The organism is Streptomyces sp. NPDC029216, assembly GCF_040648015.1.
Classification (GTDB): Bacteria; Actinomycetota; Actinomycetes; order Streptomycetales; family Streptomycetaceae; genus Streptomyces.
Genome location: NZ_JBEZWL010000024.1, coordinates 1 through 56,212, shown reverse-complemented (window position 1 = coordinate 56,212; position 56,212 = coordinate 1). Strand labels below are relative to the sequence as shown.

Sequence of the window (56,212 nt, the reverse complement as noted above, 5' to 3'; positions counted from 1 at the left end):
GCCCTCGCCATGCCACTGGCCGGCCGGGTCAACCACCGCTTCGGCGCCCGGGCCGCGCTGCGCGGGCTGCTGTCCCTGTGGACGCTGTCCCTCCTCCTGCCCGCACTCGCCCCGAACCTGGTGACCCTGTGCTGCGCCCTCTTCGCCTACGGGGCCGCCTCCGGGACGGCGGACGTGGCGATGAACGCGCTCGGGGTGGAGACCGAGAACCGCCTCGGCCGCTCGGTCATGTCCTCGCTGCACGGGATGTGGAGCGTGGGCGCCCTGCTCGGCTCGGCCGCCGGCACGGTCGCCGCGCACGCCGGGACCGACGCCCGCCTGCACCACCTGGTCGCCTCCCTCGTCCTGACCGCGGCCGGGCTGGCCGCCGTACGCGGGGTGCTGGACCTGCGCAGCGAGCCCGAGGAGGAGGCGCCCCCGCGCTTCGCCCGGCCCCCGAAGGCGGCCGTGCTGATCGGGGCCGTGGGGTTCTGCGCGGTCTTCGCCGAGGGCGCGAGCCTGGACTGGTCGGCGGTGTTCCTGCGGGACGTGCTGGGCACCGAGGCCGGTACGGCGGCCGCCTCCACCACCGCGTTCGCCCTGACCATGGCCGTGGCCCGGCTGGCCGGGGACCGGGTCGTGGACCGGTTCGGGGCGGTGCGCACCGTCCGGGCGGGCGGTGTGCTGGCCGCCCTGGGCGGGCTGCTGGTGGTGACCGTCCGGCACCCGGCCGCGGCCATGGCGGGGTTCGGGATGATCGGGCTCGGCATCGCGGTGGTGGTGCCGCTGGCCTTCGCGGCGGCGGGGCGCAGCGGGCCGGCTCCGGCGCAGGCCATCGCCGGGGTCGCGACCATCACGTACACCTCGGGGCTGATCGCCCCGTCGGCGATCGGGGCGGTGGCGGACGCGACGTCGCTGGTGGTGTCGTTCGGGCTGGTGACGCTGCTGGCGTGCGCGCTGGTCCCGGGGGCGTCGATGCTGCGGCCGAGGTCTCCGGAGGGCGCCGGGGATGCCATCAATCGGGACGAACCAGCTGCTATCCGGCCGTAATATATCGCTGGCCGCCCTGCGGTCATGATCCTTGACCTCTCGGCGGAACGGAAGTGGTGGAACATGGGCTTCGGCCTGCGCTGGACCCTGCACGGAGACGGGCGGACCCCCGCCCCCGGCGCGGTGGTACGGCCGGACGAGCGGCTGTCGTGGCCGCGCACCGCCGGGCTCGGCGCCCAGCACGTGGTCGCGATGTTCGGCGCGAGCTTCGTCTCGCCGGTCCTCATGGGCCTGGACCCGAACCTCGCCATCATGATGTCGGGCATCGCCACCGCCGTCTTCCTGCTCGCCACGCGCGGGCGGGTCCCCTCGTACCTGGGCTGCTCGCTCTCCTTCGTGGGCGTGGCGGCGGCGATCCGGGCCGGCGGCGGGGACAGCGCCGTGGTCACGGGCGCGGTGTTCGTGGTCGGGGTGGCGCTGTTCCTGGCGGGCCTGGCCGTCCAGCGGTTCGGCGCGCGGATCATCCACGCGGCGATGCCGCCGGTGGTGACGGGCGCGGTCGTGATGCTGATCGGGTTCAACCTGGCGCCGGTGACGGCGGCGACGTACTGGCCGCAGGACCAGTGGACGGCCCTGCTGACCATGCTGTTCACCGGTCTGGCCGTGGTGTGCCTGCGCGGTTTCTGGTCGCGGATCGCGATCTTCCTGGGGCTGGTCTTCGGGTACGCGGTCTCCTGGGTCTTCGACCTGGTCTTCGGCAAGATCCACTCCCCGGCGGGCGGGACCGAGGCCGTGGACCACTGGCGGCTCGACCTCTCCGGCGTGGGCAAGGCCGACTGGATCGGGCTGCCGTCGTTCCACGGGCCGTCCTTCGAGTGGTCGGCGATCCTGATCGCGCTCCCGGTGGTGATCGCGCTGATCGCCGAGAACGCCGGGCACATCAAGGCCGTCGGCGAGATGACCGGGGACGCCCTCGACGACAAGCTCGGTGCGGCCATCGCCGCCGACGGTGCGGCGTCCATCCTGTCCACGGCGGTCGGCGGCCCGCCGAACACCACGTACTCCGAGAACATCGGGGTCATGGCCGCCACCCGGGTCTACTCCACGGCGGCCTACTGGGCGGCGGCCGGTTTCGCGCTGCTCTTCGGTCTGTGTCCGAAGTTCGGGGCGGTCGTCGCCGCGATCCCCGGCGGGGTGCTCGGCGGGATCACCGTGATCCTGTACGGCATGATCGGCCTGCTCGGCGCGCAGATCTGGCTCAACGGCCGGGTGGACCTGCGCAATCCGCTGAACCTGGTCCCGGCCGCCGCGGGCATCATCATCGGCGTCGGCGGGGTGAAGCTGCACTTCACCGACAGTTTCGAGCTGGGCGGCATCGCGCTCGGCACGATCGTGGTGATCACCGGCTACCACGCGCTGCGCTACTTCGCCCCGGAGCACCTCAAGCGCCAGGAGCCGCTGCTGGACGAGGGCACCTCGACCTACGACAGCGCCGAGAAGGCGGAGGACAAGCGGGGTTGACGGCGTTTCGCCCGAACCGGCGAAGCGTACGGCCAAGTTCCCCGCGCCGGGCGCCCGGGCTGCGACGCTTGCCTGTCATGGAAGCGGTACTCGCGCGGATGCGCGTCCTCGACGAGCGGCTGCCCGCGCAGGACGGCGTGGCCGTCTTCAACCGGGTGTACCTGACCGTGACGCAGACCCTGCACGAGCGGATCGAGCACGGGGCCTTCCCCGAGCCCCGGCGGGCCGAGGCGCTGAGCATCCGGTTCGCGGAGCGCTACCTCACGGCGGTGGAATCGGAACGGGCGCCGGCCTGCTGGCGCCCGCTGCTCCAGTACCGCCGCCACCCGGGGGTGCGCCCGCTCCAGCACGCGCTGGCCGGGATCAACGCCCACATCGGGCACGACCTGGCCCTGGCGGTGGTGTCCACCTGCCGGGTGCTGAACTGCGCGCCGGCGGCCCTGGAGGCCGACTTCCACCGGGTCGGCGACACCCTGGTCTCCCTGGAGGAGCGCATCCGGGAGGACCTGATGCCGGGCCCGGACCTGCTGGAGATCGCCGACCCGCTGACGCACCTGCTCGGCTCCTGGAGCCTGGAGCGCGCCCGCGCGGGCGCCTGGGCGGCGGCCCGGATGCTGTGGAGCCTGCGCCGCTCCCCCGAGCTGGCGGAGGAGTTCGAGGAGTCCCTCGACGCCGGCGTGGGCCTGGTGGGCCGCTGCCTGCTGACCCCGACGGGCCGGCGCCCGGCCGGGCGGGGCTGACCGGCCCTCCGCCCCCAGCGCCTCACAAGCGAACCGGCCCCGCCCCGCGTACGACAGCCGGAGGCTGTCGCAGCGGCGCGAAGCCGGGGAGGCCCGCCAGGGCCGAGCCGCGCGAGCGGCGCGTTGGAAAGATCAGTCCTCGGGGAGTTCCACCGGGGCGATCTCGTCGTAGACGTCGCCCGGGCCGGGGTTGGTGGCGTCCGTGGAGCCGCCGAGGTGGTGCATGACGCCCCAGACCGCGTTCAGGGCGGTCTGGACGGCGCCCTCGGCCCAGCCGGCCGTCCAGGAGATGTCGTCGCCCGCGAGGAAGATGCCGCGCTTGTCCTCGGGGAGGCTGTCCTGCATGAAGTGGGTGAACAGGCGGCGCTGGTAGCGGTAGTGGCCCGGCAGGTTGGCCTTGAACGCGCCCATGAAGTAGGGCTCGTTCTCCCAGCTCACGGTCACCGGGTTGCCGATGATGTGGCGGCGGATGTCGACCTTGGGGTAGATCTCGCCGAGGGACTTCAGCATGACCTCCATCCGCTCGTTCGCGGACAGCGGCAGCCACTTCAGGCTGTCGTCGCACCAGGTGTACGAGAGGCAGATGACGGCCGGCTGGTCCGGGCCGTTGTCCAGCAGGTAGGTGCCGCGGGTCATGCGGTCCGTGAGCGTCATCGACATGACGTCACGGCCCGTCTCCTCGTCCTTGTCCAGCCAGAACGGGCGGTCCACCGGGATGAAGAGCTTCGAGGACTCCATGTAGTGGGTGCGCTCGATCGCCGTCCAGTGGTCGATCGGGAAGAGCGTGTCGTCGCACTCGATCTTCGACAGCAGCATCCAGGACTGCGCGGTGAAGATCGCCGCGCGGTAGGTGCGGATGTCGCCGTTGGCGTCGGTGACCGTGATGCGGTTGCCCGCGGTGCGGTGCAGGCGGGTCACGGCCGGGCGCGGGGCGCCCTCGTGCAGGGAGGACAGGGAGGTGCCCTGGGCCCAGTGGACGATCTTCTCGGGCTCGCGCTCCCACAGGCGCATCGGCAGCTGCTGCGAGCCGCCGACGATGCCGCGGTGGTGGTCGTCGGCCTCGGTGTAGACGACGCGCAGGATCTCCAGGATGGAGTTCGGGAAGTCGGTGTCCCAGCCGCCGGTGCCGAAGCCGACCTGGCCGAAGATCTCGCGCATGCGGAAGGACTGGAAGGCCTGCGACTCGCACAGGAAGCCGTAGAAGGTCTGGTTGTCGAGCTTCTCGACGAGCTTGGCCCAGATCTCGCGGATGCGCGGGACGTCCCGCTCGCGCATCGCCTGGTTCATGTCGGAGAAGTCGGCGCCCTCGTCGAGGCAGGCGTTCCACGCGGCGGCGACGTCGCGGTAGACCTGCGGGAGGTCGGCGATGGTCTCGGCGTAGTGGGTCTCGCCCTTGAGGTCCACGACCGTCGAGGGGGTGGCCTCGGCGAGCGGGTTCGGGAAGGGCTGGGTCTGCAGACCGACCAGGTCGATGTAGTGCTGGAGCGCCGTGGAGGAGGGCGGGAAGCGCATGGCGCCCATCTCCGCCGTGAGGCCCTCGGTGCCCGGGCCCTCGAAGCCGACGGTGCGCAGGCGGCCACCGATCTGGTCGGCCTCGTAGACGACGGGCTTGAGGCCCATCTTCATCAGCTCGTAGGCGGAGATGATGCCGGACAGACCGCCGCCGATGACGGCGACCTCGGTGCCGAACTCCGTCGCCGGTATCTGGCCCAGACCCGCCGGGTGGGCGAGGAAGTCGTCGTACGCGTACGGGAAGTCCGGGCCGAACATGGTGATCGGCGGGAGCTGTCCGTCGCCGTGCGGAACGGCGGTGGTGGGCACCGTGGACGTCATGGGGGCACGTCTCCTTGCGGCAGAGCAGGCGGGGCTGGGGCGGGAGGGGGTGGAGCGGGGTTCGGGCGCGTCTCAGACGAGGGAGGCGTAGAGCCCGGGGCGGCGGTCGCGCAGGTACGGGTTGGTCTCGCGCGAGGCCCGGAGCAGCTCGGGGTCGACCTCGCCGTAGACCGTCTCCTCGGCGCGGCCGGCGCGGGTGCGGGTGACCCCGTCCGGGCTGGCGAGGCAGCTGAGGCCGACGAACTCGAACTCGCCCTCGGGGCCGGTCCGGTTGACGTACGCGATGTACATCTGGTTCTCGAAGGCCCGTACCGGGACCAGCTGTTCGGCGACGAACTGGAACGGGTGCATCTGCGCGGTCGGGACCAGGAGGAGGTCGGTCCCGGCGAGCGCGTGGGCGCGCACGTTCTCGGGGAACTCCACGTCGTAGCAGATCATGATGCCGACGCGGAGGCCGTTCAGGTCGGCCTGGACGACGGGGACGTCGCCGGGGGTGAAGGCCTCCTGTTCGAAGCAGCCGAACAGGTGGGTCTTGCGGTAGTTCGCCAGCCGGGTCCCGTCGGGGCCGATCAGCTGGGCCGCGTTGTAGACGGTGTCGCCGTCGCGCTCGGGGTAGCCGTACAGGACGGCGACTCCGTGGCGGCGGGCGATGCCCCCGATGGCGTGGGCGGACTCGCCGTCCGCCGGCTCCGCCAGGCCCGCGATGTCCCCGGTCTCCAGCGCGTAGCCGGTCAGGTACATCTCGGAGGTCACGAGGAGCCCGGCCCCGCCCTGTGCGGCGCGCGCCACGGCCTCGTCGAGCCGCTTCAGGTTCTCGGCGGTGTCGCCGAGCCGTCCGGAGCTCTGGAGGAGTGCGGTGCGCAGCGGGGGCATGGGCGAACCTCTGTGACAGGTGGGGTGGGGTCGTAAAACGGTACGTTCGGGCGTTCGACCGGGACAAGCCGTCACCGTTGCGCTGGCCTCATCGATTCGTTGCGCGTTCTGCCCGGTAGGCGGCGAATCGTTGCGCGGGGCCCGCGCGGCGGGCGGAGGGGGCCGCAGGCCCCGCCGGTAAATGCGCTGCTCCCGGGGGCTTCCGGGGCGTACCCTGCCGCCGTCGCCGCTGTCCCGTGCCGCCGCGCGGGGCCCGCCGAAGGCGGCCGTCTCCAGGGAAGGACCCCGCACCGCATGTCCACCGAGAACCACGCCGCCCCGCTGGACAACCCGGTGTGGGCCGCGCTGACCGGCCCGCACCGCGCCTTCGCCGAGTATTCGGGGCAGGGGGCCGCCCGCTACCTCCCGGCCGCGAACCCCTTCGCCGCCGTCGCCGACCCGGCGGATCCGGCCGCCTGGGCGGACCTGGCCGCGCTGGTCGGGCCGGGCCGGGAGGTGTGGCTGACGGGGCTGCCGACGCCGCCGGCCGGCTGGGAGACGGTGCGCTGCATTCCGGGCGTGCAGCTGGACGGGCGGGCGGTACGGGCCGAGGCCGCGCCGGAGGCGGTGCGGCTGGGTCCGGCCGACGTGGCGGAGATGACGGAGCTGGTGAAGCTGACCGAGCCGGGCCCCTTCCTCCCCCGCACCATCGAGCTGGGCACCTATCTGGGCATCCGCCGCGGGGGCCGGCTGGTGGCGATGGCCGGGGAGCGGATGCGGCCGCCGGGCTGGACGGAGATCAGCGCGGTGTGCACCCACCCGGACCACCGCGGCCAGGGGCTGGCCGCGGTGCTGATACGGGCGGTGGCGGCCGGGATCAGGGAGCGCGGGGACGTCCCGTTCCTGCACGCGGCCGCGGACAACGCCAACGCGATCCGGCTGTACGAGGCGATGGGCTTCGCCCTGCGCCGCGAGCCGGTCTTCATCGGGCTGCGCACGCCCGGGGCGGCGGGCGACCGGCCGTAATCCGGTTTTGACACGGGGTTCACCGAGTCCTGCCGGGCCTCCCGTAGTGTCGGCGAAGACGGGGGCCCGGGCAGGGGGCCGGACGGCTGAGGCGATGAACACGCGGATCAGCGGCCGCCCGGCCCTCCCGCCCGGCTCCCGTCCCCGTGTGCCGTCAGGCCCGCGCCGCTCCCCGCTCCGCCCAGGCGCGGGCGAACAGCTCGTGCGGCGGGACGGGCGCCAGCAGGCGCAGCAGCGGCAGGTGGAGGTCCCTGCCCGAGGCCGACGCGATGTGCGCCTCCAGCTTCGCCGTCTCCACGGGGAGGTGCGGGGCCTTGGCCTCGGTCCACTCCCCCGGGACGAACAGCGTCCGGCCCGCGCGGGCCCGCTTCTCGCTCACCACGGCGCCGGTCGCCAGCAGCTCCGCCTGGGCGGCCTTGTGCCGGGCGGGGGTCCAGCCGTTCCAGCGGCGGACGGCCCGGTCGGTGGGGCGGGCGAGGGCCAGCAGCTGGAGGTGGAGGGCGGCGGCGTCCGTACCCGTTCCGAGGGCGGCGGCTGCCTCGGCGACCAGCTCCGGGGCGCTGAGCGCGGGGTCGGCCTCGTAGCCGCCCTCGGGCACCGGGGTGGCGGCGGCCCGGGCGGCCAGCCGGGCCAGGCCGTCGAAGAGGTCCCGGTGGCGGCGCAGGACGGTCAGCATGTAGCCCTTCCGCACCGTGGCGGCCACCCGCTCGGCCCGCTCCCACCGCCGGGGGTCGGCGAAGGCGGAGGGGCGCAGGAAGACGTCCCCGCTGGGCACGGCGACCACGAACAGCCCGTCGTCGAGGGCGGTGGAGGTGCCGGTGGCGCCTTCCCACAGGGGCTGCGGGCAGGGCAGGAGGGTGCCCTCGTACGGGGTGAAGGCCGGGTCGGTCCGCGCGGTGTCGGTCAGTTCCGAGAAGTAGCCGCCCAGGGGCACGAGAGCCTCGGGGCCCTCCAGCTGGGCGCGCAGCCGCCCGTACAGCGCGAGGGCGCCCCGGGCCGCCGGGTCCCCGACGGGCCGCTCGGTCAGCGCCCAGGCGATCACGGAGGCGGCCCGCTGGTGCGCGGGCTTCCCGGCCTGCACCCAGTCCCCGGCGGTGCCGTCCGGCGCGAGGTGGTGGAGGTGGATCCCGCCCATCACGCTGCCGGCGAGGACCAGGCCGTCCTCGCCGAAGGGCGCGTCGGCGGGGGCGCGTCCGGCGGGCAGGCTGCGGGCCCAGGCGTCGGGCAGGCCGAGTTCGGCCTCCAGGGCGGCGGCCAGCTCCTCGTCGGCGTACTCGCCGGCGCCGAGGAGCCCGGTCCAGACGGCGGCCATCCGCTCGGCGGCCGCCGGCACGCCTCCGGGCTCCCAGAGCGCGGCCGGGTCCTCGGGCACCGCGGCGGCCAGGACCGCGCGCCGTCCGGCGTCACCGAGGCGCCGGCAGAGGGCGTCGTACTGCTGGGCCAGGGCCTTGTTCGCCTTGAACGGGGCGGAGGCCAGCAGTTTGAGGTGGTGGTCGTAGTGGTCGCGGCCGGGGAACCCGCCGAGGACCAGGGCGGCGACGGGGCCCCGGACGCCGGTCAGCCGGGCGAAGGCGTCCCGCACCGCGGGCGGCACGGTCAGCGGGCCCCGTTCGGCGAGCAGCTCCAGCAGCCGGGGCAGGCGGACGGCGTCGTCGGTCCCGACGGTGCGGACCTCGCAGTCCTCGGCGGCCTCGGGCGCGGGGTCGGCGGCCCGCTGGAGGAACCAGGCGGAGCCGCCGCGGACGGGCCCGGAGGCGAGGGTGTGCCCGGCGGCCCGGCAGGCGGCGAGGGCCTCCTCGGTCGCCCGGCCGGTGCGCCAGGTACCGCCCTTCTCGGCGAAGGGCTGCCCGCTCCAGGTCTCCAGCAGGGCGGCCAGCGCCTCCCGCTCGGCATCAGGGGTACTGGCGGCCAGGGCCCGCCAGGCGACGGCGCCGATCCCGCCGACCAGCGGCTCCCAGGTCTCGGGGGCGGCGGGCCGGGCCAGGACGCGTGCCTCGTCGTCGATCTCTCCGCGCAGGTGGCGCCCGTCGGCGGCGACGGCGGTCTGGACGGCGGGCTGCGGGGGCACGGAGGGCTCGCCGTAATAACGGCGGCGTTCGGGCACCAGCCCGTACAGGGCGGGGACGAGCACGGTGTCGGGGGCCTCGGTGCGCAGCGAGACCACCGGGCCGGAGCGGATGACGGCGATCCGGCGGGACAGCTCGCGGCGGCGGCGCAGGACGTCGGCGGCGAGGGACGCGGCCCGGGCGACTCCGTCGGCGACGCGGGGGTGGAGGGGGCCGGGCAGGGCGGGCTCGGGTTCGCCGGCCAGGGCGGCGTCGAGCAGGGCCCGTACGGCCTCGTCGTCGACGGTGCGCAGGGCCGAGGAGGAGGCCGCGCAGCGTTCGGTGAGGAAGTGCCAGAAGGCGGGGGGCGGGACCGGGCCGGCGCCGTCGCCGAAGCCGGGGGTGCGGCGCCGGTCGGAGCCGGGGAAGCCCTGGACCTGCCAGAGCAGGGAGTTGTCCTCGGCGGCGTGGCAGCGGATGGTCTCCTGGCCGGCGAGGACCGCTTCCTCCCCGCCCTGCGGCATCCGGATCACGGCCCAGGGCAGGCGGCCCCAGCGGCGGCTGCGGTAGGAGGCGCGGCGGCCGTCGACGCCCTCCAGGAGGAACTCCGTGGGCGAAGGGCCGGGGTAGGGGGTGCGGTTGAGGACGCGGAAGCCGACGAGGCGGCCGTCCCGGCCGAGCGGGGAGTCGGGGGCGCCGTCGGGGAGGGCGGCGAGGGTCTGGAGGTCGCCGAAGTGCTCGGTGCCGGGCGGGAGGGGGGCGGCGGTGTGGAAGGCGGGGGTGTCGGGGCCGGTGCCGGGCGCGGCGGTGGCGGGGTCGATGCGGGTCCAGGTGCGCCAGGAGCGGTGGACCTCGGTGCTCCAGAACCGCTCGCCGTCGCTCATCTGGACGTCGTGGGAGCCGATGCCCTCGCGGCCGCCGGGGCGCAGGACCCGGCCGTCCTCCAGGCGTCCGCCGTCGGGGGTCGCGAACTGGTAGCCGAGGCCGCCCCGGGTCATTCCGCCGTAGCGGCGCAGGCCGAGCTGTTGTTCCGGTTCGAAGACGTCCTCGGGGCGGTCGGCCCAGAAGGCGTGGTCCCCGAAGGAGGCCTGGGGGGTGGTGCCGAAACCGACGAGGAAGGCGCCGCCGACCCAGTGCACGCTGTGCGAGGTGGCTTCCTCGGGGAGCCGGAAGGAGCAGGAGCCGCGGGTGCCGGCGTGGTCGACGGCGATGGCGCGGTCCGGCCCGTAGACGGTCAGGACGGGCCAGGTGCAGGTGACTCCGGTGACCGCGCCGGGCCCGCCGAGGGCGGCGACGGCCTCCTCCAGGGCGGGCCAGGCCCATTCCTCGGGCAGTCCGGCGCGCAGGGCGCGGCCGAGGGGGCCGGTGAGGTCCAGTTCCGCGAGGGCCTCCTCGATGCCGTCCAGGACGAGGGCGGTCGGCCGGTCGAGGAGGGCGGCGAGCTCGTCGACGGCCTCGTCCGCCGCCGCGAGGCCGCCGCCGCGCAGGGCGGTGAGGAGGCTCTCGACGCGGCCGTGGACCTCGGCGGCGATGCCGGCGTTGCCCGGGAGGCGGGTGACGGCCGTACCGTTCCGGCGCAGGGCGGCGTGGACGGTGCCCTCCAGGCGGGGGCCGAAGAGCGGGTCGGCGGCGAGGGCCTTGAGGTCGCGGCGGGAGCGCTCGTCCCAGAACACCAGCTCCACGGCGACGCCGGGGTCCTCGACGGCGATGCCCTCGGCGAGGCAGGCGTCGAGCAGGTCGGCGTCCAGTCCCGGGTAGCGGTAGCGGTCCTCGTGCAGGCGCAGCGGGGTTTCGGCGGCGCGCAGCCGGGGGGCCCAGCGGGTCAGCAGCTCGAAGAGCTCGGCGGGCATGGGCTGGCGCATGACGCCGCCGCCGGAGCGGCCGTGGCCGAAGCGGCGGGTGTAGCGGGCGAACCAGCCGGGCAGGCCGTCCTCGGGGACGATCCGGCCGGCCGCGGCGGCGTCGGCCGCCCCGCAGCCGAGGAGGAGGCGCAGCCAGGAGGAGGCGTCGCCGCGGCTGTCGGGGAAGAGGTCGAGGAGCGCGAGGGCGGTGTCCTCGGCCGGGGGGTGGGCGGTCAGCAGCGGGGTGGCCGCGTCCAGCAGCCGGTCGGGGACCTCCTTGTGCCGGGCGGCGGCCAGGACCAGGCCCAGGACGCGGGCCTCCTCGGCGGTGCCGAGACCGGCGGCGCGCGCGGACAGCCGGACGCGGCGGGCGAGGTCGGCGGGGAGCTCGCCGGGCGAGGCGGCCCAGGCCTCCAGGACGCGTACGTACTCCGCGTGCGCGGCGGCGGGTTCCAGGGCGGCGGCCAGCCAGGCCTGGTGGCCGCTCAGCTCGGTGCCCGGCAGTGCGCCGGCGCGGGCGAACAGCAGCAGGTTGGCGCGGTGCCAGTCGGGGTCGACGGGCAGCCGGTGGGTGCGCTCGGCCTTGCGGGCCAGGGCGTAGGCGCGGGCGGCGGAGCGCAGGTGCCAGCTGATGAGTTTGTGGCCGACGGTGTCCCAGAACCAGGGCAGGTGGGCGGGGTCCAGCTCCCGTACCCGCCGCTCCAGCCCGTCCACGAACCGGCCGGGCTTCTCGTACGCCCGGTGGATGGTGCGGCCGACCTCGTCGAACAGCTCGACGGCCGCGGGCTCGGCGGCGGGGTCGTGGGCGCGGGCCCAGTCGGTGTAGACGGTCGAGGTGTGCGGATCGGCCGGCAGCGGGATCTGGATCTTCATGCGGGCGATGGTGGCACGCCCCTCTGACAGCCTTCGCGCCCGGCTTCGGCGCCCCCGGAGGCGAAGGAGCCCCCGGAATTACGCAGGTGCTCCTGAGGTGAAGCGGCGCAGGAGCGGGCTGAGGACGAGGACGGACTTGGTCCGTTCGACGAAGGGCTCGCCCGCGATGCGCTCCAGGACCCGCTCGAAGTGGCGCATGTCGGAGGCGAAGACCTGGACGAGGGCGTCCGCGTCGCCGGTGACGGTCGACGCGGACACCACCTCGGGGTACCGCTCCAGCCCCCGCCGGATGTCGTCCGGCGAGGTGTTGTGGCGGCAGTAGATCTCGATGAAGCCCTCGGTCTCCCAGCCCATGGCCGCCGGGTCGACGCGGACGGTGAACCCGGTGATGGCGCCTTCGGCCCGCAGCCGGTCCACGCGCCGCTTGACGGCGGGGGCGGAGAGTCCGACCTCGGAGCCGATGTCGGCGTAGGAGCGGCGGGCGTCCTCGGCGAGGGCGTGCACGATGCGTTCGTCGAGATCGTTCAGTCGCACTGCGGATGGATCACATTTCTGCTGCGGCCACTTCTTCCGTGGCGAGGCGGGAGCGGCGGATGCCGTACACGAAGTAGAACACGAGGCCCACGACCATCCAGCCACCGAAGACGATCCAGGTGGCCAGGTCGAGGCTGAACATCATGAAGCCGCAGGCGAGGAAGCCGAGGATCGGCGTGACCGGGAAGAGGGCCACCTTGAAGGTGCGCGGCATGTCCGGCTTGGTGTAGCGCAGGATGATCACGGCGATGTTGACGAGGCCGAAGGCGAAGAGGGTGCCGATGCTGGTGGCGTCGGCGAGCTTGCCCAGCGGGATGAAGGCCGCGAGGACGCCGCAGAAGAGGGAGACGATGACGACGTTGGCGCGGGGGGCGCCGGTCTTCTCGTCGACCTTGGCGAAGACCTTGGGGACGAGGCCGTCGCGGGACATCGCGAAGAGGATGCGGGTCTGGCCGTAGAGGACGGCGAAGACGACGGAGAAGATCGCGATCACGGCGCCGGCGGCGAGGACGACGCCCCAGACGCTGGTGCCGGTGACGTCGGTCATGATCTGGGCGAGCGCGGCCTCGGCGCCCTCGAAGTCCTGCCACGGCATGGCGCCGACGGCGACGAACGCGACGAGGACGTAGAGGACGGTGACGATGCCCAGCGAGAGCATGATCGCGCGGGGCAGGTCCTTCTTCGGGTCCTTGGCTTCCTCACCGGCGGTGGAGGCGGCGTCGAAGCCGATGTAGGAGAAGAAGAGGGTGGAGGCGCCGGCGGCGATGCCGGACATGCCGAGCGGGGCGAGGGGGGTGTAGTTGCCGGACTTGATGCCCATGACGCCGATGCCGATGAAGAGCAGCAGCGTGACGATCTTCACGGCGACCATGATCGAGTTGACGGTGGCGCTCTCCTTGGCGCCGCGCATCAGGAAGACCATGGAGAGCAGGACGACGACCAGCGCCGGCAGGTTGATGAACCCGCCCTCGCCCAGCGGCGCGGAGACCGACTCGGGGATGGTGATGCCGATGGTCCCGTCGAGGAGCTCGTTGAGGTACTGGCCCCAGCCGACGGCGACGGCCGCGACGGAGACGGCGTACTCCAGGACCAGGCACCAGCCGCAGATCCAGGCTATGAGCTCGCCCATGGTGGCGTACGCGTACGAGTACGAGGAGCCCGAGACCGGGACGGAGCCGGCCAGCTCGGCGTAGGAGAGGGCCGAGAACAGGGCGGTCAGACCCGCGATGACGAAGGAGATCGTCACGGCGGGGCCGGCCTTGGGGGCGGCGGTGCCGAGGACGACGAAGATGCCGGTGCCCAGGGTGGCACCGATGCTGATCATGGTCAGCTGCCACATGGTGAGCGAGCGGCGCAGCGAGCCGCCCTCGCCCTGGCCGCCCTCGGCGACGAGCCGCTCGACGGGCTTGCGGCGCATCAGCGGGTTCACGGGCTTGCGCTTCTCCTGGGAGAGCGGGGGTGCCTGGCCCTGGTCGAGCACGAGGGGACTCCTTTGACACTGCGGATGGGGACGGTTCGGGCGTCGACCGCAGCGGTCCGGGCAGGACACAGACGGGAGTCTGGGCATGGGGGGACCGCCGAGCAGGCGGTCCGCGCCACTCCACGTACAGGGGGTGAGCCTACGAGCTGAGAGATACCGCCCGTAATGCACCATCCTTGCACATTGGCGCACGATCGTTGCGCGCATCTGTCCTGGATGGCCCTTTGTTGCACGTGGATGATCGATCAGTGCGCGGCCTCCCCTGGAGCCCATTCTTGACAGTCCGTCAGAATTGCCGCAGCGTGCCGCCATGGATGCCGACAGCACGGCCACGGCCTGGCTCGATCCGGGCCCTTTCCTGCGCGGGGTCGCCTGGCTGGACAAGGACCGGCCGGTACGGGCCGACCCGGGCGACACCGAGCGGCTGCCCTGGGACACCGGCGAGCGGGCCACCCTGCCGATCGGGGTCCGCCTGGAGTTCCTCGCCCACGGGGCGCACGCGGTGGAGATCCGCTACCGGGCCGCCGTCCCCGGCCCCACGGACGCGCTGCGCGACCTCGCCCACGGCTTCTCCCTCTGGGACCGCCACGGGATGGTCCACGAGGTCTTCACCGACCCCGCCGCCGAGGCCGTCGTGCGCATCCCGCTGCCCGCCGGGCCCGGCCCCTTCACCGTCCACCCGCCGGAGGCGCAGTCCCCGCGGGTCCTGGGGCTGCGCGGGGCCGGCGGGACCCTCGCGCCCGCACCGCCGGCCCCGCGCTGGGTGGTGCACGGCGACTCGATCACCGAGGGCTGGTGGTCCACCCGCCCCGCCCACGGCTGGCCCGCCGTCGCCGGACGGGTGCTCGGCTGGGACACCGTGAACCTCGGGTACGCGGGCGCCGCGCGCGGGGAGCTGGCCACCGCCGAGCAGCTCGCGGCCCTGCCCGCCGACGCCCTCACCCTCGCCTTCGGCACCAACTGCTGGACCCGCGTCCCCTACACCGCCGCCCTGCTGTACGAGACCACCCGCGTGTTCCTCGACCTGGTCCGCCAGGGCCACCCCCGGACCCCCCTGCTGCTGGTCTCCCCCGTCCTGCGCCCCGACGCCGAGCGCACCCCCAACCGGCTCGGCGCCACCCTGGGCGCCCTGCGCGACGCCATGGAACGGGCCGCCCGCGACCGGATCGCCGCCGGCGACGGACGGCTCGCCCTGCTGCCGGGCCGGGACCTGCTCGGGCCCGAGCACCTCGCCGACGGGCTGCACCCCAACGACGCCGGACACCAGGTCCTCGGCCTCGCTGTGGTCACGGCCCTGCGCCGGGCCGGGTTCGACGGCGGGTGAGTGAAACACGCCATACCGCCCCCAGTGAACAGGACGCTCCCACGGGGCCGTGTTCTGCACGAGTCGACGGGATCCGGCGACGGGCGGGGCCCGGAGCCGGACCCGGCGGAAACACACACGTGGGAGAGACACCATGGGCATCAAGCGCGGAACCACCCTGGCCGCGGTCGCGGTCGTCGTCGTGCTGGCGGCGACCGCCTGCAGCGGGGACGACAAGGCCGACAAGGCCGACGCCGCCAAGCCGGCCGGGGCCGCGGCCGCCGCTCCCGCCGCCGACCCCTACGCCGGCGAGCAGCCGGCCGGGGACACCGGGGCCGGCGCCGCCAAACCGGGCGGCCTGCTGGCGGTCTCCACCACCGACCAGCTCGGGGCGGTGCTCACCGACGGCGCCGGATTCACCCTGTACCGCTTCGACAAGGACACCGCGAAGCCGCCGGCGTCGAACTGCGACGGCGACTGCGCCAAGGCCTGGCCGGTGGTCCCGGCCGGCGACGTGAGCGCCGCGGCGGGCATGGACCCCACCGTGCTGGGTGAGGTGGTCCGCAAGGACGGCAGCAAGCAGCTGACGGTGGCCGGCTGGCCCGCGTACCGCTACGCCAAGGACACCAAGGCGGGCGAGGTCAACGGCCAGGGCGTCGGCGGCACCTGGTTCGCCCTCGCCCCCGACGGCAAGAAGGCGGCGAAGCCGGCCGCCCCGCCCGCCGGCGCCCCCGGCCAGGCCGCGGGCGCCCTGACGGTGGCCAAGGACGCCAAGCTCGGGGACCACGTCGTCGACGGCAGCGGCATGACCGTCTACCGCTTCAAGCCGGACACCGCCTGGCCCATGGTCTCCAAGTGCACCGGCGACTGCCTGGCCAAGTGGCCGGCCGTGCCCCCGGCGGAGCGGGGCAGCGGGATCGTCGAGAAGAACTACCTGGTCCTCGACCGCCCCGACGGCAAGAAGCAGCAGACCGTCAACTGCTGGCCCGTGTACACCTTCACCGGGGACAAGAAGCCCGGTGACGTCAACGGCCAGGGCGTGGGCGGCACCTGGTACGCCGTCGCCCCCGACGGCAAGCTCATCGGCGCACAGTAGCCCGCCCCTTCCCCCCACCCGCCGGCCGCGCGGTCCCCGTCCTCCTCCCCCCGGGCGGGGGCCGCGCACCCCGTGTGCCGCAGCGGGGGCCTTGCCTAGACTCGGCCCATGCTGCGCGTACTGGCCGTCGACGACGAGAAGCCCCTCCTGGAGGAACTCCTCTACCTGCTGCGGTCCGACGACCGCGTGCTCAGCGCGGAGGGCGCCTCGGACGCCACCGAGGCGCTGCGCCGGATCACGCGGGCGGTGGAGAGCGGCCCCGACGGGCCCGACGCCATCGACGTGGTCTTCCTGGACATCCAGATAGCCGGGCTGACCGGGCTGGACGTCGCCCGGCTGCTGGCCGGGTTCGCGCGGCCGCCGCTGATCGTGTTCGTCACCGCGCACGAGGGTTTCGCCGTACAGGCCTTCGACCTCAAAGCGGTGGACTACGTCCTCAAGCCCGTACGGCCGGAGCGGTTGGCCGAGGCCGTACGGCGGGCCCGGGCCCTGCTCGCCGGCCCCGAGGAGGCCCCGCCGGCCGTCCCGTCGCCGCGCCGGCCGGCCCCGGGGCCGCCGCCGGCCGCCGAACGGACGCCGGAGCAGATCGCCGTCGAACTGGGCGGGGTCACACGGTTCGTGGCCATCGCGGACATCGCGTACGTGGAGGCCCAGGGCGACTACGCCCGCCTCCACACGGACGAGGGCAGCCACCTCGTCCGCATCCCGCTGTCGACGCTGGAGGAACGGTGGGCGGGCCACGGGTTCGTCCGCATCCACCGGCGCCATCTGGTGGCGCTGGGCCGGATCGACGAACTCCGCGTGGACGCGGGCACCACGAGCGTGCGGATCGGCCCGGCCGAACTCCAGGTCAGCCGCCGCCACGCCCGCCAGCTCCGCGACCTCCTGATGCGCCAGGCGACGGGCTGACCCTCCGCCGTACGACCGCCCCTGCGCGCGCAGCCCTGCGGCCGCTCCCCTCGCCGGGGCCGTGCGCCCGCCCGTGCGACCGGCTCGCGCGCCCGCTCCCGGACGACCGTCCGGCGTACCAACACACCGTTCGTCGCTCGGGGAAGGGCGTACGGCGATCCGCCGGGCCCGTCGGCCGCAGGGGGAGGGCGTTGCGGCCCGCCGCCGCCCGGGCGGCCGTATCGTGGATCTTCCGGCCCCGGGAGGAGCGATATGTCCGAGATCGAGGCGCTGCTGGACGCGCTGACCGGACTGCCCCGCACCCGGGCCGCCGGCCCCGCGGAGGCCGAGGCCCTGCTGGCCCGGCTGCGCAGCGCGGCCGCCCGCTGGGCGGACGTGCTGTACGAGGCCCGCGAGGGCACCCGCGAACAGCTGCCGCCGAGCGCGGAGGCGGCCCTGACGCTGGCCTTCCGGCGGGCGGAGGATTCGTACGTGGAACTGGAGATCGCCCTGCGCGACTGCGCGGAACACCGCGACCCCGCGATCTGACCGCATCCGGGACCGGTCGGCCCCGGGGCGGGGGGGCCAGGTCAGGGGCCGGAACGTGCCTGTTCCGCGGGCCGAGGGGCTGCGTAGACTCCAATGCCCCCTCCCCTGCCGAAGGAACCCCGTGAACCAGACGTACGCGCTGACCGCGGTCACCGTCGTCGTCCTGGTCACGGTGCTCGTCGGCGCGCTCGGGCTGCGGATATCCCGGACCACCTCCGACTTCTACGTCGCCTCCCGCACCGTCGGCCCCCGGCTGAACGCCGCGGCCATAGGCGGGGAGTACCTGTCCGCCGCCTCCTTCCTCGGGGTCGCCGGACTGGTGCTGCTCCAGGGGCCGCAGATGCTCTGGTACCCCGTCGGCTACACCGCCGGGTACCTGGTCCTGCTGGTGTTCGTCGCGGCCCCGCTGCGCCGCTCGGGCGCGTACACGCTGCCCGACTTCGCCGAGGCCCGGCTCCAGTCGCAGACCGTGCGGCGCATCGCGGTGCTGTTCGTGCTCGGCGTCGGCTGGCTGTACCTGCTGCCGCAGCTCCAGGGGGCCGGGCTGACGCTCACGGTGATGACCGGGGCCCCGCACTGGGCGGGCGGGCTGGTCGTCGCCTGCGTGGTCACGGCTGCCGTGGCGGCGGGCGGGATGCGCAGCATCACCTTCGTGCAGGCCTTCCAGTACTGGCTCAAGCTCGCCGCCCTGCTGGTGCCCGCCTTCTTCCTGATCGCCGCCTGGGCGGGCGACGGCACGCCCCGCGCCTCCTTCGACGCCCCGGCCGTCTTCCGCGAGCACACCGCCGTCACCCTCGGAAAGGACGTCCGGCTGTCACTGCGGGAGCCGCTCACCGTGCGCGTGACGGGACGGGTGGACGGGCGTGCCTACCGGGAGGCCCCGCTGACGCTGGCGGCCGGCCCGCACTCCGTCCAGGCCCGCACCCGGCTGGAGTTCACCGCCGGCTCGACCGTGCCGGAGTACCGCGGCGCGGCCGTCCGGGACACGCCGGGCTGGTCGAAGCCGCTGTCCGGGGGCGGGCGCGAGCAGCGGCTGTACGCCACGTACGGGCTGATCCTGGCCACCTTCCTCGGCACCATGGGCCTGCCGCACGTCGCCGTCCGCTTCTACACCAGCCCCGACGGGCGGGCCGCCCGGCGCACCACCCTCGTGGTGCTGGGCCTGCTCGGGGTCTTCTACCTGCTGCCGCAGGTGTACGGGGCGCTGGGCCGGATCTACGCGCCCGAGCTGGCGCTGACCGGGGACGCGGACGCGGCCGTGCTGGTGCTGCCGGAACGGATGCTGGGCGGGCTGCTCGGGGACCTGCTGGGGGCGCTGCTGGCCGGGGGCGCCTTCGCGGCGTTCCTGTCGACGGCCTCGGGCCTGACCATGGCGGTGGCCGGGGTGCTGCACCAGGACGTGCTGCCCCGGCGCGGGGTGGGGAGCTTCCGGCTCGCGGTGGTGGCGGCGATGGCGGTACCGCTGGCGGGCGGGTTCGTCACCGCCCAGGTGCCGGTCGCGGACGCGGTCGGGCTGGCCTTCGCGGTGTCGGCGTCCTCCTTCTGCCCGCTGCTGGTGCTGGGCATCTGGTGGCGGGGGCTGACCGCGCCGGGCGCGGTGGCCGGGCTGCTCACGGGCGGCGGGGCGGCGCTGGGCGCGGTGGTGGCCACCCGCAGCGGGCTGGTTCCGGCGGGGTGGGCGCACTCGCTGCTGGCCTGGCCGGCGGTGTGGTCGGTGCCGCTGGGGTTCCTGACGATGGTGCTGGTGTCGCTGGCCACCCGGTCCCGGGTGCCAGCCGGGACGGCGGCGGCGCTGGCCCGGCTGCACCTGCCCGAGGACGTGGCCGGGGCGCGGGCGGGCAAGGGGGCGTGGTGAGCGGGGCGGCGCTCGCGGTGCCGGCTGCGGCCGGGACGGTGCTGCTGGCGTTGGGCTGGGCGGGCGGGCGCTGGCAGGCCCGGCGCGGGGAACGGGCGGCGGGGCTGGACCTGGGGACCCCGGTGGAGCGGGCGACGTTCCACACCCTGTACACCGCCTCGCTGGCCGCTCCCCCGCTGCGCGCGGGACTGACGGAGGACGCCGCCCGCAAGGCGGCCCGGCGGCTGCGCTCCCTGCTGGGCACGGAGGCGCTGTGCCTCACCGACCGGGAGGCGGTGCTGGCCTGGGACGGGCCGGGTGCCGACCACCACCAGCGGCGGGCGATGGCCCGGGTGGCGGTGATGCTGGAGTCGGGGCGCAGCCAGAGCGTGCGGACCGAGTGCCAGCGGCCGGACTGCCCCCTGAAGTGGGCGGTGTTCGCGCCGCTGACCGGTGAGGACGGGGTGCTGGGGGCGCTGGTCGCGTACGGGTCGCGGGAGTCGGCGGTGCTGGTGCGGGCGGCGACGGAGGTGGCGCGCTGGGTTTCCGTTCAGCTGGAACTGTCGGAGCTGGACCGGGCGCGGACCCGGCTGATGGAGGCGGAGATCAAGGCGCTGCGGGCGCAGATCTCCCCGCACTTCATCTTCAACTCCCTCGCGGCGATCGCCTCGTTCGTGCGGACCGATCCGGAGCGGGCGCGGGAGCTGCTGCTGGAGTTCGCGGACTTCACCCGCTACTCCTTCCGCCGGCACGGGGAGTTCACCACGCTGGCCGAGGAGCTGCGGTCGATCGAGCGCTATCTGGCCCTGGCCGGGGCCCGGTTCGGGGACCGGCTGAAGGTGACCCTGCAGGTGGCGCCGGAGGTGCTGCCGGTGGCGCTGCCGTTCCTGTGCCTGCAGCCACTGGTGGAGAACGCCGTCAAGCACGGGGTGGAGGACTCCGCCGGGGAGTGCCGGATCACCATCGCGGCCCGGGACGCGGGTGCGGAGGCGGTGCTGACGATCGAGGACAACGGGGTCGGCATGGATCCGGCCCGGCTGCGCCGGATCCTGGCCGGGGACCGGCCGTCGGCCTCGTCGGGCATCGGGCTGCCGAACGTGGACGAGCGGATGCGGCAGGTGTACGGGGACGACTACGGGCTGGTCGTGGAGACGGGCGTGGGCGCGGGCATGAAGGTCACGGTCCGGATCCCCAAGTACCGGGCGGGCGTGCACACGACGACGCCCCGCCCCCTGCCCGGGCGGGCTGGGGACGGGGCGTCGGAAGCCGGGAGGGATTAGCTCCAGCTGGCGTGCAGCGGCTTGCCCTCGGCGTAGCCGGCGGCGGACTGGATGCCGACGACGGCCTTCTCCTCGAACTCGGCCAGGGAGGCCGCGCCCGCGTAGGTGCAGGAGGAGCGGACGCCGGCGATGATCGAGTCGATCAGGTCCTCGACGCCCGGGCGCTGCGGGTCGAGGAACATGCGGGAGGTGGAGATGCCCTCCTCGAACAGCGCCTTGCGGGCTCGGTCGTAGGCCGACTCCTCCGAGGTGCGGTTGCGGACGGCGCGCGCGGAGGCCATGCCGAAGGACTCCTTGTACAGGCGGCCCTCGGCCGACTGCTGGAGGTCGCCCGGGGACTCGTACGTACCGGCGAACCAGGAGCCGATCATGACGTTGGAGGCGCCGGCGGCCAGGGCCATGGCCACGTCGCGCGGGTGGCGGACGCCGCCGTCGGCCCAGACGTGCTTGCCGTACTTCTTCGCCTCGGCGGCGCACTCCAGCACCGCGGAGAACTGCGGGCGGCCCACGCCGGTCATCATGCGGGTGGTGCACATGGCGCCGGGGCCCACGCCGACCTTGATGATGTCGGCGCCGGCGTCGATGAGGTCCTTGACGCCCTCGGCGGCGACGATGTTGCCGGCCACGATCGGGACCTTCGGGTCCAGGGCGTGGACGGCCTTGATCGCGCTGATCATCGACTCCTGGTGGCCGTGGGCCGTGTCGATGACGAGCGTGTCCACGCCGGCGTCGAGGAGCTGCTTGGCCTTGCCGACGAAGTCGCCGTTGATGCCGACGGCGGCGGCGATGCGCAGCTTGCCGTTGGCGTCGGTGGCGGGGGTGTAGAGGGTCGCGCGCAGGGCGGCCTTGCGGGTCAGGATGCCGACCAGCTTGCCGTCCTTGTCGACGGCCGGGGCCAGCTTGCGGTGGCCGGCGTCGAGCTGGTTGAAGGCGTCGCGGGGGTCGATGTCGGCGTCGATGAGCAGGAGCTCCTTCGACATGACCTCGGAGAGCTGGGTGAAGCGGTCCACGCCGGTCAGGTCGTGGTCGGTGACCACGCCGACGGGGCGGTTGTCGGCGTCGACGACGACGCCGGCGCCGTGGGCGCGCTTGGGCAGCAGGGACAGCGCGTCGGCGACGGTCTGGGTGGGCGCCAGCGTGATCGGGGTGTCGAGCACGAGGTGGCGGGTCTTGACCCAGGAGATGACGTCGGTGACGACCTCGATCGGGATGTCCTGCGGGATGACGACGATTCCACCGCGACGGGCGACGGTCTCGGCCATGCGCCGGCCCGCGATGGCGGTCATGTTGGCCACCACGAGCGGAATGGTGGTGCCGGTGCCGTCGGGCGAGGAGAGGTCGACGCCCTGGCGGGAGCCGACCGCGGAGCGGCTCGGCACCATGAACACATCGTCGTACGTCAGGTCGTACGGCGGCTTCAGGTCATTGAGGAAACGCACGTGCTGAACATCCCAGTCGATCGGAGGTACCTCGACAGAATCCAGCCGAGGAAACGCACGTACTTCATTCTCCCACGGCCTGGCGTTCATGCCGCCCGGGCTGATCGTCCAGGACATTCCGGGCCGCCTGGTCTTTTCCTACGGAGACCAAGGTCTCGGACGGGCGGTGCAGGGGGTGCCGGCCGCCCGTGAGGGGGGCCGCCGTGGCCCCGTGGCGTACGGCCGTGAGCTCGGCGGCGATGGCCACGGCCGTCTCCTCGGGGGTGCGTCCGCCCAGGTCCAGGCCGATGGGTGAGCGGAGGCGGGCCAGCTCGGCCTCGGTCACCCCCTCGGCGCGCAGCCGTTCGGTGCGCTCGGCGTGGGTGCGGCGCGAGCCCATGGCCCCGACGTAGGCCAGCGGCAGCCGCAGGGCCAGGGCGAGGACGGGTACGTCGAACTTGGCGTCGTGGGTCAGGACGCACACCGCCGTACGGGGGTCCAGGCGCCCGGCGTCCCGTTCGGCGGCCAGGTGCCGGTGCGGCCAGTCCACGATCACCTCGTCGGCGCCTGGGAAGCGCTCGGGGGTCGCGAAGACGGGCCGGGCGTCGCAGACGGTGACCCGGTGTCCGAGGAAGGCCCCCATCCGGGCCAGGGCGGAGGCGAAGTCGATGGCCCCGTAGACGATCAGCCGGGGCCGTGTGGCGGCGGATTCCACCAGCAGGGTGAGCGGCTCGCCGCACAGCCCGCCGGCGGTGCCCAGCTCGGCCGTGCCGGTCCGGCCGGCGAGCAACAGGGCCAGGGTCCGGCCGGCGGCGGCCCGGTCCAGGGCGGCGCCGCCGCCGAGGCCGCCCTCCCAGGAGCCGTCGGCGTGGACGGCCAGGGCCCGGCCGAGCTGGCCGGGGGGTCCGGAGACCACCCGGGCCAGCGCGGCGCGGGCCCCGCCGGCGGCGGCGTCGAGCACCGAGCCGAGGACGGGCCGTACGGGGTCCTGTCCGCGCACCGGGGTGACCAGCACGTCCAGGACCCCGCCGCAGGTCAGGCCCACCGCGAAGGCGTCGTCGTCGCTGTAGCCGAAGCGGTGGACGCCGCCGCGGCCCGAGGCGACGGCGTCCAGGCAGAGCTCGTGGACGGCGGACTCAACGCAGCCCCCGGAGAGGGAGCCCAGCGCGGTGCCGCCGGCGTCCACCGCCAGGGAGGCCCCGGGTCCGCGGGGGGCGCTGCCGCTGACGGCGACCACGGTGGCCAGCGCGAACTCGCGGCGCTCGGCGCACCAGCCGCGCAGCGGCCCGGCGATGTCGAGCATCAGCGGATGTACGCGCGGCGCGCGGACTGGCCGGGGATCAGGGGCCGCGGCGGCAGGACGGCCGGGGCGCGGCCGGGTGTGTGGCCGCCCGGGTAGCGGGCGGGCGAGGCGAGCGACACCGGGTCGGGGTTCCGCCCGCCGGTGCTCAGGAGCCTGGCCGCGTGGGCCACGCTGGCGAGGGTGGCGTGGTGGTGCCAGCCGCGGAAGGAGCGGCCCTCGAAGTCCCGGATGCCGACGGGTTCGCAGGTCTCGGTGAAGTCCAGGGCGACCCGGTCGGTGAGTTTGGCGAGCAGGAAGAGCTGGGCGAGCGGCCGGTCCCCGATGTTGGTGATCCAGAACTCGGAGGGCATCAGGGAGGCCTCGGTCCAGGCGCCCACCAGGAGCAGCGGGGTGGGCGGGGCGGGCACGGGCCGGTCCTCGGCGGGGGTGGCGAGGATGTGGGCCGAGGTGAGCAGGGTGACCGCTCCCTCGGACCGGCCGTGCCGGGTCCATTCGACGACGCGGCGCTGGGAACGCAGCGAGTCGATCAGTTCTCGGGCGGGGGCGGTGTACGGGCCGGGCTTGTGGCGGCCCGCTCCGCCGAAGGAGACGGGCAGGGAGCCGTCGACCTTGAGGACGAAGGGGATGTCCTGGAGGGAGAAGGCCTCCAGGACCGGCGGGAGGTCGGTGTTGGAGACCTCCATGACGACCGGGCGGCGCTGGAGCTGCCAGGTCGCGGCCATGCGCTGGACGGCGTGCACGGCGTCCTGGGCGGGTGTCTGGGAACGTGCGGTGTCCGGGATGCCGGCCCGGCGGCGGCGCAGCAGTTCGCTGGTCCAGGGGCCGGGCAGGGTGAGGGTCCATTCGACGGGGAAGCTGGCCTCGCTGGAGGCGAGCCAGATCCCTCCGGCCTGCTGGCAGTTGGCGGTGCGGCCGAGCTGGGGCACGAACTGCCTGCCGACACCCACGGAGCGGTCGCCGGCCTTCTCGATGACCATGGGCTGCACCACCCACGCCAGCGGGCGCTGCGCGGTGCGTTCCAGGTGCTGGGCGAGGGACCGCCGTACCGGGGTCCAGTCCCACGGGGATTTGCTGATGAACTGCTGGAGGCTCTGTTCGACGGAACTTGCCCCTGTTCCGGCGATGTTGCGGATCGTTTTCTTCCCGCTGGTCCGTACCAGGCCGTTGAGATAAACGCGGGCCCAGTTTCGCTGGTCCCGCCGCGGTAATGACTCGAAGAATAGCGAGATCAGTACGTCGATCAATTCGGAGATTTCCGTGGTGGAATCTTCCGGCAGCACTGCGCGAACCATCTGGAGCCTCCCCCGCGACCAGACTAGACCTTGACCCTACGCGACCGTACAGAACGGCCGTAGGGCCCTGCGGCTACTTCCTGAGGTCGCTGCCAGATTCGAGCCGCTCTTCTTCTACCACGAGTGGGATGGGGATCTGGTTCGCGGCGTAGTAGAGGGCGATCAGGAAGTGTGCGACGAGAGTGAGAGGTGCTGAGAAGAAGGACAGAATCACGGTCAAGGGGTAGGCGACCGCGCCCAGTCCGAATCGGACCCGGGTGGCCCGGGCCCCTTCCTTGTCCACCGCTTCGTGGAAGAGGTGGCCCACCTTGGTCACGTACCACCAGAAGGCCAGGAAGGCGAGAGCGTACACGACGGTCCACGAGCTGTAGAGGATCGCCGCGACGTTGGCCGAATCCCCGTCCGTGAGGTGTTCGGCGAGGACGTTGGTGGTGTAGGGAATCACGGAAACCACCATGAGCACCAGGAGATTCAGGAACAACAGGGGCCTGTCGACCCGCTTGAGGTGACTGAAGATCGTGTGGTGGTTCACCCACATCACGCCGATGATGAGGAAACTCACCAGGTACGCGGCGTAGTGCGGCCATTGTTCCCAGAGTCCGTGCCACAGGGCCGATCCCTGTTCTTCCGGAACCTTTAACTCCAGCACCAGAATGGTGATCACGATGGCGAATACGCCATCACTGAACGCCTCCACCCGGTTGGTTTCCTGCTCCATGGGCTCCCCTTCACCGATCCCTCGCACGAGCGAGGAGGGCGCTGCCTCCGCCCTCCCCGCTCACGCTACCCACGAAAGGGCCGTCAGCTGCCGAAGCCGGCCGTCTGGCGCCAGATCCGGCCATCGCGGACGACGAGTGTCCCGAACGCGTGCTCCGGAGCGCCGTTCAGGTTCATGATCGCCCGGTAGAAGATGGTGTCCTCGGTCTCGATGTACTCCTGGAGTTCGACGAGCGTCGGCTTCAGGGTGAGGTATCCGGTGAACGTCTCGCGAACGGCTTCGATGCCCACCGACGCACCCTCGAAGCGGACCAGCACGGCGTCCTCGGTGTAGTTCTTCATCACCGCCTCGATGTCCAGGGCGGCCAGCGCGTCCATCTGGCGGACGAAGACCGGGTGCAGCGCGGAGATGTCGTACTTGGCCATGTTCGACTTCCTTTCGGTGGGTGTGGGTGACGGCTCTCGGGGTGACGGGTCCCGGGTGACGGGTCCCGGCGGGGCGGCGGCTCAGCCCGCGAGGGGCAGGCGTACGAGCATCCGGGTCTCGCCGGGGCGGGAGCGGGCGGTGATCGACCCGTGGTGGCGCTGGGTCACGATCCGGTAGCTGAGGTGCAGCCCCAGGCCCGTGCCCTTCCCCACGTCCTTGGTCGTGTAGAAGGGCTCGAAGATGCGCGGCAGGACGTCCTCGGGGATGCCCCGCCCGGTGTCGGTGATCTCCACGACCATGCAGACGCCCTCGGCGTGGCACCGCAGAGTCAGCGTGCCCGCGCCCTCCATGGCCTCGGCGGCGTTGTCGACCAGGTTGGTCCACACCTGGTTGAGCTCCCCCGGGTAGCCGGTCAGGTCGGGCAGGTCCGGGGCGTAGGCGCGGACGATGGTGATCCCGGTGAGCTTGGAGCGGAGCACGACCAGGGTGTTCTCCAGGCCGTCGGTCACCGCGAACCGCTGCTCGGGGGCCCGGTCGAGGTTGGCGTAGTCCCGGGTGGCCGCGACCAGTTGCGAGATGCGGGGGCCGGCCGCGCGCAGCTCGGCGGCCAGCGAACGGGCCTCCAGCAGCGCCGCCAGGTGGTCGAGGGCGGAGGGCAGGGCGGCCTCGCCGATGCCCTCCAGCCGCTCCAGCAGCCAGCCCAGCTCCAGCCCGAGGTCGGAGGCCCCGGAGCCGAGCAGCCCGGGCCGGTCCGCGCCGGCCTCCTCCGCCCAGTCGGCGATCTCCTCCTCGGCGTCGGCCTGCGCCAGGGGGTCGGAGGTCTCGGGCGGCGGTAGCCGGTCCAGCTCCCCCGCCAGGCGCTCCAGTACGCCGCGCTCCGCGCCCGAGGCGGCCGCGCCCCACCCGTACGCGGTGGCGGTGAGCCGTTCCAGGGCGGGCACCAGCTCCTGCGCGGCGCGGGCCACGGCGGCGGCGGGGTTGTTCAGCTCGTGCGCGAGCCCGGCGGCCAGGGTGCCGAGGGCCTCGACGGTGGCCCGTTTGCGGGCCTGGACCTCGGAGGACTTGATCCGCCAGGCCAGTACGGGGATCAGCACGGCGGCCACCCCGTTGCAGCGGGTCAGCATCTCGAAGAACACCGGCTTCGGGTAGGCCACGACGGTGGTGGCCGGCCCGCTCGCGGACGCGGTCGCCACGTAGGAGCCGTCCGTCAGCAGCGGCAGCTCCCCGGTGAAGCGGTGCGCCGCGGAGGGCTTGCCGTCGTGTTCCTCGGCGGCGGCGCTCTCCTCCTCGGTGGAGTGCCGGGTCAGGACCTCCTCGCGGCCGTCGACGACCTTGGTGACGACCAGCCCGCCGGAGACCAGGACGTGGAAGCAGGTGGCCTCCTCGCCGTCGCGGAAGAGGACCTCCCCGTCGGCGAGGACGCGCGGCTCGGAGACCGAGACCAGCCAGTCCAGCTGCTCCTCGGTGATCGCGGCGAAGATCTCCAGCCCCTGCAGGGCGGTCCGCAGCTCTTTCGTGGTCACTGTGGTCACAGGGTGCCCCCCTCGGCCCTGGTGCGCGCCGCCAGCCGCAGGGTCGTGAACAGGGCCAGCGCGCACACCGCGGCGACGGCGGCCATGAAGCCGACGGACGTGCGCTGCAGGCCGTGGATGTTGGTCAGGAGTCCGGCGAGGACCGCCGGGACGCTCATGGCGAGGTACGCGAAGACGTAGACGGCGGCGGTCAGTTCGCCGCGGTTGGCGGGCTCGGCGAGCGAGCTGAGCGCGCGGAAGGAGCCGAGGAACGCGGCGCCCCAGCCGCAGCCGAGGACGGCGGTGGCGACGAGGAACACGGGCGCCGAGCCCATGCCGAGGGACAGCAGCACCAGGGCGAGCCCGGCGAGCAGCCCGAGCAGCCCCAGGACGGCGGTGCGCAGCGGCTCGGTGCGGCCCAGCAGCAGCTGGGCGCAGGTGGCGGCGCCGGCGAGCAGGGCCACGGTGGCCCCGCCGGCCAGGTAGTTGGTGGAGTGGAGCAGGGACAGGGCCAGGTGGGGCCCGAGGGAGAGGTAGAAGCCGCCGACGGTCCAGACGGCCACCACCGTGAGCACCAGCACGGCGAACCGCCGCCGCACGGCGGCCGGTACCCGGATCCGGTGCGGGGCCACCCGTGGCCGGCCCCCGGCCCCGGGCGCGCTCTCGCCCATCCGGACCACCCCGACCAGGGTGACCGCGAAGGCCCCGACCAGCAGCAGGTAGCTCAGGACGGTCGGGGCGGGCGCGTACTGGACGAGCAGTCCGGCGCCGAGCCCGCCGAGGCCGATGCCCACGGTCGGTCCCGCGCTGTTGACCTGGGCCCCGAGGGCGGGCCGCGAGCGCGGGCTGAGTTCCAGCAGGGCCGCGCTCATCGCCCCGGTGGCGAGGCCCACCGCCAGCCCCTGTACGGCGCGGGCGGCGAGCAGCAGGCCGAGCCCCCGGGCCCCGGCGAACAGGCCCATGGAGACGATGGCCAGGACCAGTCCGGCGCCGAGGACGGGCCGCCGCCCCAGGGTGTCGGAGAGCGACCCGAACAGCAGCAGTCCGGTGAGCACGGTGACGGCGTAGACGGCGAAGACCACCGTGACCACGCCGGAGGACAGGCCCCAGCGCTGCTGGTAGAGCACGTAGAGGGCGGAGGGGACGGAGGAGGAGAGCATCAGCAGGACGAGGACCGCGCCCACCACCCAGAAGCCGGACGGTCTCGGCGTGCCCGCCGCGCGGCCGGCTGGGTGCGGGGTGTCTCCCGTGGTCTTCGTCTCGGTCGGTTCGGGCACGCTCGTCAACTCCACTCCCCCGCCCTGCCCCGGACGGTCAGTCAGGCGCTGCTGTGGGCCGCCGCCCTGGCCAGCGCGCGGGCGGTGAGCACGCCCGCGAGGTGGCCGAGGTACTCGGCCGAGGTACCGCGCCCGGGGACGAACAGCTCCCTGGGCTCGGCGCGGAAGGCCGCGAGCACCGCCCCGGTGGTGTACGGGCCCCCGCGCAGCCGGCCCTCGACCCCGCGCAGGCGCAGGGCGCGGGGGGTGGCTCCGGTGACCGCGATGCGCGGCCCGTCGGGGGTGATCCGTACGGCGGCGGCGCACAGCGGGTACCGGGTGGCCCGGTCGGCGGTCTTCTCGAAGGCGGCCGCCCGTCCGGCGGCGGGCACCAGCAGGGCGGTGAGCACCTCCCCGGCGGGCACCCCGGAGGCGGCGAGCTCCTCCGCCGCCACGGTGCGGGTTCCGCCCGGCCCGGCGAGCTCGGCCCGCGCGCCGGCCGCGATGGCGGCGACGGGCAGGTCGGTCGGGCGTCCGGCGGCGGCCAGGTTGCCCCCGGCGGTGCCGAGGTTGCGGACCTGGGGGTCGCCGTTGGCCCGGGCGGCCGCGGCCAGTTCCGGTGCCTCGGCGAGCACCAGCGGGTGCGCGGCGAGCTCGGCGAGGGTGGTCAGGGCCCCGATCCGCAGCTCCCCGGCCGCCCGGTCGACGCCGCGCAGCGGCGCGAGGTGCCGTACGTCGACCAGCAGGCGGGCGCGCTCGGCGCCGGTGCGCAGCCCGGGCAGCAGGCTCTGGCCGCCGGCCAGCACCCGGGCTCCGGGGGTGCCGGCGAGGAGGGCGAGGGCCTCGTCGAGGGAGGCGGGCCGGACGTAGTCGAACTCGGTGAGGATCACCGGGACCCTCCTTCCAGTACGCGCCAGACCTTCTCGGGGGTCAGCGGCATGTCGATGTGGCGGACGCCCAGGTCGGCGAGGGCGTCGACGACCGCGTTGACGACGGCGGCGGCGGGCGGCACGGTGGCGATCTCGCCGGCCCCCTTGGCGCCGAGCGGGTTGTGCGGCGAGGGCGTGACGGTCCGGTCGAGGGTGAAGAAGGGCACGTCGGCGGCCCTGGGCAGGGCGTAGTGGGTCAGGTCGGAGCTGAGGAGGATGCCGTTCTCGTCGTACTCGGCGGCCTCCATGAGGGCCTGGCCCAGGCCGTGCACGATGCTTCCCTCGATCTGGCCGTGGACGATCTTCGGGTTGCCGATGTTCCCGGCGTCGTCGACGGCGGTGTAGTCCACCACCTCGGTCTCGCCGGTCAGTTCGTCGATCTCGACGACCGCCACGTGCGTGCCGAAGGGGTAGTTGAAGTCCGGCGGGTCGAAGTGGGTGGTCTCGTCGAGGGCCGGCTCGATCTCCGGGGGCAGTCCCCAGCCGTACCACATGGCCATGGCCAGCTCGGCGAAGGTCTTGGCGTTGTCCGGGTTCCCGGCCTCGTGGACGCCGCCGTTCTCGTAGACGACGCGGTCCTCGGGGACGTCCAGGAAGACGGCCCCGGCCCTGACCAGCTTGGCCTTGATCTTGCGGGCGGTGAGGGCGACGGCCGGGGCGGCCATGCTGTACGAGCGGGAGCCGTAGGTGCCCTGCCCGTACGGGGCCTTGAGCGTGTCCCCCTCGTACACCTGGACCTGCGCGGGGTCGATGCCGAGCTCGTCGGCGGCGACCATCGCGAAGACGGTGCCGTGGCTCTGGCCGGTGGAGGCGGAGCCGACGGTGACGGTGACCTCGCCGGTGGGGTGGACACGGATGTTGGCGCTCTCCCAGGTGCCGCCGAGCATGCCCTCCTTGGACATCCGGGTGGAGGGGCCGACCCCGCAGACGGCCACGTAGGTGGCGATGCCGACGCCGAGGCGTTTGCCGCGGGCGCGGGCCGCCGCCTTGCGGGCGGGCACGTCCGCGTAGCCGGCCAGCTCCAGGGCCCGGTCGAAGTTGGGCGCGTAGTTCCCGGAGTCGTAGGTCCAGCCGAGCCCGTTGTCGTACGGGAACTTCTCCTTCGGCACCAGGTTCATGCGGCGGACCTCGGCCGGGTCCATGCCGATCTCGGCGGCGTACCGGTCGACGAGGCGTTCCATCAGGAAGGCGGCCTCGGCGCGCCCGCTGCCGCGCTGGGCGCCGAGGGAGACCGTGTTGGTGAAGGCGGCGTAGACCTCGCAGAAGGCGGCCGGGATCTCGTACATGCCGGTGATGGAGCGTCCCATCAGGGCGGTGGCGACACCGGGGCCGATGGTGGAGGGGTAGGCACCGAGGTTGGCGTAGCTGGTGCAGCGCACGGCGGTGATGCGGCCGTCGCGGGTGCCGGCGAGGGTGACGTGCTGGCGGTGGTCGCGGCCCTGGACGGTGGAGTTCATCAGCCCGGTGCGGGTGTCGACCCATTTGACGGGCCGGCCGAGCGCCTTGGAGAGCAGCAGGACCAGCGCCATGTCGGGGTAGAGGTAGCCCTTGGTGCCGAAGCTGCCGCCGACGGTCGGGGCGATCACCCTGAGCTTGTTGAAGGGGATGCCGAGGACCAGCGCGGAGAGCAGGAAGCGGTGGTTGTGCGGGCCCTGCGTGGAGGCGTAGAGGGTGTACTCGCCGGTCGCGGCGTTGTAATCGCCGACGGCCCCGCGCGGTTCGATGGGGCTGTTGATGGTGCGCTGGTTGACGAGGTCCAGTTCCACGGTGACCTCGGCGCGGGCGATGGCCGCGTCGGTGCGGTCCTTGTCACCGCAGGTCCAGTACGCGTTGAGGTTGCCGGGGACGGCCTCGTGCAGCTGCGGGGCGCCCTCGGCGAGGGCCTCGTCGGCCCGGGTGACCACGGGCAGCGGCTCGTACTCCACGCTGATGGCGGCGAGGGCGGCGGCGGCCTGGCGCGGGGTCTCGGCGACGACCACGGCGATGGGGTCGCCGACGTGGCGGACGGTGTCGCCGGTGAGCACCGGGCGGGCGCCGGGCAGTCCGTAGGGGTGGGGCGGGAAGTGGCTCTCCACCCCGCCGGGGATCCAGATGCAGGGCAGCGGCATGACGTCGGTGAAGTCGGCGGCGGTGGCCACCTTCAGGACGCCGGGCAGCTGCTCGGCCGCCTTGGTCTCGATGGAGAGGATCCTCGCGTGGGCCACCGGGCTGCCCAGGATGGCCATGTGCGCGGTGCCCGGCAGGTCGATGTCCGCCACGTACACGGCCTCGCCGCGCAGCAGCTGCGGGTCCTCGCGGCTGTCCAGCGGGCGGCCGAGGACCCCGCCGCCGGTGGTGCTCTCCCCCGTCACGGTGGTCATCGCGCTCACCGCCCCTCGGCCGAAGGCACGGCGGGTGCGGCGGAGCCGTCGGCTCCGGCGGGCGCGGCGCAGGCGCGCTGCACGCCGCGGACCACGCTGTGGTAGCCGGTGCAGCGGCAGAGGTTGCCGGTGAGCCACTCGCGGATCTCGGGCTCGGTGGGCGCCGTTCCCGGGGCGGCGTTCTCGACGAGCTCGCCGAGGGCCATCACCATGCCGGGGGTGCAGAACCCGCACTGGGTGCCGTGCTCCTGGCGCAGGGCCTCCTGGAGGCCGGTCAGCTCCCCGCCCCGGGCGGACACCCCCTCGATGGTCGTGACCTCGGAGCCGGCGGCGGAGGCGGTGAGGATCAGGCAGCTCTTGACGGACCTGCCGTCCAGGCGGACCACGCAGGTCCCGCACTGGCCGGTGTCGCAGCCGACCTTGGTGCCGGTCAGTCCGAGTCCGTCGCGGAGCCGTTCCACGAGGAGTTCGCTCGGCCGCGCCGCGAACTCCTCGGGTCTTCCGTTCACGTGGAGGGTCAGGGTGGGGGCGGGTGTCAGATCCATGCGAGCGCCTGCGCTTCCGTGAGCGACCGGTTGAAGAGGGGGCCGCCGGGCTGCTGGAGAATTCCTCCGGAATGCAGCGGTCCGGTGTCGACCGCGGCGAATCCGAGATCGGTGATGATTCCCGCGACGATTTCCTTCGCCTTCGGTTCGTCGCCCGCCGTGTAATGCGCAAGGCGCTCACCTCCGGCTTTCCCGGCGACGGCGAGGGTTTCGAAATGCATGGTGTTCAGGGATTTCACGACCCGGGCTCCCGGGTACCACTCGGCGACGAGCTCGCTGGAGCCGCGTCCGCCCAGGTCGGCGGGGGTGCCCGGGCCGCTGAAGGCGTTGGTGGAGTCCACCAGCACCTTGTCCTGCACGACGTGCGGGGGCAGCAGCCCCCGCACGCCGGCGAAGGGCACCATCAGCACCAGGAGGTCGGCCCGGCCCGCCGCCTCGACGGGGCGCGCCGCGGTGGCGGCGGGCCCCAGTTCGGCGAGCAGGGGGGCGAGGGAATCCGGCCCGGTGGCGTTGGCGAGGACCACCTCGTGGCCTGCCGCCACCAGGATCCTCGCGAGGGTCGAGCCGATCCGCCCGGTGCCGATGACGCCTGTCCGCATTGAGGCTCCTCGATCGCTCGGTCCGGCCGTGCCGGACGTCGGTCCGTTCAGTCCATGCCGATCCAGACCGATTTGGTCTGGGTGTAGCTCTCCAGGGACTCCGGGCCGCACTCGCGGCCGTAGCCGGAGGCCTTGTAGCCGCCGTAGGGGACGGAGGGGTCGTACTGGTTGTAGCAGTTGACCCAGACCGTGCCGGCCTTGATCTGCGAGGCGACCCGGTGGGCCCGGCGCAGGTCCTTGGTGTGGACCCCGGCGGCGAGGCCGTACGCGCTGTCGTTGGCGATGCGCACGGCGTCCTCCTCCGTGTCGAAGGGGATGACCGACAGGACGGGGCCGAAGATCTCCTCCTGGGCGATCCTCATCCCGTTGTCGACGCCGGTGAAGACGGTGGGCAGGAAGTACAGGCCCTGGCTGGAGGCGCCCTCGGGGGTCCAGCCGGTGCCGCCGGTGCGCAGCAGCGCGCCTTCCTTCTCGCCCACCTCGATGTAGGAACTGACCTTGTCGAACTGGGCCCGGTGGGCCAGCGGCCCGAAGAGGGTCTCCGGGTCGCGCGGGTCGCCGGGCTTGAGGGCGGCGGCCCGGCGGACCAGGCGTTCGACCAGCTCGTCGTGGATGGGGCGCTGGAGCAGCAGCCGGGAGCCGGCCGTGCAGATCTCGCCCTTGTTGTAGTAGATGCCGAAGAAGGCGAGTTCCTCGGCGGCGTCGAGGTCGGCGTCGGCGAAGACGATGTTGGCGGACTTGCCGCCGAGTTCCATCGTCACCTTCTTCAGGGTGCCGGCCGACTTGCGGATGATCGACTGTCCGACGGCGGTGGAGCCGGTGAAGGCGATCTTGTCGATGCCGGGGTGGCCGGTGAGGGTCTCTCCCAGCTCCACCCCGGGTCCGGTGACGACGTTCAGCACGCCGTCGGGGATCTCCGCCTCCTGGAACAGCTCGGCGATCTTCAGGGCGGTGAGCGGGGTGGCCGGGGAGGGCTTGTGGACGACCGTGTTCCCGGCCGCGAGGGCCGGGGCGATCTTGGTCATCGACAGCAGCAGCGGGAAGTTGAAGGGGGTGATGGCGCAGACCACGCCCAGCGGTTCGCGCAGCGTGTAGGCGAGCTGCCCGCCGGCCGGGGCCCTGGAGGAGCCGTCGACGCGGGTGACCGCACCCGCGTAGTAGTGCATGAGCTGGGCGGCCATGGGGGCGTCGACGGTGCTGGAGAAGGCGAACGGCTTGCCCATGTCCACCGTCTCCAGAAGGGCGATCTCCTCCAGGTCCCGTTCGATCAGCTCACCGACGCGGTTCAGCCGCAGTGCGCGCTCCTGGGCGGACAGCCGGCTCCACGGACCCTCCTCGTACGCCGTGCGGGCGGCCTCGACGGCGGCGTCCGCGTCGGTCGCGGCGGCTTGGGCCACCGGCACGATCTCCTGTCCGTCGATCGGGCTGATGTCCGGTTCCGTACGGCCGTCACGGGCCGGGACCCACTGGCCGCCGATGAACAGCTTGCCGGGGTGGGCCAGCGGGTGGCCGCTGAGCTCGCGCTTGGTCATGGCTGCACCTTCCGGTGTCGCGGGGGCTAGGCCTCTTCGAGCTGCCGCAGGAACGTCTCGGCGAGGGCCTTGGAGGAGTAGGGGTTCTGGCCGGTGGTGAGCTTGCGGTCGACGACGACGTGCGAGTCCCAGATCACGTCGGCCTTCTCGTAGCGGGCGCCGAGTCTGGTGAGCTCGGCCTCCAGGATCAGCGGGAGCCGGCCGGCCATGTTGGTGACCAGTTCCTCCTCGTGGGAGAACGCGGTCATCCGGTATCCCTCGAACGGCCAGCGGCCCTCGCCGTCGCGCAGCGAGAGGAGGGCGGTGTGGCCATGGCAGACGGTGGCGAGGGGTTTGTCCTGGGCGATGGCCCAGCGCAGTACCTGCGCCAGTTCGTCGGACTTCGGCAGGTCGCCGATGGCCCCGTGGCCGCCGCTGATGTAGAGGGCGTCGTATCCGGCGATGTCCTTCTCGCCGAGGGACTCGATGGCGAGGGGGTGCCGGAGCTGGGGGGTCCGCTCGATCACGCGGACGTACTCGGCCGCTTTGGCGGTGTCCTCGTCGGGGGAGCCTGCGGGGCGCACGTACTGCAGGTTCACGGGGTCGATGCTGGTCTGGTCGACCGTGGGGGTGACGCCCCCGATCGTCGCCACGTCGACGGTGTGGCCGGCGGCCTGGAAGAGGGTGAAGGGAACGACGAATTCCTCGGCCCAGAAGCCCGAGGGGTGCTGCTCCCCGTCCAGGAGGTGGAGGGTGGCCTTTGCCGTCAAGACGACGAGAATCCTCATGATTCTCTCCTTGTTCTGGATTCGCTGCCGATTCAACACGCCCCTCTGGAGGCGCGTAAGGGGGTGACGTCAGGCCCGCGATACTTCGTCACGTGCGTCCAACGCCGTGAGGATCGAACGGAATTCACCGACCAGGGGGTGGTCGGGGAACGCCTCGGCGAATATGCGTTCACCGTAGAGGGCCGCCATTTCCGGTACGTACGGGAGGATTCCGGCCAGGGGGGTGCCGTATACCTCCTCGGCGCGCCGGCGGACGGTTTCGTGGTCGACGCCCTCGGGCGCCATGCTGAGGACGAGGGCGCGCCGGCAGGCCAGCCGCCCGGCGAGGGCGATGGTCTCCTCGACCCCGGAGAGGTCGATGCGGTCCGCCCTCGTCATGATCAGCACGATGTCGGCGCTGCCCATGGCGGTCACCGACTCGTTGTTGAGCCCGGCGTGCGTGTCGAGCAGCAGGACGTCCAGCGCATGGCTGCGCGCCAGCCGCTCGAAGCCCTCCGGGAGCAGTCCGACGTCGTACCCGGTGGCCATCAGCTCGCGCAGGGCCGCAGTCCCGGTCCGGGCCGGTACGACGTACAGCCCGGGCACCGAGGTCCGCCGGGCGGCGGCCTCGATCTCGCAGCGGCCGAGCAGGTAGTCGGCGAGCGAGCCGCTGCCCGGGGCGAGCCCGAACAGCAGGTCCAGGGTGGGTGACTGGAGGTCGGTGTCGACGACCCCGACCCGCCGGCCGGCCGCGGCCAGTAGCAGGGCGAGGTTGGCGAGCACCGAGGACTTCCCGGTGCCCCCGCGGTGCGAGTGCACCACGATGGTCCGGGTCATCACGCCACCACCCGGTAGCCGGTCCCGTCCGCATGCGGCCCCCGCGCCGCACGTGGCCGGTGCAGGGCCAGCATGGTGACGTCGTCGTGCTGTTCGGCGGTGCCGGTGTGCTCGCGCACCGCCCGGTCCATCAGGTCGACCACGTCCCGGCCGCTCGCCGGGGGGCCGGCGAGCAGTTCGAGCATCCGATCGTCACCGAGGAAGTAGCCTTCGGGGCAGCGGGCCTCGGGCACTCCGTCGGTGAACACGAAAAGGGTGTCGCCCGGGTCGAGCTGGGCGTAGCCGAGCGTGTAGACGCAGTCGGGCAGGACCCCGACCGCCGGTCCCGTGACCTCCAGGGCCCGGGTGCCGGAGCCGTCGCCCGAGAGCAGCAGCGGCGGGTTGTGGCCGCCGTTGATGTAGACGAGGCTGCCGGTGTGGGGGTCCAGGACGCCGAAGAAGAGGGTGGCGAAGTAGCCCTGCCGGAGGTGGTTGCGGGTGAGGTAGCCGTTGGTGGCGGTGACCGCGTTGAGCAGCGGGGTCGCGCCGACCACCGGGGTGCGCCGGCTGCCGCCGGTGCGGCCCGCGGCCATCAGGTGCTGGAGTCCGCTGTTCTCGGCGGTGTGGCGCAGCAGGGAGCGGATGAGCGCCATGAAGAGGGCGGCGCCCACTCCCTTGTCGCAGACGTCGGCGACCACGAGGGCCAGTCTGCGGCCCCGGGAGATCTCGAAGACGTCGTAGAAGTCCCCGGCGACCTGCCGGGCCGGCCGGAAGCGCACGTCGATCTCCCAGCCGGCGGGCACGGGCAGCGATTCGGGCAGGAAGCCGGCCTGGATCTCCCGGCCGATCTCCAGTTCCTTCTCGTAGCCCATGAGTTCGGCGCGGGCGTCGGCCTCCTGCACGGTGCGGCCGAGTCCGGCCCGTTCGGTGCAGCTGTGCAGCCGGGCCGCGACCAGGGCGGGCAGGAAGGGCGGGACGAGGTAGTCGTGGCCGAGGCGGACGTGCCGCTCCAGGGCGGTGAAGTCCCCCACGGTCCAGGCGACCACGATCGGCGCGCCGGCCCAGCGGCGCAGCCGGCGCACGACGGTGCGCACGGTGTCCCCGTCGGCTTCGGCGGGGACGAGCAGCACGTCCCCGGCGGGCAGTGCGTCCAGGCGCTCGCGCAGCAGCTGCGGCAGGCTGGGGGTGACGAGTTCCGCATCCATCAGCCGGAGCGCTTCGAGCAGATCGGCCGGCGGCAGCGGGTGCACGTCCAGGATGATCACGGTTGTGGAGGGCATGCGTCCGTCCCCTCAGCCTTGACGGTCAGCGTGCTGATGTTGCGACCGTCCCTGCGGGCATAGGTGTACGAATCCACGCTGGTCAGGGCCAGGTGGATGCCGAGGCCGCCGACCCGCCGCCGTTCCGGGGGGATCCCGGGGGCGGGGGGCAGGCGGCCTGCGACGGGGTCGAACGCGGGGGCGGTGTCCTCGATGACGATCCGCACCCCGTCGGGACCGGAGCGGCCGAGGACGGTGATCCGTCCCTCGCCGCCCCGGTACCCGTGCATCACGATGTTCGTGGCCAGTTCGTCCACGGCCAGCCGGATCCGGTAGGTCGCCCCGGTGCCGAGGCGGGCCCGGGCGGCCAGCCGCAGGACGAACGCGGCGATCTCGCCCAGTGCCCCCACGGTGGCGGGCACCTCCAGTACGGCGGGCTTCCTCGCCAGTTCGACCACGTCACTCACCGGCCCGGGCGCCCTGCTCGGTCGTCGGTGACTCAGTCATCGGAGATCACGATGCTGCGGTCGAGACCGGCCGTGCGGATGGTCCGCGAGACCGGCTCGATGGCGCCGACCACCTTGATGGTGACGTGGTCGGCGACCTTCTGCTGGGCGAAGACCAGGGAGCGCAGCCCGGCGCTGGCCATGTAGCCGACGCCCGCCATCCGGATCTCGACGGTGCTGGTGCCGTGGCCGGCGGCCTTCTCGATGGTCTGGTGGAACTCCGGCGCGGTCTTGGCGTCCAGCTCGCCCGTCAGTTCGATCACGGTGGTGTCGCCCTCGATGCTCAGGGACACGGAAAGCGGCATGTCAGGTCTCCTTCGGTCACTCGGGGTCGTTGGCGCGGCCGACCAGGATCACGACCGAACGCGGGCCGATCAGGTACTTGCCGGCGTTGTCGAGCTCCTGCTCCGTGCCCGGGGTGCGGATGTCGTGCGGGGCCTCGGCGCCGGTGTCGGCGAACAGGTGCCAGCTGCGGCCGTGGGGCAGGGCGGGCAGTTCCAGGTCGTGCGCCTCCCAGTGGGAGTTCATGGCGACGTACACCACGTCCTCGTCGACGGTGCCGCAGCGGGCCACCGCGATCAGGCGGCTCTCCGGCGACCAGTCGGGCTGCCAGGCCCGCTCCCCGTGCCAGCTGATGTCCGGCAGCCCGAGGCTGTCGCGGAGCCGGCCGGTGGGGTGGGTGGTGGAGCGCAGCTCGCGGTGGCGGCCCCGGAAGGCGATCATCTCGCGGGTGAACCGGAGCAGTTCGGCGTTGTCGTCGACCTGGTCCCAGTCGAACCAGGACAGCTCGTTGTCCTGGCAGTAGGTGTTGTTGTTGCCCTGCTGGGTGCGGGCCACCTCGTCGCCGGACAGGAGCATCGGGATGCCCTGGCTGGTGAGCAGGATGGCGATGGCGTTCTTCATCTGGCGCAGCCGCAGGGTGTTGACCTCGGGGTCGTCGGTGGGTCCCTCGGCCCCACAGTTCCAGCTGTTGTTGTCGTTGGCCCCGTCGTTGTTGCCCTCGCCGTTGGCCTCGTTGTGCTTGTCGTTGTACGAGACCAGGTCGGCCAGGGTGAAACCGTCGTGGGCCGTCAGGAAGTTGACGGAGGCACTGGTCCCGCGGCCGGAGTAGAGGTCGGGCGAGCCCGCGATGCGGGTGGCCAGCTCTCCGGTGACCCCGGGGTCGCCCTTGAGGAAGCGGCGCACGGTGTCGCGGTACTTGCCGTTCCACTCGGCCCAGCGGCCGTAGGCCGGGAAGTTGCCGACCTCGTAGAGGCCGCCGGCGTCCCAGGCCTCGGCGATGAGCTTGGTGTGCCGCAGGACCGGGTCGAAGGCGAGCATCTCCAGCAGCGGCGGGTTGGGCAGCGGGGTGCCGTCCAGGTCCCGGCCGAGGATGGCCGCGAGGTCGAAGCGGAAGCCGTCGACGTGGTAGTCGGCGACCCAGTGGCGCAGACAGTCGAGCACGTAGTTGCGCACCACGGGGTGGTTGCAGTTGACCGTGTTGCCGGTGCCGCTGAAGTTGAAGTAGTACCCCTCGGGCGTGAGCATGTAGTACGTGGCGTTGTCGAGGCCCTTGAAGGAGATGGTCGGGCCCTGCTCGTTGCCCTCGGCAGTGTGGTTGAAGACGACGTCGAGGATGACCTCGATGCCGGCCGCGTGCAGGTCCTTGATCAGGGTGCGGAACTCGTCGCCCTGCATCCCGTAGCGTCCGGTGGCCGCGTAGCCGGCCTTGGGCGCGAAGAAGGAGACGGTGTTGTAGCCCCAGTAGTCGTAGAGCTTCTCGCCGGTCTCCGGGTTGCTCCGCGGGTTGTCGCTCTCGTCGAACTCGAAGACGGGGAGCAGTTCGATGCAGTTGATCCCGAGCTCCTTCAGGTACGGGATCTTCTCCCGCAGCCCCGCGAAGGTGCCCGGGGCGGTGACCTGCGAGGAGGGGTGCCGGGTGAAGCCGCGCACATGGGCCTCGTACACGACGAGGTCCTCGGCGGGGATCCCCAGCGGGGTGTCGTCGCCCCAGTCGAAGTCCTGGAGGCAGACCCGCGAGCGGTACTGGTAGCCGCGGCTGCGGTCCGGCTCCACGCCCCACACGTCACGGCCGGCGATCAGCCGGGCGTAGGGGTCGGAGAGGACCTGGCGGGCGTCGAAGCGGTGGCCGCTGGCCGGGTCGTAGGGACCGTCGGCCCGGTAGCCGTACTCGATGTTCTCGTGGTCGAGGCCGAAGACCGTCATGGAGAAGACGCTGCCGGTGCGGAATTCCTCGGGGAACTGCAGCTCGGCCATCGGCTCGGGCTCTCCGCGCTTGTAGATGACCAGGGTCATGGAGGTGGCCTGGTCGGAGAAGACGGAGAAGCTGACCCCGCCGGGGACCACGTTGGCCCCGAAGGGGAACGGCTTGCCCGCGCGGACGCGGTACCCGCCCACCTCGTGGGTCGGGTACGCGTCCACGCGCAGCACTCGTTCGGAGCGGGCCTCGCTCATCGCGCGGCCTTGGCCCGGCCGGCGGCGGCCGCGGCCTCGCCGGCCTCGAAGAAGTCGAGGAAGCCGGTGGCCGACATGACGAACCGGACCTCCTCGCTCACCCCGTACAGGGTGACGGCGACGCCGGCGTGCTGGGCCTCGCGGTAGACGACCAGCAGGGTGCGCAGGCCGGCGCTGGAGACGTAGGTGACGGCGGTCAGGTCGATGCGCAGCGGCCGGTCCTCGCGGACGAGCGGCAGCAGGGTCTCCAGCAGGGTGCCGGAGGTCTCGCTGTTGATCTCGCCGGTGGCGACGAGGACGGTGCCCGTCTTGTTGCGGCGTTCCTTCACGTTCAGACTCATGTCGTGCTTCCCCTCTGGTTGGGGCGCCCCCCGTTGGGCACTACTTCTGGGTCACCGGCCGGAGCCGGACCTTGACCTTGATCCGCCCCTGGACGTCGGGGAGGTGGACGGTCAGCTCGTCGGCGTCGAACTCCTCGTACGGCTTCTCGTCGATCTCCACGGACGCGATCCGCACCGAGCCCGCGGGCAGCAGGTCGGGCGAGACGCGCAGCGTCCGGCCGGGCAGGTCGGTCGGGTCGGGCTGGAAGTGGAAGTCCATCTCCCGGCCGTTGATGAGCAGGTTGTTGTAAACGGCGGCGAGGTAGCACAGCTCCGCCGAGTGGTACATGGACATCGAGTGGCTGCCCTTGAGCCGCTCGGTGCCGAGCAGGTACGGCGTGCCGCTGGCGAGCACGTTGAAGTACACGGCTCCCTCGTCGTGGTCGAGGAAGAAGGTGTTGTAGAAGGCCTGCGCCTGGCGGGCCTCGCGCAGGGTCGCGTCACCGCCGACGGTGCCGTTCAGGATGAGGTAGGCGAGGATCGCCTGCTCCTGCTGCCACCAGGCCTTGCGGTCGTGCCAGGCGAATCGGTACGCCTCCTGGTCCCCCTCCTTCACCCGCTCCACGACGTCGTACCAGCCGCCGCGCTGGCGGTCGCTGCCGACGGCCGGCATGATCTCGCCGATCTTGCGGGCGAGTTCCTCGTAGGCGGGCTTGGCCTTCAGCGAGTTCATCCGCATCAGGTTCCAGGCGATCTTGAGGTTGTGCCCGACGACCGCGCGGTTCTGCTGCCAGCTGTGCGCGGTGTCGTGCGACCAGTCGCGGAAGAAGCGCTCCTGGACGAACGGGCTGTTCTTGTAGTCCGGGAACTTGTCCGCGATGGTGTCGAAGGTGTACTCCAGGAAATCGGCGTACTTCTGCTCGCCGGTCGCCAGGTACAGGTTGATCAGGTACGCGGGCGCGTGGTCGCCGACCGAGTTCCAGTTCTTGCGCTCGGCGTTCTCGCCGAGGGACTCGTGGTCGGGGCTGAAGAGGATCGGGTCGATGTGCGAGAAGTACCCGCCCTGCTCCGGGTCGAGGAAGAACTTGTCGAACAGGCGGATGGTGGCGTCGGCGTCGTTCTTGATCCGGACGTCGCCGGTGACCCGGTAGGTCTGGATGGGGCCGGCCAGGGCGTAGATCTGCTCGTACATCGGGATCGCGTCGTAGTCGTCGGAGAACTCCGAGGTGAACAGCTTGCGCTCGCTGTCCCCGTCGACGCTGATGCCGTGGTACCAGTAGACGACGTCTTCCTCGGTGTCCACGACCCGCATGTGCTTGCGCAGGTACTCCGTGCCGCGCTCGGCGACCTCGAGGTACTCGTCCTTGCCGGTCAGCAGGTAGGCCGAGGCCATGCCGTAGACCAGGCGGGAGATGGTGTCGGTCTCCTGGACGTGGCTGGCGGTCTTGTCGCCGCCGAGCCGGATCTCGGTGCGGTACCGGGTGAAGTCCACCGGCCCGTCGCCGAACTGCGCCCGCTTGTAGAAGTCGGCCAGGGACTCGATCTGCCTCACCCACCAGCCGGCCTCCTCGAAGCGGTAGTCCTCGGCGCTGCGGCCCAGGAACACCAGCCGCTTGGCGTCGAAGCGCCCGCCCTGCTCGGGGTAGTGGACCCCGTAGGCGAAGAGGAACCGGCCGGCCGAGAGCATCTCGTCGATGTGTCCCGAGGCGTCGATGTACGGCTCGTCCAGGTTGCGCACCAGCTCGGCGCTGGGACCCGAGGCGAGCGAGACGTCGAACTCCCGGTCGTCCGCGGTCTTCAGCCGCAGCAGCCGCGACGCGGAGTCGAAGCGGACGACGTAGCCCGCGATCGTGTCGGAGAAGGAGAAGCCCAACGAGCCCGCCATGTCATGCACCGTCCTTGTCGTGTGAGCGGTCGTCCTCGAATCCCTGACTGACCTCGACGATCACCCCGTCGGGATCGCGGACCCACACGGTCCGCCAGCCGCAGATGAAGTCGTCGAAGTCCAGCGGCCCCAGGGTCACGTCGGCGGCGTCGCCCAGTTCCGCGAGGAACGCGTCGACGCTGTCGGTCTGGAAGGCCAGGTGGCGTATCCGGCCCGGCGCGGGCGGGCCGTCGTCGTTCGCCGTACGGGCCGGCTCGGCCGCCGCCTCGAAGAGCTCCAGGTACGCGTCCCCCTTGCGCAGGAACACGATCCGGGCCTCCCCGAGGTCGACCACCCGGGCCCGGGTGAAGCCGAAGTAGCGGGTGTAGAACTCCTCGGTGCTCTTCTGGTCGGCGCAGTTGAGGCCCACGTGCGACCAGACCATGGGCCCCATCAGACGCTCCCCCGGCCCCGGGACGCCGCGAGGAGTTCGATGATCCGGCGGGCGAAGAGGTGGTGGTGGGCGCCGGTGCGGCCGGTGACCAGGTCCCCGTCGACCACCACGTCCTCGTTGACGTACTCGGCGCCCATGTTGCGGACGTCCCCGATGAGGTTGTTGTGGCAGACCACCTTGCGGCCGCGCACCTTGTCCGGGATGGACGAGGCCAGCCACATGCCGTGGCAGATGATCCCCTTGAGGACGGTCGGCTCCTCGAAGGCCCGGCGCAGGAACTCGGTGGCGGGCGCCAGCACGTCCACGTCCTCGGTGTAGCGCAGCCGGTCGGCCACCATGCCCGAGGGCACGATCACCGCCGCGTACCGGCGCAGCTCCTCGTCGCCGATCCCCTCCAGGGACATGTCGGCGGTGAACGGCGCCCGGTACTCGTGGCCGGAGAAGGTGATGGAGTCGTTGCCCCACAGCCGGGTCAGGAAGTCGACCCGGGCACCCTCCTCGGCGAACCGGCGCTGGTAGTAGAAGATCTCCGGCTCGTAGAAGTCGCTCTCGACCAGGACCGCGATCCGCGTCCCGCTGAGCGCGCCCTCGCGCAGTACGACGTCAGGCACGTCGGGCCCCCCTGTTCCGGCCGGTGAGGAAGTCCGCCGCGCGCTCGGCGATCATCGCGATGGCGGTGTGGCAGTTGCCCGACGGGACGGCCGGCATCACACTGGCGTCGACGACGCGCAGGTTCCGCACACCGTGCACCCGCAGCTCGGGGTCGACGACGGAGAGGTCGTCGACGCCCATGCGGCAGGAGCCCGCCTGGTGGTGGTAGCTCTCCGCCTTCTGCCGTACGAAGGTCCGCAGCTCCTCGTCGGTGACGGCGCCGGCCCCTGGCTGGAGCTCCTGCTTGTACCAGGGCGAGAAGGCGGAGGTGGCGAAGATCTCCCGGGCCAGCTTGACGCCCTGCACCATGCGTTCCAGGTCCCAGCGGTCGCCCAGGTAGTTCGGGTGGATCAGCGGGTGGGCGAGCGGGTCGGCGCTCGCGAGCCGGATCCAGCCGCGGGAGACCGGGCGGACGACGCCGGGGAGGATGGACACCGTGTTCGGGTGGTCCTGGCCGACGATCACGTCGAAGGGGACGTGGACGAAGGCGATCTGGAGGTCCGGGGCGGGCAGTCCGGGCCGGGAGGACAGGAACAGCGCGCTCTCCGACAGGTTCTGCGCCGGCGCCGGGAGCTCCTGGGTGACCTCGGCCATGAGTCCGGTCAGGACGTGGTTGTGGAAGTTCTCGCCGACCCCGGGCAGGGCCGCGGTGACCTCGATGCCGTGCTCGCGCAGCCGCTCGGGGTGGCCGATGCCGGAGAGCAGCAGCAGCTTCGGGGACTCGATCGCCCCGGCGGCCACGATCACCTCGCGCCGGGCCCGTACGGTGTGCGCCCCGGGGGCCGCCGCGGTGCTGTGGCCGTCGCGGACGGTCCGGCCGGGGACCTCGGCCGGGGGCCGGAGCTGCACGTACTCGACGCCGGTGCAGGTGTCCCCGTCGAAGAGCAGCCGGGTGGACTGGGCGCCGGTGCGCAGGGTCAGGTTGGGGCGGGCGAGGGCGGGCTCCAGGTAGGCGGCGAGGGCGCCCTGGCGGCGGCCGTCGGCCACGTCGATGTGGTGCCAGCCGGTGCCGAAGAGGCCGCCGCGGGGGCCGTCGGTGTTGAAGTCGGCGATCTCGCGGTGGCCGAGCTCGACGGCGGCGTCGATGAAGGCGCGGGAGACCGGGTTGGGGCCGTGCCGCCCGGCGTTCGTGACGCGCTGGGGTCCGCCGGTGCCGGTGGTGGGGGCGGTGACGTCCTCCTGGTCCTCCAGGAGGGCGAAGTACGGCAGCACGTCCTCGTAGGCCCAGCCCGCCGCGCCCTGGTAGGCCCAGTTGTCGAAGTCCGAGGCGTGGCCCCGGATGTGCATCATGATGTAGAGGTTGCTGCTGCCGCCGGGGGCCTTGCCGCGCGGTTCGTACGTACGGCGCCCGCCCAGGCCCGGCTGCGGGACGCTGGTGTAGCCCCAGTCGACGGGCCCGCCGAGCAGCTTGTACCAGGAGGACGGGTCGTCCACCTCGGGCGGGATGCGGTCGCCGCCAGCCTCCAGGACCAGGACGGAGACGTCCGGGTCGGCGGAGAGGCGGTGGGCGAGGACGCTGCCGGCGGTGCCGGAGCCGACGATCACGTAGTCGTACTGCTCTGTGGCCACGGTCCGGTCCCCTCAGTCCTGGCTCAGCACCTGGAAGGGGACGGTGTCGTGGTAGTTCGCCATGTAGGCGATCCGGCCGTCCACGATCCGGAAGAAGTTCATGACCTCGGCCTCGATGGCCTGGCCGGAGGCGCTGACGGCGGTGAGGTGGGAGACGGCCGCGGCCTTCTCCGCGTCGACGAGGAAGTGCACCGGCTCGTTGCGGAAGGCCCGGTACATGGTCCCCATGCCCTTCATCATCGAGCGCAGGGTCTCCAGGCCCTCGATGTGTCCGGCGAGCTGCTCGTCCATGACCTGGTCGTCGGCGAACAGGTCGCACCAGCGGTCCCAGTCCCCGGCGTTGGCGTACTCGTAATATTTCCGAAGGACTTCGGTCGTGCTCTCTCGGGCGTCCATCGCGTCTCTCATCCCCCTATCGGTCCCTGCGGGTTCCGTCCGGCGCGAAGGGCGCCCAGAACTGGCTGAAGGCACTGGCCGTGTCGCCGAAGAGCCCGTCGCGGCCCTCGACGATCCGCCCGTCCCGCCACCGCATGAAGTGGAAGACCGGGTAGTCCATCCGCTCGTACGGGGAGGCGGCGGCCGGGTCGGCGCCGTCGCGCAGGGCGGTGTTGCGGCAGACGTCGGCGCTGCAGTCCGGCCCGACCAGGACGGCCTCCAGCTCCATGCGGAAGGTGCCGCCGGTGAGCTTGTGGGTCTGGCCCATCAGCTCCAGGAAGGCGTCCAGGCTCTCGTACCAGCCGGCCAGCGGGTGGTTGCCGGGCACCAGCCAGCGCAGGTCCTCGGAGTAGTACTCCAGGATGCGCGCGCGGTCTCCGGAGCCGAGGGCGCGGTAGGCGGCCTCGACCCGCTCGCGGGTCACTTCGGTCATCGCCGCCGCCCTCTCAGAGCGAGCCCGAACCGGGCATCGGCGCCAGCTCGTTGACGGTGTACTGCTTGATCAGCGGTCCGTCCTCGCCCGCCACCACCGTCCAGGTCTGGTCGGCGTCGAAGCCGAGCCACTGGCTGCGGGCGGCCGGCGGGTCCCAGATCTTCGCCTGCCAGTTGACGAGGACCCGGACGATCGCCCGGTCGCCCTCGATGACCGGCTCCACCTTGGTGACCGTGTGCACCTCGTCGAAGAACCGGTTCGTGACGGCGTCGTACCAGCGGCCGAAGCCCTGGTGTCCGAGGAAGGTGTCCTCGGGGACCTTGAACTCCAGGTCCTCGGTGATGAGCGCGAGGACCTGGTCCAGCGGGAGGTGGCGGTCCAGGGCCACGTACCAGTTCTCGGCGAAGGTGCGGATCGCGTCCTCGGTCAGCCGCTCGGCGGGCATGCGGTCTCCTCCTGTTCGGTGGGGTCCGGTCGGTTCAGATCTGGACGTCGACGAGGAACGGGCCGGGGTGGGCCAGCATCCGGTCCACGGCGGCCGCCGCCTCGTCCGGCTTCTCCACCCGCGTCCCGCCGGCGCCCAGCGCCCGGGCCAGGCCCGCGAAGTCGATCTCGGGGCGGGAGAGGTCGAAGGAGCCCGGGAAGGGGTGCTCGGCGATGTCCCGTTCCCGCCAGTACTGGGCGATGTTGTCGTCGAGCAGCCGGTACTTGCGGTTGTTGCAGACCACGAACTTGGCGTCGATCCCGTGCCGGACCGCCGTCCACAGCGCCTGGTACGTGTACATGGACCCGCCGTCGCCCGCGAAGCCGACGACGAGCCGGTCCGGGCGGGCCAGCTTGGCGCCGACCGCCCCCGGGAAGCCCACGCCCAGCGACCCGCCCCGGGTGAGGTGGTAGTCGCCCGGCCGCTCGGGCGGGAGGTGGCGGGTGACCAGCGGGGAGGTGGTGAGCGCCTCGTCGAAGACGATCAGGTCCCCGCGGGTGCGTTCGGCCAAGGTCCGCAGGAAGACGCCCATCGGCGTGTCGTCGTCCGGGGACGCCTGCCGGGCGGCACGGGCCCGCTCCCGGGTCCGTTCGTCGATCCGCGCGGCCGCCGCCGCCCGCCGGGCCGGGGTCAGCCGCTGTTCCAGTACGCCGGCCAGCGCGCGCAGCGCCTGGCGCGGGTCGGCGGCGAGCCCGAGGTCCACGGGGTGGTTCTTGGCGATCTCGTAGGCGTTCAGGTCGATGTGCACGATCTTGGCGCCCGGCCGGAAGGGGTTCTCCAGTTCGGGGAACACCTCGGGGAAGACGTAGGTGCCGACGATCAGCACCCCGTCCGCCCCGCCGACCAGCTCCTTGCTGTGCGGGCCGAACATGTGCCCGGTCTGGCCGCGGCGCAGCGGGTGCGAGGCCGCGATGTTCACCTCGGAGGAGTCGACCTCGTACACGTCGGCGCCCAGCAGCTCGGCGACGGCGGCGAGTTCGGCCTGCGCCCCGGAGAGCGAGACCCCGTCCCCGACGAGGACCACCGGGCGTTCGGCGGCCGCGAGCAGCTCGGCCGCCCGGCCCACCGAGGCCGGCGAGGGCGCCACGTCGGTGAGCGGCACGGTGGCGGGCAGGACGGGCTCGGAGTTGAGCTCGTCCAGCACGTCCATGGGCAGGGCCACGAACACCGGGCCGCGGGGCGGGGTGAGGGCGATCTTCACGGCCCGCCGGACGGTGCGCAGTACGGACCGGGGGTCGGTGACCCGGGTCGCGTACTTGGTGACGGGCTTGGCCATGGCCACCAGGTCGGAGGCCATCTGCGCGTCCATGGCGTCGTAGCGCACCCCGGCGTCGCCGGCGACCACGACCAGCGGGGTGTGGCCGCGCAGCGACTGGTAGAGCATGCCGATGCCGTTGCCCAGCCCCACACCGGAGTGCAGCTGGAGCAGGGCCGCACCGCCGGTGGCCCGGGCGTAGCCGTCGGCGATGCCGGCGGCCACGGTCTCCTGGAGGGCCAGGACGTACTGGAAGTCCGCCGCCGCGTCGACCGCGTCGAGGAATCCCTGTTCCACCGTTCCCGGATTTCCGAACATCACCGTCAGGCCGTCGGCCTTGAACTGCTCGATCAGCCTTTCCCGTCCGGGAGTGGCTTCGGAATTCATCGGACTCCCCCTCTTTTCCCTACCACCCGTAGCGGGTGAGACCGTTCTCCAGGACTTCCACGATCTTCTGCCCCGTGAGATACGAGTCGGGGGTGGAGCGGCCGGTGACGAAGGGATAGTCGACTATCACCGACAGCGGGTGGCCGAAATTCCCGTGGTAGGCGCCGCGCGGGCCGGTCGCGTCGCGCAGGATGTACTCCAGCGGGTACGGCGGCGGGCCCATGTTGAAGTCGGTGCCGAGGAATCCGGTGCCGTCCTTGTAGTCGTACTCCTTGCAGTGGCCGGTGACGTGCTTGCCCCAGATGATGCTCTTGCGGTCGCCCCAGTCGCGGGCGAAGGCCAGGCAGGCGACGCCGTAGCACTCGGCGGCCACGACCTTCCCGGCGTTCTTGAACGCCAGGATCAGGGCGTGGACGCGCTCGTTGTTGGCGAGGTCGACGATGGGGCCGCTGCCGCCGACGATCAGGATCGCGTCGTAGCCGGCGATGTCCTCCTGGAGCTTCTCCAGGTCCCGGTGGTACTGCTCCAGCTTGCGCAGGTACCCCTCGTCGCTGGTGTAGGGGCGCTCCGGCACCCACGCCTCGATGTCGAGGGGCGAGTCGAGCCGGCTCGACTGCTCGAACTCCCGGCCCAGCCGGGCGTTCTCCTCCGAGGTGACCGAACGGCCGAGCGGAGGGTCGACGAAGTTCGGGTCGAGGCTCGGCGGAAGCGCGTGCGCGCGCTTTCCGGTCGGCGTGGCGAATGTGATCTCGTAGCCCTGCTCGTCGAACTTCGAAACGGGACCGATCAGTTCCTCGGACCAGTAACCGTGTTCGGAGACAATGACCAGAATCTTTCTGCTCACAGATTCCTCCAGGCGCGGCCTGTTGTCGTTTGCGTCCACCACACTGCGTGCGCCCGGGGCCTGCGTCAAAGGGCGGGAATGCGACTTCGTGAGGTAGCGGGCAAGGTGGTGACGGCACCTCACCTAGTCGCCCGGCGAGGTCAGGAAGTACGCGCCGGACTTCCTGACCTCGGCCGGATCGCTGAACCATTTCAAGATCCCCGATTTATGGTCTGGACGCGCCGTGATCCGCGGGCGCGCCGGGTCAGGAGCGAGTGCGTGAGGAGAGGGACGGGGACGATGACGAAGGACCTGTTGTGCACACACGTCGACCAGATACGTCCGGTGAAGCCATCAGCCGAGGGCTGTGAGGAGTGCCTGCGCCTGGGGGACGTCTGGGTGCACCTGCGGATGTGCCTGAGCTGCGGGCACGTCGGATGCTGCGACTCCTCCAAGAACCGCCACGCCACCCGGCACTACAGGGCGACCGCCCATCCGATCGCGGCCTCGCACGAGCCCGGCGAGGACTGGGCCTGGTGCTACGCCGACCAGCTGATGCTGGAGCCGGCGTGAGCGCCGCCCAGGGGAGCCCCGCCTCCCCCGCCGCCGCCACGCCCGCCACGGGCACCGCCGCCCCGGCCGCCGAGCGGGCCGAGAGCCGCAAGCCCGTGATCCTGGCCGTGGACGACGATCCCCAGGTGCTGCGGGCCGTCCGCCGCGACCTGCGCAGCGCCTACGGCGACCGCTACCGGGTGCTGGGCGCCTCCTCGGCCGCCGACGCGCTGAAGATCCTGGACTCCCTCGACGAGCGGGGCCACGACCCCGCGCTGTTCCTCGTCGACCAGCGGATGCCCGACGTGACCGGGGTGGAGTTCCTGCTGGAGGCGGTCAGCCGCTTCCCGGACGCCCGCCGGGTGCTGCTGACGGCGTACGCGGAGACGGACGCGGCGATCACCGCCATCAACCGGGTGCGGCTGGACTACTACCTGCTCAAGCCCTGGGACCCGCCGCACGAGCGGCTCTTCCCGGTGCTGGACGACCTGCTCTCCGACTGGCTGGCCACCTACCGGCCGGCCTACGACGGGATCATCGTCGCCGGCCACCTGGTCTCCCCCGGCACCCACGCCGTCCGGGACTTCTTCACCCGCAACGGGCAGCCGTTCCGCTTCCTGAACGTCGAGCGTGACCCCGAGGCGCTGACGGTGATCGCCGACGCGCAGGCCGGAGCGGCGCTCCCGCTGGTGCGCTTCCCGGACGGGGCGGTGCTCTCCGCCCCGACCGACACCGAACTCGCCCAGCGCCTGGGCCTGTCCACCACCGCCTCCCGCCCGCACTACGAGTGCGTGATCGTCGGCGCCGGCCCGGCGGGGCTCGCCGCCGGGGTGTACGCGGCCTCCGAGGGGCTGTCCACGCTGATGCTGGACTCCCGCGCCCCGGGCGGCCAGGCGGGCACCTCCAGCCTGATCGAGAACTACCTGGGCTTCCCCTCGGGCCTCTCCGGCGGGGACCTGACCCGGCGGGCCACCATCCAGGCCTCCCGCTTCGGCGCCGAGATCCTGCACCCGGTGGAGGTGGTCTCCCTCACCCGGGACGACCCGGCGAAGATCCTCACCCTGGCGGACGGTACGGAGATCAGCGCGGAAACCGTGCTGCTGGCGACCGGGGTCTCGTACAACCGGCTGGACGCCCCCGGCGCGGACCGCTTCGAGGGCGCGGGCCTGTACTACGGGGCGGCGACCACGGAGAGCTCGGCCTGCATCTCGCAGCACGTGTTCATCGTGGGCGGCGCCAACTCGGCCGGCCAGGCGGCGGTGCACTTCGCCAAGTACGCGGCCCGGGTGACCATCCTGGTCCGCGCGGCCTCCCTGGACGCCAGCATGTCCCGCTACCTGATCGACGAGATCGAGCGCACCCCGAACATCGAGGTGAAGGTCCGCACGACCGTCACCGCCCTGGACGGCGGGGAGCACCTGGAGCGGATCACCCTGCACGACGCGGACACCGGCGAGGACCGGGAGGTGCCGGCCCGGTTCATGTTCACGTTCATCGGCGCCCGCCCGCACACGGACTGGCTGTCCGGGGTGGTCGAGCGCGACGAGTACGGCTTCGTCCTGACCGGCTCCGACCTGATCGCCAACGGCGGCGAACTCCCCGCGGAGTGGAGCCTGGAGCGCGCCCCCTACCCGCTGGAGACCAGCGTCCCCGGCGTGTTCGCGGCGGGCGACGTCCGGGCCCACTCGGTCAAGCGGGTCGCCTCGGGCGTGGGCGAGGGGGCGATGGCGGTCTCGCTGATCCACCGCTACCGCTCGATGGGCTGAGGGCGAACACCGCGCCCCTTGCGATCAAGAGGAGAGCGGATGCAACGTTGATTACATGATTACAGCCGAACAGAGCGAGAAGCTCCGCGCGTGGTTCGCCGAGCGCCTGCCGGTGGACGTCTACGAGTCCCTCGTCTCGGTCACCGTCGACCGGGAGGAGATCACCGTCATCGGCGCCGTCCCGGCGTCCGAGTCGGTCAAGGAGTTCCGCGAGCGCACCCGCGAGCAGCGGATGGAGGTGGCCCGCGAGGCGGAGGAGCTCTACCGCCGCAAGGTCGCCTGGGGCGTGAAGTCGGGTGAGGAGACCGTCCTCTTCACCCACCTCGCGGTCCCCGTCATGACCCGGCTGCGCCAGTCCGAGCGCCAGGTGCTCGACACCCTGGTCGCCGGCGGCGTGGCGCGCAGCCGGGCGGACGCCCTGGCCTGGTGCGTGCGCCTGGTCGGGGAGAACACCGACGAGTGGCTCCGCGAGCTGCGCGAGTCCCTCGACCAGGTCCGCCGGGTCCGCGCGCAGGGCCCCGACATCCAGAAGTCTCAGCCGGAGTGACGGAAATCCCCACCGGGCACTGATGATCCCGGAAAAGTAGCCGGGACGACCTGATCCCAGGGAGAGGCACGCACACCATGACCACCACCGTCGAGTACATCCGCTACCGGATCGCCTCGCAGGACCAGCAGGCGTTCGAGGACGCGTACGCCCGCGCGGCCGAGTCCCTGGCCGCCTCGCCCGAGTGCATCGACTACGAGCTGGCCCACAGTGCCGAGGAGACCGAGAAGTACATCCTGCGCATCCGCTGGACCTCGATCGACGCCCACCTGAACGGCTTCCGCAAGGGTGAGCACTTCCCGGCGTTCTTCCAGGCGATCCGCCCGTACGTGACGAACATCGAGGAGATGAAGCACTACCTCGTCACGGCCGTGGCGGGCCCGGGAAAGGCCGCCGGACAGTCATGAGCACCACGCCCACGATCTACGAGTGGATGGGCGGCGCGGAGGCCATGCGCAAGCTCACCGACGTCTTCTACGCCCACGCTCTGCAGGACGAGATCCTGGCGCCGGTCTTCGCGGGCATGGACGCGGAGCACCCCCAGCACGTCGCTATCTGGCTGTCGGAGGTCTTCGGCGGCCCGGCCGAATACTCGGCGCACCACGGCGGCCACATGCACATGGCCACCAAGCACCTGGGGCGCGGCATCACCGAACAGCAGCGCCGCCGCTGGGTGGACCTGCTGCTGGACACGGCCGACGAGGTCGGCCTCCCGACGGACCCCGAGTTCCGGGCGGTGTTCGTCTACTACATCGAGTGGGGCACCCGGATGGCCCTGATCTACTCGGGCCCCAACCCGCCGCCGGTGGACGCGGCGAAGGTACCGGTCTGGTCCTGGGGCCAGACCCCGCCGTGGATCCCGAAGGCGGCGAAGGACTGAAGGACCGGACGAGCAGGCCCCGCCGCCCGACAGGGCGCGGGGCCTGCCGCACGTCACGGCCGCGCGGCGGCCACGACCACCTCCAGCGGCGGCCCCTCGGACTCCCGCCAGTACGCGCCGGCCTCCTCCAGCACCTCCCGGAGGACCTCCCAGTCCCCGGGCCGCGCCCGCTCCAGCTCCTGCCACCCCGTCACGGCCACCAGCCGTCCCGCGGCCCCGGGCAGCCAGGACAGGTCGCCGAGGCAGTCCGCCAGCGCGTCCCAGTTCCGCCCGAACCAGTCGGGCAGGGCGAACGCCTGCGCGCACGCGTCCATCAGCCGCGCCTTCGTCCGTACGCCGTCCAGGTCGAGCCGCAGGACCGTCCAGCCGGCCTCCTCGGCGGCCGCGAGGGCGGGGGCGAGCGGGTGCGGGTCCATCGTCATCGGAGAACCGCCTTGAACGTCTGGTAGTGGTCGTCCGTGTAGTAGAACTCCCCGCCCTCGCCCGTGACGATCCGGCGGGCACCCCGGTCGCGCTCCCCGGGGGTCTTGACCGTGTACTCGTGGTAGTAGCCGCGCTTCTGCTTCGGCAGGGCCTTCTCGAAGTTCCCGAAGACGGTCCCGTCCTGCCGGTAGGCGTACGGCCCGCCCTTGTCGATCAGCGCGAGCACCTCCCGCGCCTGCGGGGGCAGCGCGTCGGCCCGTACGGTGGCCATCCCCTTCGCCCACGAGGGGGCCGGGGCGGCACTGGCGGCGACGCCGGAGGAGGCGCCCGTACCGGCGGGCGCGGCCTGCCGGTCCTTCCCGGCGCAGGCCGCGGCTCCCGCCAGCGCGAGGCACAGGAACAGGGCCCCCAGCGCGCGCAGCAACGACCGGGGCACGTTCCGAAAGATCATGCGCCGATCGTGCCAAATATCCGTTTTCTTAGCGAATCGCCGGGCGGTCCCGGCGCCCTCAGAGCTCGTCGGGGTCCGCCCGCTCCAGCGCCGGCCGCAGACCCGGTGCGGACTCCGTCAGCAGGTAGTCCGCCACGGCCGTGTCCGTGACCAGGCTGGTCACGAGCCCGGAGCGGAGCACCGCACCGATCGCGGCGGCCTTGCGCAGCCCGCCCGCGATCGCCACGACCTCCGGGATCCGGCGCAGCCGGTCGGCCTCGACGGTGATGCACCGCTCGCCGAGGTCCCGGCCGACCCGGCGGCCCTCGGAGTCGAACAGGTGCGCCGACATCTCGGCCGCCACGCCCAACGAGGCGTAGTGCGCCCGCTCCTCGTCCGTGAGCATGTCGTGGACGGTCGAGATCCCCGGCTCCCAGGAGCCGATGGACACGGCCGCCACGGTGACCTTGTCGAAGTACTCGAAGGCCCGCGCGATGCCCGTCTGGTTGCGCAGGGCCGCCGCCGTCGCCGGGTCGGGCAGCAGCATCGGCGCGTAGATGGGGTGCGCGTCCCCGCCGGAGACCTGCGCGGCGCGCCGTACGGCCTCCACGGACCCGCGCTCGGCCGTCCCGGCGTCGTACACGCCGGTCAGCTGGACGACCGTGCACGGCGGCAGCCGGTGCAGGGAGGCCGCCATGTGGATGGTCGACCGGCCCCACGCCAGCCCGAGGACGTCGCCCTCGTTGACGAGCTCGCCCAGCAGGTCGGCCGCGACCGCGCCGAGGTTCTCCGGATCGGGCGCGTCCTCGCTCGCGTCGGCCGGGGACTCGACCACGACGGCGTGCCGCAGCCCGTACCGGGCGCGCAGCGCGTCCGAGCGCTCCGCGTCCAGTTCCGCCGGTACCCGGATCTCGATGCGTACGAGGTCGCGTTCGAGGGCGGTCTCCAGGACCCGCGCCACCTTGAAGCGGCTCACGCCGAACTCCTCGGCGATCTGGATCTTGGACTTGCCCTCCAGGTAGAAGCGGCGCGCCATGGCCGCCGCCTGCACCAGCTCCGCGGGTCCCATCCGCAGGGCTGACCGTCCCGCCGACATTGCAGACACCGCGCTCTCCTCACTGCTGTTCACACTGTCGTGTTCACACTCTCGACTCGCCGTTCATCCTGTCAGATCCGACGGCCGTTGATCAGCCTGGACGACATCCGTTCACCGAGCCGTTCACCAACGCTTGTCTCAGTGGTCACAGGCCCAGGGCGCGGCGGCGATCGCCGCACCCGCCTGGTCACGCAGAGTCCGCACCGCGGCCGCGGGGTCCATCGCCCCGTAGACCGCGCTGCCGGCCACGAACACGTCCGCTCCGGCCTCGGCGACCCGCTCGATCGTCGTGGCCGAGACCCCGCCGTCGACCTGGAGCCACAGGTCCAGTCCGTGCTTGGCGATCAGCTCCCGGGTCCGGCGGACCTTGGGCAGCATGATGTCGAGGAAGGACTGGCCGCCGAACCCGGGCTCGACCGTCATGATCAGCACCATGTCGAGCTCGGGGAGGATGTCCTCGTACTGCTCGATCGGCGTGCCGGGCTTCAGCGCCATGGCCGCCCGGGCGCCCAGGGCCCTGATCTCGCGCGCGAGGCGCACCGGGGCGGCGGCGGCCTCGGCGTGGAAGGTCACGGAGGCCGCGCCCGCCTCCACGTACTGCGGCGCCCAGCGGTCCGGGTCCTCGATCATCAGGTGCAGGTCGAGCGGGATGTCCGTGGCACGGCTCAGGGACTCCACGACCGGCACGCCGAGGGTGAGGTTCGGGACGAAATGGTTGTCCATGACGTCGACGTGCAGCCAGTCGGCCCCCTCGACGGCCTTCGCCTCCTCGGCGAGACGGGCGAAGTCGGCGGACAGGATGCTGGGATTGATCTGAACGGCCATGCCCCAAGCCTGCCATGCCCCCCGGCCACTTCAGGCCACGGCCCCGGAACTCAGGGTTTCAATGGCGGGCCGGGGTGCCGAGGACGGCTACGCGGTGCGGCGCAGGAGGGCCAGGTACATGGCGTCCGTGCCGTGGAGGTGGGGCCACAGCTGGACGTCCGGGCCGTCACCGAGGGCCGGGACGCCCTCCATGTACGGGCGGGCGTCGATCAGCTCGGCCGCCACCGGCACGTTGCCGGCGCCCCGCCCCTTGAGGACGTCGTCCACCACCACACGGGTCTCCGCCAGGTGCGGGGAGCAGGTCGCGTAGCCCACGACGCCGCCGACCCGCACCGCGGACAGGGCCTCGCGCAGCAGGGCGCGCTGGAGCGGCGCGAAGCCCTCCAGGTCCTGCGGGCGGCGCCGCCAGCGGGCCTCGGGGCGGCGCCGCAGCGCGCCCAGGCCCGAGCAGGGGACGTCCATCAGCACCCGGTCGAAGGAGCCCGGCCGCCACGGCGGGCGGGTGCCGTCGGCGGCGATGACCTGGTACGGGCCCGGGTTGCCGGCCAGCGCCCGCTCCACGAGCCGGGCCCGGTGCGGCTGCTTCTCGGAGGCCAGCAGGAAGGCCCCGCGCTGCGCGGCCAGCGCGCCCAGCAGCGACGCCTTGCCGCCCGGGCCCGCGCAGCCGTCCAGCCAGCGCGCGTC

General features: G+C 72.7%; 52 protein-coding genes and 1 pseudogene (1 of these 53 cut by a window edge). 15 read left to right on the top strand and 38 right to left on the bottom strand.

The features are described from left to right. The 3 genes from AB0F18_RS12475 to AB0F18_RS12465 all read left to right on the top strand — a co-directional run. Window positions 1-1,029: the 3' portion of an MFS transporter gene (locus AB0F18_RS12475; protein WP_362058320.1), read on the top strand. 189 nt of this gene lie to the left of the window's left edge; the window shows 1,029 of its 1,218 coding nt (coding positions 190-1,218); its start codon lies beyond the left edge, outside the window; the stop codon is at window positions 1,027-1,029. Window positions 1,030-1,092: 63 nt separating this feature from the next. Beyond that, a complete protein-coding gene (locus tag AB0F18_RS12470) occupies window positions 1,093-2,490 on the top strand; it encodes a solute carrier family 23 protein (protein ID WP_362058376.1) in 1,398 nt (465 codons plus the stop codon). 77 nt (window positions 2,491-2,567) lie between these two features. Then, window positions 2,568-3,230 (top strand): DUF5995 family protein, encoded by a 663-nt coding sequence (locus AB0F18_RS12465; RefSeq protein WP_362058317.1) that lies wholly within the window; start codon window positions 2,568-2,570, stop codon window positions 3,228-3,230. A 132-nt stretch (window positions 3,231-3,362) separates the two neighbouring features. Here AB0F18_RS12465 and AB0F18_RS12460 read toward each other — a convergent pair whose 3' ends face one another. Next, window positions 3,363-5,063 carry an NAD(P)/FAD-dependent oxidoreductase gene (locus AB0F18_RS12460; RefSeq protein ID WP_362058314.1) on the bottom strand — a complete coding sequence of 567 codons (1,701 nt, stop codon included), beginning with the start codon at window positions 5,061-5,063 and terminating at the stop codon, window positions 3,363-3,365. Window positions 5,064-5,135: 72 nt separating this feature from the next. After that, a complete protein-coding gene (locus tag AB0F18_RS12455; RefSeq protein WP_362058312.1) occupies window positions 5,136-5,936 on the bottom strand; it encodes a carbon-nitrogen hydrolase family protein in 801 nt (266 codons plus the stop codon). A gap of 294 nt (window positions 5,937-6,230) precedes the next feature. Between AB0F18_RS12455 and AB0F18_RS12450 the strand changes: the two genes are divergently transcribed. Continuing rightward, window positions 6,231-6,941 (top strand): GNAT family N-acetyltransferase, encoded by a 711-nt coding sequence (locus AB0F18_RS12450; protein WP_362058309.1) that lies wholly within the window; start codon window positions 6,231-6,233, stop codon window positions 6,939-6,941. A 154-nt stretch (window positions 6,942-7,095) separates the two neighbouring features. Here the strand turns inward: AB0F18_RS12450 and AB0F18_RS12445 are convergent, their stop codons facing one another. The 3 genes from AB0F18_RS12445 to AB0F18_RS12435 all read right to left on the bottom strand — a co-directional run bounded on the left by AB0F18_RS12445 (window position 7,096) and on the right by AB0F18_RS12435 (window position 13,714). Continuing rightward, window positions 7,096-11,700 carry a hypothetical protein gene (locus AB0F18_RS12445; protein ID WP_362058306.1) on the bottom strand — a complete coding sequence of 1,535 codons (4,605 nt, stop codon included), beginning with the start codon at window positions 11,698-11,700 and terminating at the stop codon, window positions 7,096-7,098. 78 nt (window positions 11,701-11,778) lie between these two features. Further along, window positions 11,779-12,234 carry an Lrp/AsnC family transcriptional regulator gene (locus tag AB0F18_RS12440; RefSeq protein WP_007262967.1) on the bottom strand — a complete coding sequence of 152 codons (456 nt, stop codon included), beginning with the start codon at window positions 12,232-12,234 and terminating at the stop codon, window positions 11,779-11,781. Between the two features lie 10 nt (window positions 12,235-12,244). Then, on the bottom strand, window positions 12,245-13,714 hold the full coding sequence (locus tag AB0F18_RS12435) for an amino acid permease (protein WP_362058303.1): 1,470 nt from the start codon (window positions 13,712-13,714) through the stop codon (window positions 12,245-12,247). A gap of 310 nt (window positions 13,715-14,024) precedes the next feature. On the opposite strand from AB0F18_RS12435, the gene AB0F18_RS12430 reads away from it, so the two are divergent. From AB0F18_RS12430 to AB0F18_RS12405, 6 genes are all read left to right on the top strand, one after another. Next, window positions 14,025-15,038, top strand: coding sequence for a GDSL-type esterase/lipase family protein (locus tag AB0F18_RS12430; protein WP_362058301.1), 1,014 nt, complete (start codon window positions 14,025-14,027; stop codon window positions 15,036-15,038). A 133-nt stretch (window positions 15,039-15,171) separates the two neighbouring features. After that, entirely contained in the window at window positions 15,172-16,113 is a 942-nt protein-coding gene (locus AB0F18_RS12425) for an SCO0930 family lipoprotein (RefSeq protein WP_362058298.1), read from the top strand. Between the two features lie 108 nt (window positions 16,114-16,221). After that, on the top strand, window positions 16,222-17,022 hold the full coding sequence (locus tag AB0F18_RS12420; protein ID WP_362058296.1) for a LytTR family DNA-binding domain-containing protein: 801 nt from the start codon (window positions 16,222-16,224) through the stop codon (window positions 17,020-17,022). A 252-nt stretch (window positions 17,023-17,274) separates the two neighbouring features. After that, entirely contained in the window at window positions 17,275-17,550 is a 276-nt protein-coding gene (locus AB0F18_RS12415) for a hypothetical protein (RefSeq protein WP_362058293.1), read from the top strand. Window positions 17,551-17,671: 121 nt separating this feature from the next. After that, window positions 17,672-19,405 (top strand): cation acetate symporter, encoded by a 1,734-nt coding sequence (locus AB0F18_RS12410; RefSeq protein ID WP_362058290.1) that lies wholly within the window; start codon window positions 17,672-17,674, stop codon window positions 19,403-19,405. After that, on the top strand, window positions 19,402-20,664 hold the full coding sequence (locus AB0F18_RS12405; protein WP_362058287.1) for a histidine kinase: 1,263 nt from the start codon (window positions 19,402-19,404) through the stop codon (window positions 20,662-20,664). The genes AB0F18_RS12410 and AB0F18_RS12405 overlap by 4 nt, the downstream gene beginning before the upstream one ends. Here AB0F18_RS12405 and AB0F18_RS12400 read toward each other — a convergent pair. The 28 genes from AB0F18_RS12400 to AB0F18_RS12265 form a co-directional block, all read right to left on the bottom strand. Beyond that, window positions 20,661-22,103, bottom strand: a complete 1,443-nt coding sequence (locus AB0F18_RS12400) for a GuaB1 family IMP dehydrogenase-related protein (RefSeq protein WP_362058284.1) — start codon at window positions 22,101-22,103, stop codon at window positions 20,661-20,663. The genes AB0F18_RS12405 and AB0F18_RS12400 overlap by 4 nt on opposite strands. 64 nt (window positions 22,104-22,167) lie before the next feature. Beyond that, the gene (locus AB0F18_RS12395) at window positions 22,168-23,385 is read right to left on the bottom strand and encodes an XdhC/CoxI family protein (RefSeq protein WP_362058281.1); all 1,218 of its coding nucleotides are present in this window, start codon (window positions 23,383-23,385) and stop codon (window positions 22,168-22,170) included. Beyond that, window positions 23,385-24,629 carry a transposase gene (locus tag AB0F18_RS12390; protein WP_362058278.1) on the bottom strand — a complete coding sequence of 415 codons (1,245 nt, stop codon included), beginning with the start codon at window positions 24,627-24,629 and terminating at the stop codon, window positions 23,385-23,387. The genes AB0F18_RS12395 and AB0F18_RS12390 overlap by 1 nt, the downstream gene beginning before the upstream one ends. A gap of 121 nt (window positions 24,630-24,750) precedes the next feature. Further along, complete coding sequence (locus AB0F18_RS12385; RefSeq protein ID WP_362058275.1) at window positions 24,751-25,395, bottom strand: TMEM175 family protein; 645 nt, start codon at window positions 25,393-25,395, stop codon at window positions 24,751-24,753. A gap of 83 nt (window positions 25,396-25,478) precedes the next feature. After that, window positions 25,479-25,820 (bottom strand): nuclear transport factor 2 family protein, encoded by a 342-nt coding sequence (locus AB0F18_RS12380; protein ID WP_362058272.1) that lies wholly within the window; start codon window positions 25,818-25,820, stop codon window positions 25,479-25,481. Window positions 25,821-25,901: 81 nt separating this feature from the next. Further along, window positions 25,902-27,353, bottom strand: a complete 1,452-nt coding sequence (locus tag AB0F18_RS12375) for an ATP-binding protein (protein WP_362058269.1) — start codon at window positions 27,351-27,353, stop codon at window positions 25,902-25,904. Further along, window positions 27,350-28,609, bottom strand: a complete 1,260-nt coding sequence (locus tag AB0F18_RS12370) for an MFS transporter (protein WP_362058266.1) — start codon at window positions 28,607-28,609, stop codon at window positions 27,350-27,352. The genes AB0F18_RS12375 and AB0F18_RS12370 overlap by 4 nt, the downstream gene beginning before the upstream one ends. A 41-nt stretch (window positions 28,610-28,650) precedes the next feature. Continuing rightward, window positions 28,651-29,478 carry an FAD binding domain-containing protein gene (locus tag AB0F18_RS12365; RefSeq protein WP_362058263.1) on the bottom strand — a complete coding sequence of 276 codons (828 nt, stop codon included), beginning with the start codon at window positions 29,476-29,478 and terminating at the stop codon, window positions 28,651-28,653. Then, complete coding sequence (locus tag AB0F18_RS12360; RefSeq protein ID WP_362058260.1) at window positions 29,475-31,877, bottom strand: xanthine dehydrogenase family protein molybdopterin-binding subunit; 2,403 nt, start codon at window positions 31,875-31,877, stop codon at window positions 29,475-29,477. Before AB0F18_RS12360 ends, AB0F18_RS12365 begins: the two co-directional genes overlap by 4 nt. A 5-nt stretch (window positions 31,878-31,882) precedes the next feature. After that, complete coding sequence (locus tag AB0F18_RS12355; RefSeq protein ID WP_362058257.1) at window positions 31,883-32,422, bottom strand: (2Fe-2S)-binding protein; 540 nt, start codon at window positions 32,420-32,422, stop codon at window positions 31,883-31,885. After that, window positions 32,413-33,132 (bottom strand): NAD(P)-binding domain-containing protein, encoded by a 720-nt coding sequence (locus AB0F18_RS12350; RefSeq protein WP_362058254.1) that lies wholly within the window; start codon window positions 33,130-33,132, stop codon window positions 32,413-32,415. The genes AB0F18_RS12355 and AB0F18_RS12350 overlap by 10 nt, the downstream gene beginning before the upstream one ends. Beyond that, window positions 33,069-34,553, bottom strand: a complete 1,485-nt coding sequence (locus tag AB0F18_RS12345) for an aldehyde dehydrogenase family protein (RefSeq protein WP_362058251.1) — start codon at window positions 34,551-34,553, stop codon at window positions 33,069-33,071. The genes AB0F18_RS12350 and AB0F18_RS12345 overlap by 64 nt, the downstream gene beginning before the upstream one ends. A gap of 26 nt (window positions 34,554-34,579) precedes the next feature. After that, window positions 34,580-35,320 (bottom strand): type 1 glutamine amidotransferase domain-containing protein, encoded by a 741-nt coding sequence (locus AB0F18_RS12340; protein ID WP_362058248.1) that lies wholly within the window; start codon window positions 35,318-35,320, stop codon window positions 34,580-34,582. Window positions 35,321-35,389: 69 nt separating this feature from the next. Next, a complete protein-coding gene (locus AB0F18_RS12335) occupies window positions 35,390-36,136 on the bottom strand; it encodes a MinD/ParA family protein (RefSeq protein WP_362058245.1) in 747 nt (248 codons plus the stop codon). Then, complete coding sequence (locus tag AB0F18_RS12330) at window positions 36,136-37,395, bottom strand: PP2C family protein-serine/threonine phosphatase (RefSeq protein WP_362058242.1); 1,260 nt, start codon at window positions 37,393-37,395, stop codon at window positions 36,136-36,138. The genes AB0F18_RS12335 and AB0F18_RS12330 overlap by 1 nt, the downstream gene beginning before the upstream one ends. Continuing rightward, entirely contained in the window at window positions 37,377-37,841 is a 465-nt protein-coding gene (locus AB0F18_RS12325) for an ATP-binding protein (RefSeq protein WP_362058239.1), read from the bottom strand. Before AB0F18_RS12325 ends, AB0F18_RS12330 begins: the two co-directional genes overlap by 19 nt. A gap of 32 nt (window positions 37,842-37,873) precedes the next feature. Then, on the bottom strand, window positions 37,874-38,185 hold the full coding sequence (locus AB0F18_RS12320) for an STAS domain-containing protein (RefSeq protein WP_362058236.1): 312 nt from the start codon (window positions 38,183-38,185) through the stop codon (window positions 37,874-37,876). Window positions 38,186-38,201: 16 nt separating this feature from the next. Then, window positions 38,202-40,334, bottom strand: a complete 2,133-nt coding sequence (gene glgX / locus AB0F18_RS12315) for a glycogen debranching protein GlgX (protein ID WP_362058233.1) — start codon at window positions 40,332-40,334, stop codon at window positions 38,202-38,204. Beyond that, entirely contained in the window at window positions 40,331-40,675 is a 345-nt protein-coding gene (locus AB0F18_RS12310) for an STAS domain-containing protein (protein ID WP_362058230.1), read from the bottom strand. Before AB0F18_RS12310 ends, glgX begins: the two co-directional genes overlap by 4 nt. A 40-nt stretch (window positions 40,676-40,715) precedes the next feature. Beyond that, the gene (locus AB0F18_RS12305; RefSeq protein WP_362058227.1) at window positions 40,716-42,539 is read right to left on the bottom strand and encodes an AGE family epimerase/isomerase; all 1,824 of its coding nucleotides are present in this window, start codon (window positions 42,537-42,539) and stop codon (window positions 40,716-40,718) included. Window position 42,540: 1 nt separating this feature from the next. Then, window positions 42,541-42,972: a VOC family protein gene (locus tag AB0F18_RS12300; RefSeq protein WP_362058224.1), complete on the bottom strand. Its 432-nt coding sequence runs from the start codon at window positions 42,970-42,972 to the stop codon at window positions 42,541-42,543. Continuing rightward, window positions 42,972-43,583: a DJ-1/PfpI family protein gene (locus AB0F18_RS12295; RefSeq protein ID WP_362058221.1), complete on the bottom strand. Its 612-nt coding sequence runs from the start codon at window positions 43,581-43,583 to the stop codon at window positions 42,972-42,974. The genes AB0F18_RS12300 and AB0F18_RS12295 overlap by 1 nt, the downstream gene beginning before the upstream one ends. Continuing rightward, on the bottom strand, window positions 43,576-45,192 hold the full coding sequence (locus AB0F18_RS12290; protein ID WP_362058218.1) for a GMC oxidoreductase: 1,617 nt from the start codon (window positions 45,190-45,192) through the stop codon (window positions 43,576-43,578). The genes AB0F18_RS12295 and AB0F18_RS12290 overlap by 8 nt, the downstream gene beginning before the upstream one ends. A gap of 12 nt (window positions 45,193-45,204) precedes the next feature. Further along, a complete protein-coding gene (locus AB0F18_RS12285; RefSeq protein WP_362058215.1) occupies window positions 45,205-45,588 on the bottom strand; it encodes a nuclear transport factor 2 family protein in 384 nt (127 codons plus the stop codon). Window positions 45,589-45,604: 16 nt separating this feature from the next. Then, the gene (locus tag AB0F18_RS12280; protein ID WP_362058213.1) at window positions 45,605-46,060 is read right to left on the bottom strand and encodes a nuclear transport factor 2 family protein; all 456 of its coding nucleotides are present in this window, start codon (window positions 46,058-46,060) and stop codon (window positions 45,605-45,607) included. A gap of 13 nt (window positions 46,061-46,073) precedes the next feature. Then, entirely contained in the window at window positions 46,074-46,505 is a 432-nt protein-coding gene (locus AB0F18_RS12275) for a nuclear transport factor 2 family protein (protein ID WP_362058210.1), read from the bottom strand. 34 nt (window positions 46,506-46,539) lie between these two features. After that, complete coding sequence (locus tag AB0F18_RS12270) at window positions 46,540-48,186, bottom strand: thiamine pyrophosphate-binding protein (RefSeq protein ID WP_362058207.1); 1,647 nt, start codon at window positions 48,184-48,186, stop codon at window positions 46,540-46,542. Between the two features lie 19 nt (window positions 48,187-48,205). Further along, on the bottom strand, window positions 48,206-49,030 hold the full coding sequence (locus AB0F18_RS12265) for a type 1 glutamine amidotransferase domain-containing protein (protein ID WP_362058204.1): 825 nt from the start codon (window positions 49,028-49,030) through the stop codon (window positions 48,206-48,208). A 279-nt stretch (window positions 49,031-49,309) separates the two neighbouring features. Between AB0F18_RS12265 and AB0F18_RS12260 the strand changes: the two genes are divergently transcribed. From AB0F18_RS12260 to AB0F18_RS12240, 5 genes are all read left to right on the top strand, one after another. Further along, window positions 49,310-49,582: a UBP-type zinc finger domain-containing protein gene (locus AB0F18_RS12260; protein WP_362058201.1), complete on the top strand. Its 273-nt coding sequence runs from the start codon at window positions 49,310-49,312 to the stop codon at window positions 49,580-49,582. A gap of 95 nt (window positions 49,583-49,677) precedes the next feature. Continuing rightward, a complete protein-coding gene (locus AB0F18_RS12255) occupies window positions 49,678-51,327 on the top strand; it encodes an FAD-dependent oxidoreductase (protein ID WP_362058373.1) in 1,650 nt (549 codons plus the stop codon). Between the two features lie 55 nt (window positions 51,328-51,382). Then, a complete protein-coding gene (locus tag AB0F18_RS12250; RefSeq protein ID WP_362058198.1) occupies window positions 51,383-51,874 on the top strand; it encodes a hypothetical protein in 492 nt (163 codons plus the stop codon). Between the two features lie 77 nt (window positions 51,875-51,951). Further along, on the top strand, window positions 51,952-52,281 hold the full coding sequence (locus AB0F18_RS12245) for an antibiotic biosynthesis monooxygenase family protein (RefSeq protein ID WP_362058195.1): 330 nt from the start codon (window positions 51,952-51,954) through the stop codon (window positions 52,279-52,281). Beyond that, a complete protein-coding gene (locus AB0F18_RS12240; protein ID WP_362058192.1) occupies window positions 52,278-52,754 on the top strand; it encodes a group II truncated hemoglobin in 477 nt (158 codons plus the stop codon). The genes AB0F18_RS12245 and AB0F18_RS12240 overlap by 4 nt, the downstream gene beginning before the upstream one ends. 53 nt (window positions 52,755-52,807) lie before the next feature. Here AB0F18_RS12240 and AB0F18_RS12235 read toward each other — a convergent pair whose 3' ends face one another. From AB0F18_RS12235 to AB0F18_RS12215, 5 genes and pseudogenes are all read right to left on the bottom strand, one after another. Beyond that, a complete protein-coding gene (locus tag AB0F18_RS12235) occupies window positions 52,808-53,176 on the bottom strand; it encodes a barstar family protein (protein ID WP_362058189.1) in 369 nt (122 codons plus the stop codon). After that, window positions 53,173-53,628, bottom strand: coding sequence for a ribonuclease domain-containing protein (locus tag AB0F18_RS12230; protein ID WP_362058186.1), 456 nt, complete (start codon window positions 53,626-53,628; stop codon window positions 53,173-53,175). Before AB0F18_RS12230 ends, AB0F18_RS12235 begins: the two co-directional genes overlap by 4 nt. Window positions 53,629-53,686: 58 nt before the next feature. Next, window positions 53,687-54,703, bottom strand: coding sequence for a sugar-binding domain-containing protein (locus AB0F18_RS12225; protein ID WP_362058370.1), 1,017 nt, complete (start codon window positions 54,701-54,703; stop codon window positions 53,687-53,689). A gap of 138 nt (window positions 54,704-54,841) precedes the next feature. Continuing rightward, window positions 54,842-55,528 carry a ribulose-phosphate 3-epimerase gene (rpe, locus tag AB0F18_RS12220; RefSeq protein WP_362058183.1) on the bottom strand — a complete coding sequence of 229 codons (687 nt, stop codon included), beginning with the start codon at window positions 55,526-55,528 and terminating at the stop codon, window positions 54,842-54,844. An 87-nt stretch (window positions 55,529-55,615) separates the two neighbouring features. After that, window positions 55,616-56,212, bottom strand: a pseudogene (locus AB0F18_RS12215) (rRNA cytosine-C5-methyltransferase); the annotation flags it as partial.

Coding starts and splice junctions, on each gene's coding strand:
- AB0F18_RS12470 (WP_362058376.1), top strand. CDS start 1,093: ATGGGCTTCGGCCTGCGCTGGACCCTGCACGGAGACGGGCGGACCCCC.
- AB0F18_RS12465 (WP_362058317.1), top strand. CDS start 2,568: ATGGAAGCGGTACTCGCGCGGATGCGCGTCCTCGACGAGCGGCTGCCC.
- AB0F18_RS12460 (WP_362058314.1), bottom strand. CDS start 5,063: ATGACGTCCACGGTGCCCACCACCGCCGTTCCGCACGGCGACGGACAG.
- AB0F18_RS12455 (WP_362058312.1), bottom strand. CDS start 5,936: ATGCCCCCGCTGCGCACCGCACTCCTCCAGAGCTCCGGACGGCTCGGC.
- AB0F18_RS12450 (WP_362058309.1), top strand. CDS start 6,231: ATGTCCACCGAGAACCACGCCGCCCCGCTGGACAACCCGGTGTGGGCC.
- AB0F18_RS12445 (WP_362058306.1), bottom strand. CDS start 11,700: ATGAAGATCCAGATCCCGCTGCCGGCCGATCCGCACACCTCGACCGTC.
- AB0F18_RS12430 (WP_362058301.1), top strand. CDS start 14,025: ATGGATGCCGACAGCACGGCCACGGCCTGGCTCGATCCGGGCCCTTTC.
- AB0F18_RS12425 (WP_362058298.1), top strand. CDS start 15,172: ATGGGCATCAAGCGCGGAACCACCCTGGCCGCGGTCGCGGTCGTCGTC.
- AB0F18_RS12420 (WP_362058296.1), top strand. CDS start 16,222: ATGCTGCGCGTACTGGCCGTCGACGACGAGAAGCCCCTCCTGGAGGAA.
- AB0F18_RS12415 (WP_362058293.1), top strand. CDS start 17,275: ATGTCCGAGATCGAGGCGCTGCTGGACGCGCTGACCGGACTGCCCCGC.
- AB0F18_RS12395 (WP_362058281.1), bottom strand. CDS start 23,385: ATGCTCGACATCGCCGGGCCGCTGCGCGGCTGGTGCGCCGAGCGCCGC.
- AB0F18_RS12385 (WP_362058275.1), bottom strand. CDS start 25,395: ATGGAGCAGGAAACCAACCGGGTGGAGGCGTTCAGTGATGGCGTATTC.
- AB0F18_RS12380 (WP_362058272.1), bottom strand. CDS start 25,820: ATGGCCAAGTACGACATCTCCGCGCTGCACCCGGTCTTCGTCCGCCAG.
- AB0F18_RS12360 (WP_362058260.1), bottom strand. CDS start 31,877: ATGACCACCGTGACGGGGGAGAGCACCACCGGCGGCGGGGTCCTCGGC.
- AB0F18_RS12355 (WP_362058257.1), bottom strand. CDS start 32,422: ATGGATCTGACACCCGCCCCCACCCTGACCCTCCACGTGAACGGAAGA.
- AB0F18_RS12345 (WP_362058251.1), bottom strand. CDS start 34,553: ATGACCAAGCGCGAGCTCAGCGGCCACCCGCTGGCCCACCCCGGCAAG.
- AB0F18_RS12340 (WP_362058248.1), bottom strand. CDS start 35,320: ATGAGGATTCTCGTCGTCTTGACGGCAAAGGCCACCCTCCACCTCCTG.
- AB0F18_RS12335 (WP_362058245.1), bottom strand. CDS start 36,136: ATGACCCGGACCATCGTGGTGCACTCGCACCGCGGGGGCACCGGGAAG.
- AB0F18_RS12330 (WP_362058242.1), bottom strand. CDS start 37,395: ATGCCCTCCACAACCGTGATCATCCTGGACGTGCACCCGCTGCCGCCG.
- AB0F18_RS12320 (WP_362058236.1), bottom strand. CDS start 38,185: ATGCCGCTTTCCGTGTCCCTGAGCATCGAGGGCGACACCACCGTGATC.
- glgX (WP_362058233.1), bottom strand. CDS start 40,334: ATGAGCGAGGCCCGCTCCGAACGAGTGCTGCGCGTGGACGCGTACCCG.
- AB0F18_RS12310 (WP_362058230.1), bottom strand. CDS start 40,675: ATGAGTCTGAACGTGAAGGAACGCCGCAACAAGACGGGCACCGTCCTC.
- AB0F18_RS12305 (WP_362058227.1), bottom strand. CDS start 42,539: ATGGCGGGCTCGTTGGGCTTCTCCTTCTCCGACACGATCGCGGGCTAC.
- AB0F18_RS12300 (WP_362058224.1), bottom strand. CDS start 42,972: ATGGGGCCCATGGTCTGGTCGCACGTGGGCCTCAACTGCGCCGACCAG.
- AB0F18_RS12285 (WP_362058215.1), bottom strand. CDS start 45,588: ATGGACGCCCGAGAGAGCACGACCGAAGTCCTTCGGAAATATTACGAG.
- AB0F18_RS12280 (WP_362058213.1), bottom strand. CDS start 46,060: ATGACCGAAGTGACCCGCGAGCGGGTCGAGGCCGCCTACCGCGCCCTC.
- AB0F18_RS12275 (WP_362058210.1), bottom strand. CDS start 46,505: ATGCCCGCCGAGCGGCTGACCGAGGACGCGATCCGCACCTTCGCCGAG.
- AB0F18_RS12270 (WP_362058207.1), bottom strand. CDS start 48,186: ATGAATTCCGAAGCCACTCCCGGACGGGAAAGGCTGATCGAGCAGTTC.
- AB0F18_RS12260 (WP_362058201.1), top strand. CDS start 49,310: ATGACGAAGGACCTGTTGTGCACACACGTCGACCAGATACGTCCGGTG.
- AB0F18_RS12250 (WP_362058198.1), top strand. CDS start 51,383: ATGATTACAGCCGAACAGAGCGAGAAGCTCCGCGCGTGGTTCGCCGAG.
- AB0F18_RS12245 (WP_362058195.1), top strand. CDS start 51,952: ATGACCACCACCGTCGAGTACATCCGCTACCGGATCGCCTCGCAGGAC.
- AB0F18_RS12240 (WP_362058192.1), top strand. CDS start 52,278: ATGAGCACCACGCCCACGATCTACGAGTGGATGGGCGGCGCGGAGGCC.
- AB0F18_RS12235 (WP_362058189.1), bottom strand. CDS start 53,176: ATGACGATGGACCCGCACCCGCTCGCCCCCGCCCTCGCGGCCGCCGAG.
- AB0F18_RS12230 (WP_362058186.1), bottom strand. CDS start 53,628: ATGATCTTTCGGAACGTGCCCCGGTCGTTGCTGCGCGCGCTGGGGGCC.
- AB0F18_RS12225 (WP_362058370.1), bottom strand. CDS start 54,703: ATGTCGGCGGGACGGTCAGCCCTGCGGATGGGACCCGCGGAGCTGGTG.
- rpe (WP_362058183.1), bottom strand. CDS start 55,528: ATGGCCGTTCAGATCAATCCCAGCATCCTGTCCGCCGACTTCGCCCGT.